Annotated in this window: 62 protein-coding genes (2 of these 62 running past the window's edge); 31 read left to right on the forward strand and 31 right to left on the reverse strand. The window is 58.6% G+C overall.

Features of this window, described 5'->3' with window-relative positions:
• Positions 1 to 16, forward strand: the end of a protein-coding gene (locus tag HUO12_RS06325; protein ID WP_176272781.1) for a hypothetical protein. Its footprint begins 479 nt before the window's first position; only the last 16 of its 495 coding nucleotides appear in the window; its start codon lies off the left edge, out of view; the stop codon is at positions 14 to 16.
• Complete coding sequence (locus HUO12_RS06330; RefSeq protein ID WP_176272782.1) at positions 13 to 711, forward strand: Crp/Fnr family transcriptional regulator; 699 nt, start codon at positions 13 to 15, stop codon at positions 709 to 711. The genes HUO12_RS06325 and HUO12_RS06330 overlap by 4 nt, the downstream gene beginning before the upstream one ends.
• A gap of 10 nt (positions 712 to 721) precedes the next feature.
• Here HUO12_RS06330 and HUO12_RS06335 read toward each other — a convergent pair whose 3' ends face one another.
• The 17 genes from HUO12_RS06335 to coxB form a co-directional block, all read right to left on the reverse strand.
• On the reverse strand, positions 722 to 1,144 hold the full coding sequence (locus tag HUO12_RS06335; RefSeq protein WP_176272783.1) for a hypothetical protein: 423 nt from the start codon (positions 1,142 to 1,144) through the stop codon (positions 722 to 724).
• 84 nt (positions 1,145 to 1,228) lie between these two features.
• On the reverse strand, positions 1,229 to 1,672 hold the full coding sequence (locus HUO12_RS06340; protein ID WP_176272784.1) for a molybdenum cofactor biosynthesis protein MoaE: 444 nt from the start codon (positions 1,670 to 1,672) through the stop codon (positions 1,229 to 1,231).
• A 3-nt stretch (positions 1,673 to 1,675) separates the two neighbouring features.
• A complete protein-coding gene (locus HUO12_RS06345; RefSeq protein WP_176272785.1) occupies positions 1,676 to 1,918 on the reverse strand; it encodes a MoaD/ThiS family protein in 243 nt (80 codons plus the stop codon).
• A 3-nt stretch (positions 1,919 to 1,921) separates the two neighbouring features.
• Positions 1,922 to 2,968 (reverse strand): GTP 3',8-cyclase MoaA, encoded by a 1,047-nt coding sequence (moaA, locus tag HUO12_RS06350; RefSeq protein ID WP_232367321.1) that lies wholly within the window; start codon positions 2,966 to 2,968, stop codon positions 1,922 to 1,924.
• The gene (locus HUO12_RS06355; RefSeq protein ID WP_176272786.1) at positions 2,961 to 3,299 is read right to left on the reverse strand and encodes a Rossmann fold domain-containing protein; all 339 of its coding nucleotides are present in this window, start codon (positions 3,297 to 3,299) and stop codon (positions 2,961 to 2,963) included. The genes moaA and HUO12_RS06355 overlap by 8 nt, the downstream gene beginning before the upstream one ends.
• Positions 3,296 to 3,667, reverse strand: coding sequence for a dihydroneopterin aldolase (locus tag HUO12_RS06360; protein ID WP_176272787.1), 372 nt, complete (start codon positions 3,665 to 3,667; stop codon positions 3,296 to 3,298). The genes HUO12_RS06355 and HUO12_RS06360 overlap by 4 nt, the downstream gene beginning before the upstream one ends.
• A gap of 9 nt (positions 3,668 to 3,676) precedes the next feature.
• Positions 3,677 to 4,567: a class I SAM-dependent methyltransferase gene (locus tag HUO12_RS06365; RefSeq protein ID WP_176272788.1), complete on the reverse strand. Its 891-nt coding sequence runs from the start codon at positions 4,565 to 4,567 to the stop codon at positions 3,677 to 3,679.
• The gene (thrC, locus tag HUO12_RS06370) at positions 4,567 to 5,967 is read right to left on the reverse strand and encodes a threonine synthase (protein WP_176272789.1); all 1,401 of its coding nucleotides are present in this window, start codon (positions 5,965 to 5,967) and stop codon (positions 4,567 to 4,569) included. Before thrC ends, HUO12_RS06365 begins: the two co-directional genes overlap by 1 nt.
• A gap of 59 nt (positions 5,968 to 6,026) precedes the next feature.
• The gene (locus HUO12_RS06375; protein ID WP_176272790.1) at positions 6,027 to 6,620 is read right to left on the reverse strand and encodes an SURF1 family cytochrome oxidase biogenesis protein; all 594 of its coding nucleotides are present in this window, start codon (positions 6,618 to 6,620) and stop codon (positions 6,027 to 6,029) included.
• Positions 6,617 to 7,039, reverse strand: a complete 423-nt coding sequence (locus tag HUO12_RS06380; RefSeq protein WP_232367322.1) for a DUF983 domain-containing protein — start codon at positions 7,037 to 7,039, stop codon at positions 6,617 to 6,619. The genes HUO12_RS06375 and HUO12_RS06380 overlap by 4 nt, the downstream gene beginning before the upstream one ends.
• Positions 7,039 to 7,914, reverse strand: coding sequence for a cytochrome c oxidase subunit 3 (locus tag HUO12_RS06385; RefSeq protein WP_176272791.1), 876 nt, complete (start codon positions 7,912 to 7,914; stop codon positions 7,039 to 7,041). The genes HUO12_RS06380 and HUO12_RS06385 overlap by 1 nt, the downstream gene beginning before the upstream one ends.
• A 76-nt stretch (positions 7,915 to 7,990) precedes the next feature.
• Positions 7,991 to 8,584: a cytochrome c oxidase assembly protein gene (locus tag HUO12_RS06390; RefSeq protein WP_176272792.1), complete on the reverse strand. Its 594-nt coding sequence runs from the start codon at positions 8,582 to 8,584 to the stop codon at positions 7,991 to 7,993.
• A gap of 3 nt (positions 8,585 to 8,587) precedes the next feature.
• Positions 8,588 to 8,728 carry a hypothetical protein gene (locus HUO12_RS06395; RefSeq protein WP_176271650.1) on the reverse strand — a complete coding sequence of 47 codons (141 nt, stop codon included), beginning with the start codon at positions 8,726 to 8,728 and terminating at the stop codon, positions 8,588 to 8,590.
• 4 nt (positions 8,729 to 8,732) lie between these two features.
• A complete protein-coding gene (locus tag HUO12_RS06400) occupies positions 8,733 to 9,647 on the reverse strand; it encodes a heme o synthase (RefSeq protein WP_176272793.1) in 915 nt (304 codons plus the stop codon).
• A 23-nt stretch (positions 9,648 to 9,670) separates the two neighbouring features.
• Entirely contained in the window at positions 9,671 to 10,642 is a 972-nt protein-coding gene (locus tag HUO12_RS06405; RefSeq protein ID WP_176272794.1) for an alpha/beta fold hydrolase, read from the reverse strand.
• A gap of 82 nt (positions 10,643 to 10,724) precedes the next feature.
• Complete coding sequence (gene ctaD, locus HUO12_RS06410) at positions 10,725 to 12,431, reverse strand: cytochrome c oxidase subunit I (RefSeq protein ID WP_176272795.1); 1,707 nt, start codon at positions 12,429 to 12,431, stop codon at positions 10,725 to 10,727.
• Between the two features lie 33 nt (positions 12,432 to 12,464).
• Positions 12,465 to 13,400, reverse strand: coding sequence for a cytochrome c oxidase subunit II (gene coxB / locus HUO12_RS06415; RefSeq protein ID WP_332310378.1), 936 nt, complete (start codon positions 13,398 to 13,400; stop codon positions 12,465 to 12,467).
• 285 nt (positions 13,401 to 13,685) lie between these two features.
• Here coxB and pyrE point away from each other — a divergent pair, with 285 nt between their 5' ends.
• From pyrE to ruvX, 8 genes are read left to right on the forward strand one after another with little or no spacing between them, the layout of a single operon-like run.
• The gene (gene pyrE / locus HUO12_RS06420; protein WP_176272796.1) at positions 13,686 to 14,267 is read left to right on the forward strand and encodes an orotate phosphoribosyltransferase; all 582 of its coding nucleotides are present in this window, start codon (positions 13,686 to 13,688) and stop codon (positions 14,265 to 14,267) included.
• Positions 14,264 to 15,007 (forward strand): pyridoxine 5'-phosphate synthase, encoded by a 744-nt coding sequence (locus HUO12_RS06425; protein WP_176272797.1) that lies wholly within the window; start codon positions 14,264 to 14,266, stop codon positions 15,005 to 15,007. Before pyrE ends, HUO12_RS06425 begins: the two co-directional genes overlap by 4 nt.
• A gap of 50 nt (positions 15,008 to 15,057) precedes the next feature.
• Positions 15,058 to 15,333, forward strand: coding sequence for a pyridoxal phosphate biosynthetic protein (locus tag HUO12_RS06430; protein WP_176272798.1), 276 nt, complete (start codon positions 15,058 to 15,060; stop codon positions 15,331 to 15,333).
• 31 nt (positions 15,334 to 15,364) lie between these two features.
• A complete protein-coding gene (locus tag HUO12_RS06435; RefSeq protein WP_176272799.1) occupies positions 15,365 to 15,898 on the forward strand; it encodes an NADAR family protein in 534 nt (177 codons plus the stop codon).
• Positions 15,895 to 16,296 carry a holo-ACP synthase gene (gene acpS / locus HUO12_RS06440; RefSeq protein ID WP_176272800.1) on the forward strand — a complete coding sequence of 134 codons (402 nt, stop codon included), beginning with the start codon at positions 15,895 to 15,897 and terminating at the stop codon, positions 16,294 to 16,296. Before HUO12_RS06435 ends, acpS begins: the two co-directional genes overlap by 4 nt.
• A 35-nt stretch (positions 16,297 to 16,331) precedes the next feature.
• Complete coding sequence (lepB, locus tag HUO12_RS06445) at positions 16,332 to 17,201, forward strand: signal peptidase I (RefSeq protein ID WP_332310379.1); 870 nt, start codon at positions 16,332 to 16,334, stop codon at positions 17,199 to 17,201.
• Positions 17,202 to 17,204: 3 nt separating this feature from the next.
• Positions 17,205 to 18,344, forward strand: a complete 1,140-nt coding sequence (locus HUO12_RS06450) for a DUF3089 domain-containing protein (RefSeq protein WP_176272802.1) — start codon at positions 17,205 to 17,207, stop codon at positions 18,342 to 18,344.
• Positions 18,326 to 18,811, forward strand: a complete 486-nt coding sequence (ruvX, locus tag HUO12_RS06455; RefSeq protein WP_176272803.1) for a Holliday junction resolvase RuvX — start codon at positions 18,326 to 18,328, stop codon at positions 18,809 to 18,811. Before HUO12_RS06450 ends, ruvX begins: the two co-directional genes overlap by 19 nt.
• Here ruvX and HUO12_RS06460 read toward each other — a convergent pair.
• The 3 genes from HUO12_RS06460 to HUO12_RS06470 are packed head-to-tail and all read right to left on the reverse strand — an operon-like array spanning position 18,808 to position 20,845.
• On the reverse strand, positions 18,808 to 19,710 hold the full coding sequence (locus tag HUO12_RS06460; RefSeq protein WP_176272804.1) for a transposase: 903 nt from the start codon (positions 19,708 to 19,710) through the stop codon (positions 18,808 to 18,810). The two genes, ruvX and HUO12_RS06460, sit on opposite strands and share 4 nt — an antisense overlap.
• Positions 19,710 to 20,660, reverse strand: a complete 951-nt coding sequence (locus HUO12_RS06465; RefSeq protein ID WP_176272805.1) for a hypothetical protein — start codon at positions 20,658 to 20,660, stop codon at positions 19,710 to 19,712. Before HUO12_RS06465 ends, HUO12_RS06460 begins: the two co-directional genes overlap by 1 nt.
• A gap of 26 nt (positions 20,661 to 20,686) precedes the next feature.
• Positions 20,687 to 20,845, reverse strand: coding sequence for a hypothetical protein (locus HUO12_RS06470; RefSeq protein WP_176272806.1), 159 nt, complete (start codon positions 20,843 to 20,845; stop codon positions 20,687 to 20,689).
• A gap of 127 nt (positions 20,846 to 20,972) precedes the next feature.
• Here HUO12_RS06470 and HUO12_RS06475 point away from each other — a divergent pair, with 127 nt between their 5' ends.
• Positions 20,973 to 21,422: a PaaI family thioesterase gene (locus HUO12_RS06475; protein ID WP_176272807.1), complete on the forward strand. Its 450-nt coding sequence runs from the start codon at positions 20,973 to 20,975 to the stop codon at positions 21,420 to 21,422.
• Complete coding sequence (locus HUO12_RS06480) at positions 21,415 to 21,828, forward strand: PaaI family thioesterase (RefSeq protein WP_408609447.1); 414 nt, start codon at positions 21,415 to 21,417, stop codon at positions 21,826 to 21,828. The genes HUO12_RS06475 and HUO12_RS06480 overlap by 8 nt, the downstream gene beginning before the upstream one ends.
• On the opposite strand, the gene HUO12_RS06485 is transcribed toward HUO12_RS06480, so the two are convergent.
• The 3 genes from HUO12_RS06485 to HUO12_RS06495 form a co-directional block, all read right to left on the reverse strand.
• Positions 21,829 to 23,994 carry a transglycosylase domain-containing protein gene (locus HUO12_RS06485; protein ID WP_176272808.1) on the reverse strand — a complete coding sequence of 722 codons (2,166 nt, stop codon included), beginning with the start codon at positions 23,992 to 23,994 and terminating at the stop codon, positions 21,829 to 21,831.
• Between the two features lie 36 nt (positions 23,995 to 24,030).
• Positions 24,031 to 25,023, reverse strand: coding sequence for a cobaltochelatase subunit CobS (cobS, locus tag HUO12_RS06490; protein WP_176272809.1), 993 nt, complete (start codon positions 25,021 to 25,023; stop codon positions 24,031 to 24,033).
• Between the two features lie 69 nt (positions 25,024 to 25,092).
• The gene (locus tag HUO12_RS06495) at positions 25,093 to 25,788 is read right to left on the reverse strand and encodes a cupin domain-containing protein (protein ID WP_176272810.1); all 696 of its coding nucleotides are present in this window, start codon (positions 25,786 to 25,788) and stop codon (positions 25,093 to 25,095) included.
• Between the two features lie 116 nt (positions 25,789 to 25,904).
• Between HUO12_RS06495 and HUO12_RS06500 the strand changes: the two genes are divergently transcribed.
• The 4 genes from HUO12_RS06500 to HUO12_RS06515 all read left to right on the forward strand — a co-directional run bounded on the left by HUO12_RS06500 (position 25,905) and on the right by HUO12_RS06515 (position 28,435).
• Complete coding sequence (locus HUO12_RS06500) at positions 25,905 to 26,468, forward strand: TetR/AcrR family transcriptional regulator (RefSeq protein WP_176272811.1); 564 nt, start codon at positions 25,905 to 25,907, stop codon at positions 26,466 to 26,468.
• 59 nt (positions 26,469 to 26,527) lie between these two features.
• Complete coding sequence (locus HUO12_RS06505) at positions 26,528 to 27,367, forward strand: oxygenase MpaB family protein (protein WP_176272812.1); 840 nt, start codon at positions 26,528 to 26,530, stop codon at positions 27,365 to 27,367.
• Between the two features lie 64 nt (positions 27,368 to 27,431).
• Positions 27,432 to 27,791, forward strand: a complete 360-nt coding sequence (locus HUO12_RS06510; RefSeq protein ID WP_176272813.1) for a DUF1428 domain-containing protein — start codon at positions 27,432 to 27,434, stop codon at positions 27,789 to 27,791.
• Positions 27,792 to 27,802: 11 nt separating this feature from the next.
• Positions 27,803 to 28,435, forward strand: a complete 633-nt coding sequence (locus HUO12_RS06515) for a glutathione S-transferase family protein (protein ID WP_176272814.1) — start codon at positions 27,803 to 27,805, stop codon at positions 28,433 to 28,435.
• Here the strand turns inward: HUO12_RS06515 and HUO12_RS06520 are convergent.
• Positions 28,432 to 29,025, reverse strand: a complete 594-nt coding sequence (locus tag HUO12_RS06520; protein WP_176272815.1) for a DnaJ domain-containing protein — start codon at positions 29,023 to 29,025, stop codon at positions 28,432 to 28,434. The two genes, HUO12_RS06515 and HUO12_RS06520, sit on opposite strands and share 4 nt — an antisense overlap.
• A 52-nt stretch (positions 29,026 to 29,077) precedes the next feature.
• Between HUO12_RS06520 and HUO12_RS06525 the strand changes: the two genes are divergently transcribed.
• The 3 genes from HUO12_RS06525 to HUO12_RS06535 are packed head-to-tail and all read left to right on the forward strand — an operon-like array spanning position 29,078 to position 31,072.
• The gene (locus tag HUO12_RS06525) at positions 29,078 to 29,350 is read left to right on the forward strand and encodes a BolA family protein (RefSeq protein ID WP_176272816.1); all 273 of its coding nucleotides are present in this window, start codon (positions 29,078 to 29,080) and stop codon (positions 29,348 to 29,350) included.
• Position 29,351: 1 nt separating this feature from the next.
• Complete coding sequence (locus HUO12_RS06530; protein ID WP_176272817.1) at positions 29,352 to 30,233, forward strand: pirin family protein; 882 nt, start codon at positions 29,352 to 29,354, stop codon at positions 30,231 to 30,233.
• A gap of 26 nt (positions 30,234 to 30,259) precedes the next feature.
• Positions 30,260 to 31,072: an SDR family NAD(P)-dependent oxidoreductase gene (locus tag HUO12_RS06535; RefSeq protein ID WP_176272818.1), complete on the forward strand. Its 813-nt coding sequence runs from the start codon at positions 30,260 to 30,262 to the stop codon at positions 31,070 to 31,072.
• On the opposite strand, the gene HUO12_RS06540 is transcribed toward HUO12_RS06535, so the two are convergent.
• Positions 31,042 to 31,506 carry a hypothetical protein gene (locus HUO12_RS06540; protein WP_176272819.1) on the reverse strand — a complete coding sequence of 155 codons (465 nt, stop codon included), beginning with the start codon at positions 31,504 to 31,506 and terminating at the stop codon, positions 31,042 to 31,044. The two genes, HUO12_RS06535 and HUO12_RS06540, sit on opposite strands and share 31 nt — an antisense overlap.
• On the reverse strand, positions 31,499 to 32,083 hold the full coding sequence (locus HUO12_RS06545; protein WP_176272820.1) for a TetR/AcrR family transcriptional regulator: 585 nt from the start codon (positions 32,081 to 32,083) through the stop codon (positions 31,499 to 31,501). Before HUO12_RS06545 ends, HUO12_RS06540 begins: the two co-directional genes overlap by 8 nt.
• A gap of 85 nt (positions 32,084 to 32,168) precedes the next feature.
• Between HUO12_RS06545 and HUO12_RS06550 the strand changes: the two genes are divergently transcribed.
• A complete protein-coding gene (locus HUO12_RS06550; protein ID WP_176272821.1) occupies positions 32,169 to 33,062 on the forward strand; it encodes an alpha/beta fold hydrolase in 894 nt (297 codons plus the stop codon).
• On the opposite strand, the gene HUO12_RS06555 is transcribed toward HUO12_RS06550, so the two are convergent.
• Entirely contained in the window at positions 33,059 to 34,135 is a 1,077-nt protein-coding gene (locus HUO12_RS06555) for a DUF2332 domain-containing protein (protein ID WP_232367323.1), read from the reverse strand. The two genes, HUO12_RS06550 and HUO12_RS06555, sit on opposite strands and share 4 nt — an antisense overlap.
• A gap of 78 nt (positions 34,136 to 34,213) precedes the next feature.
• On the opposite strand from HUO12_RS06555, the gene hisG reads away from it, so the two are divergent.
• From hisG to HUO12_RS06585, 6 genes are all read left to right on the forward strand, one after another.
• Complete coding sequence (hisG, locus tag HUO12_RS06560; protein WP_176272822.1) at positions 34,214 to 34,882, forward strand: ATP phosphoribosyltransferase; 669 nt, start codon at positions 34,214 to 34,216, stop codon at positions 34,880 to 34,882.
• On the forward strand, positions 34,879 to 36,171 hold the full coding sequence (gene hisD, locus HUO12_RS06565; RefSeq protein WP_176272823.1) for a histidinol dehydrogenase: 1,293 nt from the start codon (positions 34,879 to 34,881) through the stop codon (positions 36,169 to 36,171). The genes hisG and hisD overlap by 4 nt, the downstream gene beginning before the upstream one ends.
• Positions 36,168 to 36,623, forward strand: a complete 456-nt coding sequence (gene nusB / locus HUO12_RS06570) for a transcription antitermination factor NusB (protein WP_176272824.1) — start codon at positions 36,168 to 36,170, stop codon at positions 36,621 to 36,623. The genes hisD and nusB overlap by 4 nt, the downstream gene beginning before the upstream one ends.
• Before the next feature lie 92 nt (positions 36,624 to 36,715).
• Positions 36,716 to 37,570: a thiamine-phosphate kinase gene (thiL, locus tag HUO12_RS06575; RefSeq protein ID WP_176272825.1), complete on the forward strand. Its 855-nt coding sequence runs from the start codon at positions 36,716 to 36,718 to the stop codon at positions 37,568 to 37,570.
• A gap of 143 nt (positions 37,571 to 37,713) precedes the next feature.
• Positions 37,714 to 39,831, forward strand: coding sequence for a sodium-translocating pyrophosphatase (locus tag HUO12_RS06580; RefSeq protein ID WP_176272826.1), 2,118 nt, complete (start codon positions 37,714 to 37,716; stop codon positions 39,829 to 39,831).
• A 107-nt stretch (positions 39,832 to 39,938) separates the two neighbouring features.
• Positions 39,939 to 40,853, forward strand: coding sequence for an acyl-CoA thioesterase (locus tag HUO12_RS06585; protein WP_176272827.1), 915 nt, complete (start codon positions 39,939 to 39,941; stop codon positions 40,851 to 40,853).
• A gap of 229 nt (positions 40,854 to 41,082) precedes the next feature.
• On the opposite strand, the gene HUO12_RS06590 is transcribed toward HUO12_RS06585, so the two are convergent.
• On the reverse strand, positions 41,083 to 41,898 hold the full coding sequence (locus HUO12_RS06590) for a universal stress protein (RefSeq protein WP_176272828.1): 816 nt from the start codon (positions 41,896 to 41,898) through the stop codon (positions 41,083 to 41,085).
• Between the two features lie 115 nt (positions 41,899 to 42,013).
• On the opposite strand from HUO12_RS06590, the gene HUO12_RS06595 reads away from it, so the two are divergent.
• Complete coding sequence (locus tag HUO12_RS06595; protein WP_176272829.1) at positions 42,014 to 43,483, forward strand: carotenoid oxygenase family protein; 1,470 nt, start codon at positions 42,014 to 42,016, stop codon at positions 43,481 to 43,483.
• A 9-nt stretch (positions 43,484 to 43,492) separates the two neighbouring features.
• On the opposite strand, the gene HUO12_RS06600 is transcribed toward HUO12_RS06595, so the two are convergent.
• The 3 genes from HUO12_RS06600 to uvrC form a co-directional block, all read right to left on the reverse strand.
• Positions 43,493 to 45,091, reverse strand: a complete 1,599-nt coding sequence (locus HUO12_RS06600) for an AbgT family transporter (protein ID WP_176272830.1) — start codon at positions 45,089 to 45,091, stop codon at positions 43,493 to 43,495.
• A 101-nt stretch (positions 45,092 to 45,192) separates the two neighbouring features.
• Positions 45,193 to 46,011, reverse strand: a complete 819-nt coding sequence (locus HUO12_RS06605; protein WP_176272831.1) for a hypothetical protein — start codon at positions 46,009 to 46,011, stop codon at positions 45,193 to 45,195.
• A gap of 9 nt (positions 46,012 to 46,020) precedes the next feature.
• Entirely contained in the window at positions 46,021 to 47,973 is a 1,953-nt protein-coding gene (gene uvrC, locus HUO12_RS06610; protein WP_176272832.1) for an excinuclease ABC subunit UvrC, read from the reverse strand.
• A 364-nt stretch (positions 47,974 to 48,337) separates the two neighbouring features.
• Here uvrC and HUO12_RS06615 point away from each other — a divergent pair, with 364 nt between their 5' ends.
• The 4 genes from HUO12_RS06615 to HUO12_RS06630 all read left to right on the forward strand — a co-directional run.
• Positions 48,338 to 49,591 (forward strand): peroxidase family protein, encoded by a 1,254-nt coding sequence (locus HUO12_RS06615; protein WP_232367324.1) that lies wholly within the window; start codon positions 48,338 to 48,340, stop codon positions 49,589 to 49,591.
• 87 nt (positions 49,592 to 49,678) lie between these two features.
• A complete protein-coding gene (locus HUO12_RS06620; protein ID WP_176272833.1) occupies positions 49,679 to 50,944 on the forward strand; it encodes an APC family permease in 1,266 nt (421 codons plus the stop codon).
• 6 nt (positions 50,945 to 50,950) lie between these two features.
• Positions 50,951 to 52,141: a BaiN/RdsA family NAD(P)/FAD-dependent oxidoreductase gene (locus HUO12_RS06625; protein WP_176272834.1), complete on the forward strand. Its 1,191-nt coding sequence runs from the start codon at positions 50,951 to 50,953 to the stop codon at positions 52,139 to 52,141.
• A 186-nt stretch (positions 52,142 to 52,327) separates the two neighbouring features.
• Positions 52,328 to 53,913 carry the 5' portion of a wax ester/triacylglycerol synthase family O-acyltransferase gene (locus HUO12_RS06630; RefSeq protein ID WP_176272835.1) on the forward strand. It continues 220 nt past the right edge of the window, so 1,586 of the gene's 1,806 nt are visible here — the first part of the coding sequence; the start codon lies at positions 52,328 to 52,330; its stop codon lies beyond the right edge, outside the window.

The following is a 53,913-nucleotide window of genomic DNA, read 5'->3' on the forward strand; positions in this document are numbered from 1 at the left end:
GCTCGCCGACCGATGAACCTAGCTTGTGCTGAATGCCCGGTCCGCGAAAGCGCTGCATGCGCGGTCCTGACAGCTGAAGAGCGTGCTGCCTTGGCAGCAGCAGGGCGCACACGCGTGTTGAAGCGCGGCGAACTGCTGTTTGCAGCAGGCGATGAAGACACGGCCTGTGCCACTCTCGTCACAGGAGCGCTGAAGGTCGTTGCATACGACGTCGATGGTAACGAGCAGATCCTCGCTTTGGTGCATCCATCAGGCTTTATTGGCGAGATGTTCACGCCCTTTGCACAGCATGACGTGGTTGCACTGACGGAAAGCCAGCTTTGCACCTTTGCCAAGGTCGATATGGAGCGCGCTGTGCTCGACCACCCTGCCCTCGCGGTGGCACTATTCCGGCGGAGCCAGGAAGATCTGCATTCGGCGCGCAGCATGCTTGAATTGACCGCGCGCGCTAGCGCGGAGGCAAGGCTGGCCGCCCTGATTCATGACTTCGCTCAAGCGGCAAGCGATTCGCCATGCCACCTTGCCGCCAAGTTTGATCTACCGCTGACGCGCGGCGAAATGGCCAATATGCTCGGTCTGACTATCGAGACTGTCAGCCGCAAGCTGGGTGAGCTGGAAGACATGGGCGCGATATTGCGCAATGGAAAGCGCGGGATCGAACTGGTCGACCCCGCGCTCCTGCAGTCCCTCTCCGGGAAGGAATTGGGTTAGGCGGATCGGCCTAAACGGTTGCGGCTATCATCACCACCGCAAGCCCCCAAAGCACGATCAGGACTGGCAAGATTAGAACTTGGATGGCAGCATCGCGGGGAGCGAGGCGACCGGTGTTGGTCATGATGCCTTCGCTGGCGAAGCGGGATGCGCTTTTCGCAGCGCTTTTGTGGTCCGGCTTCAAACGGGTCCAGATCGTCGGGATGGCGAACCCAGCCACGATGAAGAAGGCGAAAATCGCCATCGGGATGATGAGGCCCGGCGTCGAGAATGCCGCGGCCATGATGCCAAGGAAACCGATATAGCAAGCGACTGTCGCGATGTAGAGACCGCGCGGCAGCTCGAATGTGCGATCGACCACGACCTGCTTGACCGGCGCTTCAACGATGCGGGCCTTTTGATCAATAAGCTCGGTAGAAATGAGTCTGGACATGATGATTGCTCCTTCGTTGGAGCCTTTGTGTCCGAACTGCGATTCGCGCGCTTTGATCTCAATCAAACGCGGCAGGAATTCATCTCATTTCCAGCGCTCGAGGTCCGCATAGTCCTCAGACCGGGGCTCGATCCACCGCCAGTGCCCGTCTTTTTTCTCGCGCTTCCAGAACCACGCGGCACTCTTCAGATGATCCATGCAGAAATCGACGGCGTTGATGGCATCGCGCCGGTGCTTCGCGGCCGCTGAAACACAGACGATTGGCTCGCCCGGATGCATCACGCCAATGCGATGGACCATGAGCAGACCCATCAGGTCAAAACGGGCGAAAGCCTTGTCCGCCAGTTCCTCCATGCTGGGCAGCGTGAGCGGTTCGTAATGCGATAGCTCAAGCGCTTCAATGCCCACTTCGCCGCGTACTTCACCTACGAAAGTGCAAACGCCACCCAGCCCCGGATTGGCATTGGTGAACGGCCCAATCAGGGTTCCGGGATTGAATGGTTCAGTCAGCAGGCGTATGTCGCGCATGGCTCAGCCTCCGGATACAGGCGGGAGCAGCGCGACTTCATCACCATCCTGCGCCGCCAGCGCGGTCTTGTCCGCCAGCACGCGCCCAGCGCAAGCCACATTGACACGCTCTTCCTGTAATTGCCCGGCGACTTGCGGACCGACGGCTGCGAGCAGTCCTTGCCAATCAAGCGGCGCTGCAACTTCGCGGCTTTCTTCGCCCGCAAGATCGCGCAAGGGGCCAAGAAAGACGATCGTCACTGCCATCACTCAGCCGCCCGTCATCGACATATGGCGCGGCAAGTGCGGTTCCTGCCCGCGCTCGGAAATCTCAAAGAAGTGCCGTTCCGGCTTGATACGCATCGCTTCATTGAGCGCTAATTCAAGCTCGCGCGCCGGATCCTCGGACCGCAAAGCCGCGCGCAGATCAACTCGCTCTCCGCCACCAAGGCACGGGTAGAGTTGCCCGGTCGCGGTCACCCGCAAGCGGTTGCAGCTCGCGCAGAAATTGCCTGTGAGCGGCGTGATAAAGCCGAGCCTCCCGCCAGTTTCGTCGATATCGACATAGCGCGCAGGCCCGCCCGTTGAGTGATCGATATCCTTGAGGTCCCAGCGTTCTTCCAGGCGTGCACGCACAGAAGTGAGCGGAAGATAATGATCGATCCTGTCGCCATCGACCTCACCCAAAGGCATGACTTCGATCAGCGTCACATCATGGCCTTGCCCATGCGCCCACGCGATCAGGTCCGCGATTTCGTCTTCATTGATGCCTTTCAGTGCGACAGTGTTGAGCTTGACCTTGAGCCCCGCATCCTTTGCAGCAGAAATCCCTTCCAGCACTTGCGGCAAACGGTCGCGACGCGTCAGCTCTGCAAAGCGCGCTCGGTCCATTGTGTCGAGCGAGATATTCACCCGGCGCACGCCGGCCTTCGCCAATGCGTCCGCATGCTGGGCGAGCTGGGTTCCATTGGTCGTCAGCGTGAGCTCATTCAGGCCAGCTCCCAAATGCCGACCCAGAGCCGGAAACAGATCGCCGATATCGCGCCGCACCAAGGGCTCACCGCCCGTAATGCGTATCTTGTCCACACCGCGCGCGATGAAGCCAAGCGAGAGTTGATAGAGCTCTTCCAGGCTCAGCACATCTTTGCGCGGCAAGAAGGTCATCGCCTCGGGCATGCAATAGGTGCAGCGTAGATCGCATCGGTCGGTCACAGAAAGCCGCAGGTATGAGATTCGCCGCTGGAACCCGTCCACTAACGGACGCACTGGCGCTTCAGCCAGCAGCATATCAGGTTTGCGGGTGGAAATCTCAGTCATTGAAGGGGCAATACTGCCCTGTGACACCCGGGGCGCGCAACAGATAATCGAGCAATTCTGCTCCGCTCTCTTCGCTTGCGCCGATCACATTGACGCGAAGCGGCGCGTATTGACGCGCGAGATCACGGGCGAGCGTCCGCCGCCAGTCATCATGGTCCTTGCCAGCAGGTGGCAAATGCACCGTGAGAACCTGCGTCTTCCCGTCTTCCAGGATCTTGCAGGCATCGGCCATATGGTCCGCATAGAATGCGCGCGATGCATCCAGCGGTGTTATCGGCAGTTCAGCGACTTCCAGCACCGCTGAGCCGTGCTCGGGCGGCGCAGCGCTCATTTGCGCTCCCGGTGAAGCGTGATCCCGATCTTTTCGCCCGCTTCGGCAATCGCGAGCTTCACGATCTTCACAGTGATCGCTTCAATCCGACTGTCCTGCACGAACAGCGTTTCGCAAATGTGGTCCGCGACCGCTTCGATCAGCTTGAAATGCACGCCTTCAGGCAGCGCGTCAGACGCTGCGAATTTCAAATCCATATAGTTCTTGCTCGCTTCAAGCGGAGTGTCTGGCTCGTACCGGTCCTCGACCTTCAGCTTGACCTGAATGGTAATGCGCAGCGGCTGTGGCTTACCGGTCTCTTCGGAATAGATCCCGGTCAGGACATCATGTTCGAAGTCTGCGACTTCAAGAATTAGCGAATCACTCATGCGGGACCCTTAACTGTTATTCGACCAACGCGCGAAGATGGCTGTAGGAAGCGCTCGCGCGCCTTCCCCAGCTTCCTGAACCGCCAAGTCGCCATGCTCGATTGTACCGGGAAGATCAGCGAAATGCTCCGCCAGCAAGCCGCCTAGCGACAGGCTGCTCATGCGGACTGCATACACCGTAAGGAACAGGAAACGGCTCTCCGCATCGAGCAGCTTGCGGCAGTCCGCGATGAGGCTGGGAAGCCCCTCTTCCAGTCGCCATGTCTCGTTCTTGGGTCCCCGTCCAAATTTAGGTGGGTCAAGGATGATTCCGGCATAGCGGTTTCCGCGTCGCACTTCGCGTGCCGTGAACTTCGCAGCGTCATCGACGAGCCAGCGTATGGGCCGGTCCTCCATCTCGGAAAGCGCTGCGTTTTCGCGCGCCTGCGCAACAGACTTCTTTGACGCATCGACATGCGTAACGCGGCCATATTGGCTCAGCGCAAGCGAACCCACCCCGGTGTAACCGAACAGGTTGAGCGTTTCCGCGTCCTCACGACCTTCCAACCTTTCTCCCATCCAGTCCCATACCGGCGCCATATCCGGAAAGAACTGCAGATGCCGGAAAGGCGTGGGCTGCACGGCAAACCGCACATCATGCCACATCGCCTGCCACCCGCTTTCAGGAACTTCCGGCGTAAGCTGCCAGCGACCGCCACCATCTTCGTCGGAGCCGGGAATAAACTCGCCATCCGCTTGCCATTCCGCGAGCCGAGGGCTCCACATCGCCTGAGGTTCAGGCCTGATGAAGCGAAAGCCGCCGAAGCACTCCAGCTTTCGGCCATGGCCGCTATCAAGCAGGTGGTAGTCTTCCCAGCCCTCGCCCGCCATGAGCACAGATTGAGCTTGTAGATCAGCCATCAGGCAGCAGGGGCGGCGTGCTCCGCCACAAAACTGCGAACCGCGTCATATTCACCCGGCAGGCTGGTAAAGGCCTCTTCCCGCGAAAACAGATCACCGACACGCTGCGGCAAGCCTGGCCGCGAGCCTGTTGCACGCTCCACCGCATCGCGAAACTTGCCCGGATGGGCCGTCGCCAGCGTGACGATTGGCACAGACGTATCCAGCGCGCTTTCGCGCGCTGCGTGGAGACCCACGGCTGTATGCGGGTCAAGGAGCTCGCCGCACATCTCATAGGCCCAACGCAGGGCTCGGGCGGTGTCGTCCTGATCAGCACGTCCGCTGGTGAACTTGGCCGCTGCGCCTTCGCGCTGCGCATTCGTCAGCTGCATCGCGCGGTTCTTCTCAAAGTCGGCCATTTGCTTTGCCATGGCCCCGCCATCGCGCCCGCCGACATCGAACAACAGCCGCTCGAAATTGGAGCTGACCTGAATATCCATGCTCGGCGTGACGGTCGGCGTTACAGTTCCTGTCGAGTAATCGCCACTCGTGAGAGCGCGGTGGAGGATGTCGTTGACGTTGGTCGCAACGATCAGCTGCTCTATCGGCAGGCCCATACGCGCGGCCACATGGCCTGCAAACACGTCACCAAAATTGCCGGTGGGTACACTGTAAGCGGCGGCACGATGCGGCGCGCCGAGCTGAAGTCCGGCGGCAAAGTAATAGACCACCTGCGCCATCAACCGCGCCCAGTTGATCGAGTTCACCGCACCGATATTGTAACGCGAATTCATGTACGGATCGTTGAACATGCGCTTCACCATCGCCTGCGCATCGTCGAAACTGCCATCAATCGCGATGTTGAAGACATTGGGCGCGCGCACCGTCGTCATCTGGCGGCGTTGAACGTCGCTGACCCGGCCCTCCGGGTGAAGCATGAAGATGTTCACGCCTTCGCGCCCCGCAACGGCATTGATCGCCGCGCTGCCTGTGTCACCACTCGTCGCGCCGACAATGGTGAGGTTGCTGCCGCGCCGAGCCAGGAAAGTCTCGAAAAGCAGTCCGAGCAATTGCAGCGCGACATCCTTGAACGCCAGCGTCGGCCCGTGGAACAGCTCTAGCAGCCACTGACGCTCATCGAGCTGGACGAGCGGTGTCACGGCCTGATGCGCGAAACTCGCATAGGCTTTTTCGCACAGATCATGCAGTTCGGCCTCGGTAAGACTACCCGCCACAAATGGCGACATGACCCGGGTGGCAAGCTCGGCATAAGGAAGGCCGACCATCGCTGCGATATCGTCCGCTGTAAACTGGGGCCATTCGCTCGGCACATAGAGCCCGCCATCGCGGGCAAGTCCTGCGAGCGTCACGCCTTCAAAGTCGAGCGTCGGAGCGCTGCCTCGGGTCGAGATATATTCCATCGTGGCTGGCGGTTAGCGGGGTGAGAGGATCAGGGCAAGAAAGGAGCGCTACTGCCGCATCAACCTTCTTCTTCCTGGCGTGCCTTCAAACGGCTCTGAATCGCGAACCAGTAGATGACCAGCGCCGTCAGCGCGAAGAAGAACCACTGCCCTGCATAGGCCAAGTGGTTGTTGGGAAGATCACCGGGATCTGGCTTCGCTAGGGGCTGGAGGCCGGCGAGCGACGGATCGGCGACGATCCGGCCATTCTGATCGACCACGCCGGTGATCTCGCCGCCAATCCATTCAGGCGGATTAGGGTCTCGCGCCCAGCCTAGCTTAACTTCGACGGGATCGAGATTGCTAAGTGTGCATTTAGCGATAATCGCCCAACCCTTTGCGCCGCGGTCGCTCGTCCCAGCAGCGCTGCGGATGCCGTCAATGCGGCTGCAATCAAGCGACACCTGCTGAAAGCGCAGATCAATCTGCCACGTCGAAGTGCTGCTTGCGGAAATGCGGGTAGCCGGCTGCTCCGCATCAATCGCGGAATATTCCGCAATCAGCGCTGCTTTCTCATCAGCACGGCCCAATTGCCATACGCCTAGTGCGACCATGATCGCGGCGGCGGCCACAACAACAATTGTCGGGATGACGGGAAGCTGGCGCAGGTTCATGATTCTTTGTCGTCTATCGCTTCGCTATTTGAGGCGAAGTCCTCAGAAGCACCATTGCGCCGCTCATAGCACGCGTAGAGAAATACGATTTTGAACAGCCGCAAGCTGCCGATCACTACCGCCACCGTCACCGGCAGCCACACGATCATCTGCAGAACCAGAGACGGTCGAAACGCACTGTCGATCCACCATGCGATGCCGATCAATCCCAGCGCGATGATCATTGTGAGCAGGCCGACAAAGCGCCCGCCCCCTTCAAGCTCGCTGAAATCGAGCCCGCAGCTTGTGCACTTGTCAGCGACCTGCGCGGGTGCATCGAAAACAGTGCGCACGCCGCAGCGCGGGCACATACCGAAAAGGGCTGCCTGAGTTACCCCCGGCAGCCCCTTCTTTGTCTCAGAGCTTGCGCCCTCAGCCATTAATGTACCGGTGCGCCCCAGCCGCCCCAGATGTAGACGGCGATAAATAGGAACAACCACACTACGTCAACGAAGTGCCAGTACCATGCAGCCGCTTCGAAACCGAAGTGCTGGCGCGGTGTGAAGTGGCCCTTGTAAGCGCGGAACAGGCAAACGATCAGGAATATCGTGCCGACCAGAACGTGGAAGCCGTGGAAGCCGGTCGCCATATAGAATGCGGAGCTGTAGGTGTTCTGACCGAACACGAACGGCGCGATGGAGTACTCGTAAGCCTGGATCGCTGTGAACAGCGCGCCAAGAGCAATCGTCGCCCACAGCCCCTGCTTCAGACCTTCGCGGTCACCATGGATCAGCGCGTGGTGCGCCCATGTAACAGTCGTGCCGGAGCAAAGCAGGATAAGTGTGTTAAGTAGCGGCAGCGAAAACGCATCGAGCACTTCCATGCCTTCTGGAACCAAGGTTCCGCCTTCTGTAACGCCCTCAGAGATGAACAGGTTTGTCGTTGCTTGCTCCGCCGTGCCCGCGGCGGCAACCACGAGCGGTTCAGGGAACAAGGCGAAGTCGAAAAACGCCCAGAACCAGCCGACAAAGAACATCACTTCAGAAGCAATGAACAGGATCATCCCATAGCGCATGTGCAGCTGCACAACCGGCGTGTGATCGCCGCCTTCCGCTTCGCGAACGATATTCGCAAACCAGCTGAAGAAAGTCGCGATCAGGCCAGCAATGCCGAGACCCAGAACAACCGCCCACCCGCTCATTTCGTGCATGTAGAAAACCATGCCGGTGGTGAAAGTCAGTGCCGACAGCGAGCCAATCAGCGGCCAGATATCGGGCTCTAGAATGTGATAATCGTGGTTCTTTGTACCAGCCATCGGTTTTTCCCGTTCAAGTCTTCAGGCAGCCTTTAATGTCCCACGCCGCCTCGGTCCAGAGAGTAATCCCCCGCGTTTACGAGCCAGCCTCTGTCTCGACATCGCGTGCGCGGTGGAAAGTATAACTAAGTGTGATCTGTTCAACGCCATCCATCGCTTCATCTTCAAGCGCTGCCGGGTCGATGAAGTAGAGCACCGGCATGTGCACTTCCTCGCCCGGCTGCAGCGTTTGCTGCGTGAAGCAAAAGCACTGGATCTTGTTGAAATGAATGCCAGCCTGCTCAGGCTCGACATTGAATGTCGCAGTGCCTGTAATCGGCACGGACGAATTGTTCTTCGCAACATAGGTCGTCATGTCGCGCACGCCAATCTGGATTGTATCGGTCGGCTGCGACGGGCGAAATTCCCACGGCACACCGCGCGCTAGCGAGGCATCGAAGCGGATCGACATTGTCCGGCCTGCAGCACTCGCGCTTGCGAGCTGTTCAGCGGCGTTTGCCTCTGCTTCGGTTGCCTGCTGCGTCGTCCCGCCAAAACCTGTCACGCGGCAGAACAGATCGTAAAGCGGCACAGCGGCATAACCCATGCCCAGCATCGCGAGCGCGCCCGCAAAAGCGATCAAGCCGACTTTCTTGTTCTGGTTTTCCAGCTGCGGAGTTGCAGTTGCCATTGCCTACTCCCCCATCCGCACGATGGTGATCATATAAAACAATACGACAAAGAACAGCAGCACGCCGCCGAGCACAAGATTTCGGCTCTTCTGGCGGCGACGGATTTCGTTTTCTTCTTCAGGCGTCATGACGTCAAACTTCAATCGATCAAATCAAGCCGTAACTGGCGGCGTAGCGATCCACGACCAAGGCTGCAAACAGCGCGAACAGGTAGAGAATCGAGAAACCGAACAAGCGCTTTTCCGGCTTCATTGTATCTTGCGCTACTGATTGCCGGAAGGCGACAGGAAACGAAAGCGCAAGGAAAGCAAAGGACAGCGCAAGGCTTGCAACACCGTAAATCGCGCCCGTCCCGCCGATTAGCCACGGCGCAACCGCGACCGGGATTAGAAGGATCGTGTAGGCCAGGATCTGGCGGCGAGTCGCTCGCTCGCCTGCGACAACGGGCAGCATCGGAATACCGACCTTCGCATAGTCAGTCTTCACGAACAGAGCGAGCGCCCAGAAATGCGGCGGCGTCCACATGAAGATGATTGCGAACAGCAGCACCGGCATCGCGGTAACTTCGCCCGTAACGGCAATCCAGCCAATCATAGGCGGGAAGGCCCCTGCCCCGCCGCCGATCACGATGTTTTGCGGCGTGCGCGGCTTGAGCCAGATCGTGTAGATCACAGCGTAATAGACGATCGCCACGGCAAGGATTGCAGCGGCCAGCCAGCCCACTGCAACGCCCATGACGACGACGGAAGCGGCGCTCAGCAGGATGCCAAAGTCGCGCGCGTCAGTCTTTTGCATACGCTGCGAAGGAAGCGGACGTTTGGACGTGCGCTTCATCCCGGCATCAATATCTGCTTCCCACCACTGGTTGAGAGCCGCCGAGCCACCTGCACCAAGCGCAATACAAAGGATCGCGGTAAAGCCGATCACGGGGTGAATCGTGCCAGGCGCAGCCAGCAGCCCGCAAATGCCGGTGAAGATCACCAGCGTCATCACGCGCGGCTTCGTCAGCGCGAAGAAATCGCGCCAATCGGCGGGCATGGCTATGGTTGCAGGCTGAGTCATGGGGTTGGTCATAGCATAGTTCTCTAAAGGCGCTTTAGCCAGTCAATCAGTATGGCATTCACCTGTTCCGGCTTTTCTTGCTGCGTCCAATGGCCGCAACCATCGAGGATGTGACCTTCAACCTTCGGCGCGAACGCTTTGGTGAGGCCGACAGGGTCAGTGGTCGCACCGAAAAGGAAGGTCGCCGGATCGCGCATTCCGCCGATAAACAGCGCAGGTTGCTCGATTTGGCGGTTCTTGAACTGCTGCAGCCATTCGAAATCGCGCACATGATTGCGATAGCGATTGAGCGGACCGCGAAAGCCCGACTGCTTGAACTCAGCCTCGTAAAAGTCGAGGTCTTCAGACGTCAACCAAGGCGTTTCGACCGGCTCGGGCAATCCTTCGAGGAAAGTCGCGCCCAAAGGCTTTTCCCAATAGTCACCGGGCGGGACATCGCCGCTGATCGAATACATCATTCGCGCGACCCAGTTACGGGGATCGGCCTCGGCTTCTGCTTCCGCGACGCCCGGCTCCTGAAAATAGTGCTGGTAGAAATAGCGCCCTTGCGAGGTAAAGACTTCTTCATAGACCTCGGTGAAGGGCCGCGCAGGAACGCCCGCAAAGGGCACAGACATCGCCGCGACCGCGCTGAAATGCTCTGGATTGGTGAGCGCCGAATTCCAGACGATTGGCGCACCCCAGTCATGCCCGATCAGCACAGCCGGTTGATCCGGTGCAAGTGCTTGGCGCAGCCCGACAAGGTCGCCAACCAGTCGCTCCATGGCGTAGGCTTCGATTGGCTCCGGCTTGTCGGAGCCGCCATAGCCGCGCACATCGATCGCGCAGGCCGTGTAGCCGGCCTCTGCCATTGGCCCCAGCTGATTGCGCCAGCTATACCAACTCTCCGGAAAGCCGTGCACCATGATCGCAAGCGGCGCGGTGCCTGCCTCTGCACCTTCCATTGCGCAGCGAAGGGTCACTTCCCCGCAATCAACTTGGCGCATAGTAGGCATGATCGGTTGGTCTATCTCTCTTATGCGAACGGCCGATCCTCTGAAGGGACCGGCCGCACACATTCAGCAAATGAGCTGCTGATCAGGCCTTGGCAGGCGTATGATCGTGATAATCGTGATGATCCTCGATCACGGGCAGCGTTTCGAACTGGTGGAATGGCGGCGGGCTGGACAATGTCCATTCCAGCGTCGTCGCACCTTCACCCCAATAGTTGCCGGCTGCTTTCTTGCCAGCGGTGAACGCGTAGACAAGGTTTGCGAAGAAAAGCAGCATCGACAAGGCCATGATGTAGTAGCCGAAAGAGCTGACTTCGTTCCAGAAGCTATAGGCTTCTGTGAAGTCTGGATAGCGACGCGCCATACCCTGCATGCCCAGGAAGTGCTGCGGGAAGAAGATCACGTTCACGCCGATGAAGAAGCCCCAGAAGTGCAGGTGCGAGAGAAGCTCGGAGTGCATCCGGCCGCTCATCTTCGGGAACCAGTAATAGAAGCCGGCAAACAGCGAGAACACAGCGCCCATCGACAGCACGTAGTGGAAGTGTGCTACCACATAGTATGTGTCGTGGAGGTTATCATCGATACCGCCATTCGCGAGGACCACGCCGGTTACACCGCCAACGGTGAACAGGAAGATGAAGCCCATCGCCCAAACCATCGGTGACTTGAATTCAAGGCTGCCGCCCCACATCGTGGCGATCCAGCTGAAGATCTTCACGCCGGTTGGAACCGCGATGACCATGGTCGCAGCGGTGAAATACATTTTCGTGTTAACGTCGAGGCCGACCGTATACATGTGGTGCGCCCACACGATGAAGCCGACAACGCCGATTGCGACCATTGCGTAAGCCATGCCGAGATAGCCGAACACCGGCTTACGGCTGAAGGTTGCAACGATCTGAGAGATCATGCCGAAGCCCGGCAGAATCATGATGTAGACTTCCGGGTGACCAAAGAACCAGAACAGGTGCTGGTAGAGGACAGGGTCCCCGCCGCCTGCTGGATCGAAGAAGGTTGTCCCGAAGTTACGATCTGTCAGCAGCATCGTGATCGCAGCTGCCAGAACAGGCAGAGCGAGCAGCAGCAGGAAGGCTGTTACAAGCACTGACCATACGAACAGCGGCATTTTATGGAGGGTCATGCCCGGCGCACGCATGTTGAAGATGGTCGTGATGAAGTTGGTCGCACCAAGGATCGAGCCTGCGCCCGCCAAGTGGAGCGAGAAGATCGCGAAGTCGACCGCTGGACCTTGCGAGCCGGTCGTCGAAAGCGGTGCGTACACCGTCCAACCAACACCCGCCCCGAGGCCTGTGCCACCCGGCACAAACATAGAGAACAGCAGGCTCAGGAAGCCAGCAACGGTCAGCCAGAACGAGATGTTGTTCATCCGCGGGAACGCCATGTCCGGCGCGCCAATCATCAGCGGGACAAACCAGTTACCAAAACCGCCGATCATCGCAGGCATGACCATGAAGAAGACCATGATCAGACCGTGCGCTGTGATAAACACATTCCACATGTGGTAGTTCTGATCCATCGACGTGCTGTCACCGCCCATCAGATCGACCCAGAACTGAAGATACTGAATGCCAGGCTCAGCCAGCTCCAGACGCATGATGCCGGAAATCGCACCGCCGATGATCCCCGCACAGATCGCGAAGATCAGATACAGCGTACCGATATCCTTGTGGTTGGTTGACATGAACCAGCGGGCGAAGAAGCCCGGCTTGTGGTCCGCATGCGTGTCATGGCTCTCGTGGTGAGCGTCAAAGCCTTCTGCGGTGGTTGCCATCGTATCGTTCTCTCTGGTCTAATTCTTTATCAGTTACGCAGCCGGAGCAGCTTCGGCTTCGCCGTCAGCGCTCGCTTCTTCAGCAGGAGCAGCTTCTGCCACCGTTTCACTTCCAACGGTGCCGCCCTGCTCAAGCACCCACGCTTCCCATTCATCGCGAGGAAGCGCTTCTACGACGACCGGCATAAAGCCGTGACGCGCGCCGCAAAGCTCGTAGCACTGGCCATAATATACGCCCGGCTCTTCGATCGTCAGCATACGCTCGTTCAAGCGACCCGGCACTGCGTCCATCTTGAACCACAGCGATGCCACACCGAATGAGTGGATCACATCCGCCGCAGTTGTCTGAAGACGGATTGGCGTGTTTGCCGGTACAACCATGCGGTTGTCGACAGCGAGCTGATTTGGCTCACCGTTTGCAAGCGCCTCTTCCGGCGTCAGCATGTTCGAGATGATCTCGAAATCGCCATTGTCGGGATATGAATAGCCCCAGTACCACTGATAACCGGTCGCTTTGACGGTAATCGCTTCGGCTGGCGGCGTCTCATACTGGCTACGCAGCAGCGTGATTGACGGAACAGCGATAACCACAAGGATCAGGGCTGGAATTACCGTCCATACAACTTCGACGAGCGTGTTGTGGGTCGTCTTCGAAGGCGTAGGGTTGGCTGCGCGGCGATAGCGAACAACCACCCAAAGCAGCAGACCAAGGACGAAAAGGCTGATCACAGTGATGATCGGAAGCAATACCGCGTCATGCATCCACAGGGCGTATTCACCGTCAGCTGTATACTGATCCTGGAAGGTCAGGCTCTTCCACGGATCGGTTTCGTATGCCGTTGGCATGCCTTTACCTGCCTCTGGCTCCATCGGCACGTAGCCAGCGGTCGGCTCAGCTTCGACAGCAACTTCCTCTGCTGCGTCCTGAGCCAATGCCATTTGCGGCGTCAACGCCAGCACAGCAGCCATTACCAATCCTGCGATGAGGAAATATGCGCGATTAAGGGTGTGACCCAATACCATCGAATAAACGCTTTCCGCTTGCGTGGCCGAAACCACTGTCTTTCTCAACAAGCCGCGAGACATCGTTCAACGCTTGAAAACCCGACCACGACCATTCACTTGGCATCTCTGCCAAGAATTGCACGCCCCTATAGGCCCGCTTGCCGCATGCCTCAAGCGCTTCTAGGGAGAAAATTATGCACCGTTCGGTGAGAGCAATGCAATCCGGCGCAATTGAAAGAGAGTTCACGAATGACTGAAGAAGAAGTGCTGTCCGAGTTCCGCAGCTGTGGAGCCTTGCTCGAAGGGCATTTCAAGCTCTCATCAGGGCGGCACAGCGCGCAATATCTGCAATGCGCACGGGTGCTGATGAATGGCGAGCGGGCAGGCAATCTAGCCCGGGCGATCGCGCAGAAGATCCCGCGCGAGATTCGCTCCGAAGTGGATGTGGTTGTTTCCCCAGCAATGGGCGGGCTTATCATCGGCCATGAAATGGGCCGCGCGCTGGGCAAGGACGCGATCTTCCTCGAGCGACCTGACGGTGTGTTCCACTTGCGACGCGGATTCGCGCTTAAGCCGGGGGCAAAGGTGCTGATGGTTGAAGACGTTGTAACCACAGGCCTTTCCAGCCGCGAAGCCATCGAAGCTGTTGCGCGCGAAGGCGGTGAAGTCATCGCAGAATGCGCATTGGTGGATCGCTCCGCAGGCGAAGTGGACCTGGGCGTGCCGTTCTTCCCGCTCATGGCTCTAAGCGTGCCAAGCTACGCGGAAGACGAGCTTCCGCCAGAGCTTGCAGCAATCCCCGTGACCAAGCCGGGAAGCCGCGCCGCATGAGCACGCACAAGCTTCGTCTCGGGGTCAACATCGATCACGTTGCGACCATCCGCAATGCGCGCGGCGGCGATCACCCCGACCCTGTGCGCGCGGCTGAAATCGTCGCTAGCGTCGGGGGCGACGGCATTACTGCGCACCTTCGCGAAGACCGCAGGCACATTCGCGACGATGATTTGAAGCGCATTCAGGAAGCAACTGACTTGCCGCTCAATCTCGAGATGGCAGCAACAGAGGAGATGCTGGAAATCGCCTTGCGGCACAGGCCGCATGCCGCCTGCATAGTCCCGGAAAAACGCGAGGAGCGCACCACGGAAGGCGGACTTGATGCGGCCGGATTGCATAACCAGCTCGCACCGATCGTAACCCAGCTTGCCGATGTTGGCATTCGCGTCTCGCTTTTCATCGAAGCGAACGAACGTCAGCTCGACGCAGCGCTGCGTTTGGGCGCGCAAGTGGTTGAATTTCATACCGGAGAATACGCGCACGCTTTTCTCGACGGTGACAGCGAGAAAGTCGCGAGCGAATTGAAGCGCATTTCCGACATGGCTGCGCTCGCAGTCAAAAACGGGATCGAGCCGCATGCCGGCCACGGCCTGACCTACGAAAACGTCCAGCCGATTGCCGCGATCCCGCAGCTGGCTGAACTCAATATCGGGCACTATCTCGTTGGTGAAGCAGTGTTTGTAGGGCTGGAGAACGCGGTTCGCCGGATGCGCGATTTGATGGATGAAGCGCGCTGAAAACGGCCATCAGAGACACCCCCTAGATAGATCGAGATAACCCCGAGACCGTGACAGATCACCCGCAACTCACCCCGCAACAGCGCAGATGGGCCTTAGCTGCGGCAATACCGTTTTTGCTGAGCCTCGCGCTGCTGGGATATGCTATTGCGAAACAGACGCTGCTCGCCTTTGCGATTGGCTGGCCGATCCTACAAGTGTTCGGCTACGCGATGACGTTGCGAATCGCGAAGGGTGACTTCAGTCATGTCCTGGTCAAAGGTCAGGTCATGCTGCACGTGATGGCGCTGGGTTTGTTGGTGGCGGTTTTGGCGAGGGCGTCTTGAAGCTGATCTTAAGCGCGTCAGAGACAAGACCATGACTTCGGAAAAGTTCACGTTTTTTTGGAATGGTCCGTTCTCACAGTGGTACAAGTCACCCTTCACGATCGATGGGCAGTATTACAACACAGCTGAGCAATACATGATGGCGGAGAAGGCTCGGCTATTCGGTGACGATGAAGCTTTGGGCAAAATTCTCGAAGCAACAGACCCTGCCGTGCAGAAAGCATGGGGTCGGAAAGTCAAAGGCTTTGATCAGGAAAAGTGGGAGAAAGCGCGCTCGGAGATCGTTTATCGCGGAAGCCGAGCCAAGTTCACCACACACAGGGACTTGTTACAAATGCTGCTCGACACGGAAGGAACATCGCTCGCTGAAGCCAGTCCTGTCGACACCATCTGGGGGATTGGCTTAGCGGCAGATGCCAAGGACGCTTCGGATCGCTCCAAATGGTTGGGCCAGAATTTGCTTGGCGAAATCCTCCAAAATCTTAGAGACGAGTTGCTTGAAGAACAGCGCGGTGAAGGGATCCCCGAGCTGGTGGAACGAGCAAGACGGAAGGCGAAGAAATGATCATCGGGCTTGGTTCGGACCTGTGCAATATCGAGCGCATCCAAAACTCGATCGATCGTTTCGGCGAGCGGTTTGAAAACCGCGTCTTCACAGAGATCGAGCGTGCCAAGGCGCGGCGGCGTCCCTACACCATCGCCGGAACCTATGCGAAGCGCTTCGCTGCCAAAGAGGCCTTCAGCAAAGCCGTGGGCACGGGTTTTCGCCGCGGGGTGTTTATGCGAGATATCGGCGTGATAAACGCGCCTTCTGGTGCGCCAACGCTCGCTTTGGCCGGTGGTGCTGCAATCCGGCTTGCAGAATTGACGCCGGACGGCCATGAGGCGCTCATTCATCTCACTCTCACCGATGATCATCCATGGGCGCAGGCCTATGTGATTATCGAGGCGCGTCCGCTTTAGTTCATCCCCCCTCACCGAAAAACGAAATCCTCGCTGTGTCCAAAGACAAATCCAAAGCTTCTGAAAAGGTTGACTGGTTCGCGGAGCTGCGCGGCCTTGGCCTGATGCTGCTCGCCGTGCTCGCGTTCCACTCGCTTGTGGCAAAACCGTTCTACATCCCGTCAACATCCATGATGCCGAGCCTGTTCGTGGGCGACCGGCTGATCGTCAGCAAGTACCCCTATGGCTGGAGCTGGGCTTCGGTGAGCTTCCATGTGATGCCGCGATCCGACTGGCGCGTCTGGGCGGATACACCTGAATATGGCGATGTCGTGATCCCCGTGCATCCCGAGCGCGACGAGGATTACATCAAGCGCGTGGTCGCGCGTCCGGGTGATACAATAGCCGTCGAGAACGGCCGGATTATCCTCAACGGACAGATGGTTCCGCGCGAACAGGTTGCTGACCTGCGGATACCTTTTGAACCAGAGCTCACGTGCCTGGACGGCGGCCAATGCCTGGATGATTTCCAGCGCTTCCTCCAGCGCGAAGCGGACGGCAAGGAGTATTTCGAGATCCCGGCCTATCGCGAGACGCTGCCCAATGGCGCGAGCTATCTGATCATCGATTATTACGAACAGGATCTCGACAATTTTGCCGAAATCACTGTGCCTGAAGGCCATGTCTTCGTGATGGGCGATAATCGCGATCATTCCGCTGACAGCCGCGCAACGCTTGAACGCCAAGGGCTTGATGGCGCTGTTCCGCTGGAGAATATTGGCGGCCGCGCGGAATTCATCACATTCTCGCTCGATGGCTCGACCGGCTGGAACCCCGCCACATGGTTTTCCAGCCTGCGCCCCGAGCGCGCATGGACGAGCCTTCGTCCGACCATCATTCCTCAAGGCGAAAGCGAAGCAGACTAAGCCATGGCAAAGAAATTTCTTGGCTGCGTCGCGATCCTGATCGTCCTGTTCATTGGCGGCGCGATCTTGCTGACCGCTTTCTCTCGCGAAGCCACTGAGTTCGTCTTCGTGCCAAGCGCAGAGTTTGAAGAACAAGCCGCGCTTGAGACCAGCGCCTATGCCGATCTGGACCTTTGGTATTCGCACCCTGACAAGACGGGCGAGGATCCTGCGCGCTATCAGCCGCCTGCCGCAGACGAAGGGCGCACACTGCCCTCCCCTGCTGATCCGGCGCCGGGTGATTTCGCAGTCTTCTTCGTGCACCCGACCAGCTATCTCGACAAATCGAACTGGAACGCGCCGCTTGGTGACAAACAGGCAGAAGATGTCGCGCGGACTTACCTGCGCGGCATGGCGAGCCCGTTCAATCAAGCGAGCGCCATCTGGGCGCCGCGTTACCGCCAGGCAACTCTCGGTGCGTTCCTGACCGACAAGCCTGAAGGCCAACAAGCGATCGATGCGGCCTATGCCGATGTCGCGCTCGCCTACGATCAGTTCATCGCCCAAGTCTCGCCGGACACGCCGATTGTGCTGGCAGGTCATAGCCAGGGCGCGTTGCATCTGAAGCGGCTGCTTCAAGAGAAGGTCGCTGGTTCCCCAGCAGAAGAGCGGCTGGTTGCCGCATATGCGATTGGCTGGCCGATCTCGCTTACCCGTGATCTGCCGCTGCTTGGTTTTCCTGTGTGCACAGAGCCCGATTCCACCGGCTGCATCTTGAGCTGGTCAAGCTATGCTGAACCTGCTGATCCGTCTGACGTGATGGAGACTTATTCCGCGTCAATCGGCCTTGATGGCCAGCCTCGCGGAGACAGTACCATCCTTTGCACCAACCCGCTCACTGGCCGCGCAGGCGGTGAGGCGGACGCTTCGCTCAACCTCGGCACTCTTGTCCCGGAAGACAGCCTCGACAATGGCGAGCTGGTTGCGCGCGCCGTTCCTGCACGATGCGACGAGCGCGGACTGCTTCTGATTGGCGATCCGCCCCAAATGGGCAGCTTCGTCCTGCCGGGCAACAATTACCACGTTTACGATATTCCGCTGTTCTGGGCGAACACCAAGCAGGACGTGGCAATGCGAGTGGACGCATGGTTGCAAAGCCGCTGATCACGGACAGCGCGGCTGCGTTTGGCGAGGCTCTGCCGGATGGCGGCGCGCTGATCGCGCTTGATCTCGGCACGAAAACAATTGGCATTGCGACTTGTGATGCGGGCTGGCGATTTGCCACTCCGGGCAAGACGCTGGCGCGCGGCAAATGGGGCCGCGACCGTGATGAACTGGCCAAGCAAATCGCGGACCGCTCGATCAAAGGCGTCGTGATCGGCTTGCCGCGCAATATGGATGGCAGCGAAGGTCCGCGCGCGCAATCTGCCCGCGCCTATGCCCGTAATTGCTCGGAAGCCTTCGCTTTGCCGGTGCTGCTATGGGACGAGCGCTGGTCCACGCAAAGCGCGGAGCGCGACCTGATCGGGCAGGACACCAGCCGCCGCAAGCGCGCCGAAGTCATCGACAGCCATGCCTCCGCAGTGATTCTGCAAGGCGCGATTGACGCTTTGGCGGGGTCAGCTTTCTAGGCCTGTTCAAGTTCAGCGCGGCGCGTCTTCGCGATAGCTTCCAGCATACGGCTTCCTGACAGCTCCGCCTCGCGCCACAAGCCATCGCGCGCCGCATCATCCTGAGACAGCAGAGAACGCGCTTCGAAACTCGCCAGTTTCAGCCGGTCGCTGGGGTGGTGGCGACCGAATTGTTCAGCGAGGTCGAGCGCGTCCTCATGCCCGGTGGCAACCGCCACACGAAGGAACACTTCGGTCGCATTCGGGCTGAGCACTTTTTCCACCCGCCCGCTATCGAGATCAAAGCCATATTGGTCATACCAGCTTTGCGCGGTGTCGACTTTCATCACGTTGATGGAAACCGACAGGCTTTCAGGCGGGATCTGCGAATGAATATCCTTATGCGCGCGGTACAGCATAAGCTTGCCTTCATTAAGCGCGCTGCGTTCGATGAAGGTCAGCTCGCATTGCTCGCCTGCATATCCTGCGACATCCTCATAGGCATATTCGAAATAGTCGCTTTGATAGCCGGGCCCAAGATAACCCACTGTCAGAAATGAGAAATTGTGATCGTGCGGCACGCCATAGACAAAGGTCTTCGCGCCGCTTGCCTGATAGCAATGGTCTGTCGCGCTCGGCCAGATATTGGCGCGCAGGAAGGTGCCATTGTTGAGCGGGCTCAAGAGGATCGCTTGCGGGCCATAGCCGCTTTCGATCACATCTTCGCGATATTGGCTTTCGAGCTGGCGGAGCAACAGATCGCTGAGAAATTCCCGATTGTTGCCAAGCTTGCGGAGCCAATGCGCGGCTTCTTGCGTGCTTGAAGCATCGCCGGGATCAAAGCCGGAGGCCGCAATGCCTTCCACGCAATCGCCGAGCGCGCAGCTGGCGCTGTCTTTGATTTCGAGGACCTGAGGCATTACGCCGCCTCTCCTTTTCTGAGGGTCGGATATTGCGCGCGCAATTGCTGAGCCAGTTGGGCTGCCGGCGCCGCCAGTTCATCGCTTTCATCAGCCGCAATGCGGTCCAGCGCCGCTATCCCGCTAAAGGCGTCGAGCGCGATCATCTGGCGCACCGCTTCCCAACGCAGATGGGCAGGACCTGAGGCTGCAAGCCGCTGCATCGCAGGAACAGCATCGCTGCGGCCCAACGCGCCGAGCACGGCGAGCGCCATGCTCGACTGGCTCACACGCTTGTCACCGTCCGATTGCATGAGCAGCGCGCCATCGCTCAGGCGGAGCTCGCGCGTCGGATTTGCTTGTTCAGGCGTACGGCTCAGCTGGAGCAGGACGAGCCTGCCTTCCACGCTGATCCATTGCCGCATTTCACGGTTGCAATCGAAATGGAAGCTCGCGCCTTCGCTGACTGTGCTGCGATCACTTCTAAGCGCACCAGTGGCGGGATCTAACCGGCTGAACAGCCCCTCGCCTTGCCCCGCGACAACAATCTCATGCTGTTCGCGGTCGCTGAAGATCGCGCTGGTCGGCTCGGCCGGCTCTGCCAATTGCTCATACATCGCAATCGACAGCGTCGCGCCATGCTCTGCCAGCAATTGCATAGACCCATAGCCTGCGCTGTAGGAATAGCGGTACGGGATCTGCGCAAGCGGCTCGTCGCGCAAACCCGCCACATGCCTGCACGACCAAGTGTCGATGAAGCTGCGCGCTGCACCTGCGCTGCTGACCAAAGCCCTGAGATCGCTCAAGGCCTCCAGCGCATCACCTGCGGCATAACGCGCGAACTGTTGCAGGATTGGCGTAAGCTCGGGCAAGCTTTTCCAATCCTGCACAGTATGATCCATGGCGTTCTGAGCACGGCGCTGCGCCGCCGGGTCAGCCCGCAGTGCTGCAATCTCAGGGTCTATCCGCATGAATCAGTTAGTCCTTCCGGCGTGGATCAAGTCGCAGCCGCTGGGACCTGCTCGTCATAGACGAACACCATGATCGCAATGATCGCATCGGAATAGCTCGTCGTGGCTTTGGCAGCGCTGCCGAAAAGGCCGGTTGCTGTGTCCAGACCGGGAAGGCTTTCAAGCGCAATTTTGGGTGTTTTCATCATCTGCTCCTTTGCCACTGCGCGAACCCATTGCTCGCTCATGTGGTGAGCCGAAATCTGCGGAAAACTCACCGTGTTAAGAAATTAAAATATTGAAAACAAATAACTTTTGTAATAAGCGCACTTAATGACTGAAACTCCTCCAGTTTTTGATCCGGGCGAAGCATCCAAGCTTTTTTCCCAAGCTGGCCATTCCGGCTGGTTGGGCCTGCAATACCGCGCGCATGGCGAAAACTGGGTTGAGCTGGAGCTTCCCTGGCGCGACGATTTGCTCGCAGACGAGCAGCGCGAAGTGCTCGCTTCCGGCCCGATCATCAGCCTGATGGATATGACCAGCGGAATGAGCATCTGGACCGCTGCAAAATCCTTCAAACCCATCGCGACACTTGACCTGAGGGTCGATTATCAGCGCCCTGCCAAGCCGCGCAGCTCCGTCATCGGGCGCGTCGAATGCTACAAGATGACGCGCTCTGCCGCCTTTGTGCGCGGGATCGCGCATGACGGCGATGATGCTGACCCCGTCGCGCATGTCGCAGGCGTTTTCATGACCATCGCAAGGGATCCGCGCCGTGCCTGAGCCCAAGCCATTTTCTGACCCGATCACGCCTTACGCACGGTCCATGGGCATTGAAGTCGAAGGCGAGCTCGATGGAGCGCCGCTGCTCGCGATGGATTTCGAGCGGCTAGTGGAAGGCCGTCCTGGCCATTTGCACGGCGGCGCGACCAGCGGCTTGCTGGAGACAGCGGGCTATGCAGCGCTCGGCGCGCGCTTAAATGAGGACGATCGCTATCCGCGCCTCAAACCGATCAACATCACTGTGCAGTTCCTAAGCGCTGGCAAGCCCAAGCGGACCTATGCGCTGGGACGGATCACGCGGCTGGGTCGGCGCAACGCCAATCTCACTGTGGAAGCGTGGCAGGACGACCGCTCTCGCCCCATCGCAAGCGCGGTTATGAACATCCTTATGGTTGATCCGGACTGATTATCGATCTGGCTGGCGCTCTCGCCGTTCGACTTCGGCTCCAAGCCTTTCAAGCGCTTCTTCCAAGCGTCTTTCATCAAGGCTGATCCCGTCTTCGCTAAGGATGATTTCAAGCGGAATGCCTTCCGCTTCGCCGGAGATCACAACCGCGCCTTCGCGCAAGTTTACTTCCAGATCGCTGCCATCGATCGGGATCGTGACATTGTCTGGCACATCGAGTGGTTGGATAGGTCCTGAAGGGTCCGGAGCATCAACCGCAGGTGCAGCTTCGGCTGAGATCGCGCCGGTCATGAAGTCGCGCCAGATCCGCGCAGGCAGGCCTCCGCCTGTCACACGCTCGAGCGGCGAGTTGTCATCATTCCCGACCCACACGCCAACCACCAGACCGCCCGCATACCCAACGAACAAAGCGTCGCGATAATTCTGCGTCGTGCCGGTCTTGCCATAATTCGGAATCGTCAGAGCTGCCGCACGGCCTGTGCCTTTGTTGACGGAAGCGCGCAGCAAGCGCTCGATCGCGTCATGCTCATTGCCCGAAAGGCTATCTTCATCGCTGAAGAACCATTCTGTCCAACCTTTCTCCTCCGGCGTGAAAGCAACAGGCGCGATGGGGAAACGGTTTGCGGCAATCCCCGCATAGGCGGAAGTCAGCTCCAGCAAGCTCATGCTGGTTGTGCCGAGCGCAAGGCTGGGATCACCCACCGGCATGTCAGCAGTTACGCCGAGCTCGCGAGCTGTATCGATCACACGCTCGCTGCCAATCTGATTGAACAGCCGAACCGTCGCAACATTGCTCGATTGCGCGAACGCTTCTTCCAGCGAGATTGTGTCCGAGTATTTGTCGCCAGCATTTTTCGGCCGGTAACTACCTGTTTCAATGGGTGTATTTTCGATCCTGTCGCCAGGATCCATGCCCGCTTCGATAGCGGCAAGATACGTGAATAGCTTGAAGGTCGAACCGGGCTGACGTTTCGCTTGCGTCGCGCGATTGAACGGAGATGTCGCATAATCCTTACCGCCAATCATCGCGACGACTTCACCGTTGGGACGCATGGCCACAAGCGCGACTTGCGCATTACCGAGAGCGGCTTTGGACACAACTTGCGATGCGAGCCTTTGCAAGCCTGCATCTAGCGTCGTCGTCAGCGTCTGCTTGGCATAGCTGCGCTCTGCCGTTTTACGCACACTCGGCAGAACCCAGTCCGCAAAATATGTACCGGTCGGCAGCGTGTTGCGAGTGCGGATGTCGAGCTCGGGCGATGGCAGCGCGACTGCCCGCTCTGGCGTGAGATACCCTTCTTCCGCCATCGCATTGATGACGAGCCGCATGCGCGCTTCAGCCCCTTCATAATTGCGATTAGGCGCGAGACGTGAAGGCGCTTTCAACAAGCCGGCGAGCATCGCGGCTTGTTCTGGCTTCAAGTTTTCAGGCTGACGATAGAAGTAATGCAGGCTGGCTGCGCGCAGACCGTACTGGTTATCGCCAAAATAGGCGTTGGAGAGATAGCGTTCGAGGATCTCATCCTTGGTCAGCCACCCCTCTAACCAGAACGCGATCAGCATCTCTCGCGCTTTGCGGGTCAGGCTTCGCTCGGGCGTGAGGAAAGTGAACTTCGCAAGCTGCTGTGTGATGGTGCTGCCGCCTTGGGTCGGCCCGCCTGTAGCGTTCGAGATCGCTGCGCGCGCAAGGCCACGCGGATCAACGCCCCAATGCGAATAAAACCGGCGGTCTTCAATCGAAAGAAACGCGCCGACGACATGTTCGGGCAGGTCTTCGACTTCCACCGGCGCTTCGACATTTGCACCGCTGCGCGCAATCGGTGTGCCATCGCTTGCCAGCAAAGTGATTTGCGGCGGCGCAATCGGCTCAAGCGATTTGGACAAAGGCGCTGTGAAAGCGAGCCACCCAACCGCGATAATGAAGAGGAACAATAATGCCGCGACAATCCGCACAAACCAGCGGCGCTTACGCCCTTTGGGCTTGGATGGCGGCGCATCGAAACCGCCATCGCTCGCATCATCATAATCGAGATCAAAGTCGCGGTCGAACTGATCGAGCTGGCTGCCCCAGGGGTCTTGCGTCGCATAATAGCCAGGCGCAGCGCCGCCGGTTGCGGACAGACGCACTCGATTTACCCCGCGCGATTTTCTCAGCCATGCGAACATGCTGACTGTATTATCCTAACAATACAGCAAAGGCAATCAGGCTGTTTTCGCAGCGCCGCTTGGCAAGTCTTCGCCAAAGACACGCTGGTAATATTCGCTCACGAGCATGCGTTCTGCCTCATCGCATTTGTTGAGGAAGCTGAGGCGGAAAGCAAACCCGACCGAGTTGAAGATTTCAGCGTTCTGCGCCCAGGTCATAACGGTACGCGGGCTCATCACAGTCGAGATATCGCCATTCATGAAGCCCTGGCGGGTGAGGTCTGCGACCTTGATCATATCCGCGATGACCTTGTCATCGGTCTCAGGGCTCTTCGATTTAACGATCTTCTGCTCGACCTCAGCTTCGAGATAGTTGAGCGCAACGACGATGTTCCAACGGTCCATCTGTGCCTGGTTGATCGCTTGCGTGCCGTGATAGAGCCCGCTGGTATCGCCGAGGCCGACCGTGTTGGTCGTCGCGAACAGGCGGAAGTGCGGATCCGGGACGATAACCTTGTTCTGGTCGAGCAACGTCAGCGCGCCTTGCGCTTCGAGAACGCGCTGGATCACGAACATGACGTCCGGACGGCCGGCATCATATTCGTCGAAGGTCAGCGCAACGGGGTGTTGCAGCGCCCAAGGCAGGATGCCTTCCTTGAACTCCGTGACCTGAAGCCCGTCTTTCAACACGATAGCGTCTCGGCCAACCAGGTCGATACGGCTGATATGCGCATCGAGGTTCACGCGCACCGACGGCCATTTAAGCCGCGCGGCGACTTGTTCGATATGCGTCGACTTACCGGTACCGTGATAGCCCTGGACCATCACGCGGCGGTTGTGCGCAAAACCCGCAAGGATCGCGAGCGTCGTATCTGGATCGAACACATAGTTCTCGTCCAGATCCGGCACGCGGTCGTCCTTCAGGCTGAAGGCAGGCACTTGCCAGTCGACATCGATTCCGAACGTGTCGCGCACGTCGATGTCTGTGTCGGGTGCAGGAAAGAGCGTTTTGTCCGCTCCGTCGATTCCAGTTTCAAATACGCTATTCATTTCGCGAAAACGGTTAGCCGCGTCTTTGCAAGGCTGCAAGCGATGAGGCCGCGATTGTGCCGTGCTGCGTCAATCCACATGTGGAGATTGCCAGCCATGCTGCGCAATTTCAGCCAGGTGGCCGGTCTTGATCCAGACTCGTGCGCCGCCCGTTTCGGCTCTGAATGTTTCTGACGCACCCGGCGGCAATCTGATCCAGTCGTGCTTTGCGAAGCTGTCGGCGTTCCATTCGATCGCGCCTTCAAGGACCAACAATTCTGCACCTGCGCCCGCATCGAGAATTTTGGACGCCCCTGGTTCCCAATGCTCGATCATCACGGTTTCGCCTGGTACTTGATGGATTGTGGCCTGGTTGATGCCAGGCTGCCCTTCAAGTGCGGCCAGCTCGACATCGTTGAGGTCAATCGCGACCTGCGCATCGTCATCATGCGCGAATTGCCAGAGCTTTACAAAGATCGTGCAACCGTCATCTGCGCGCGGAATGTGACGCGTGCCGATCGGATTGCGGACATATGTGCCTGCGGGATAGTCGCCGTGCTCATCCTGAAAGGTGCCTTCGAGCACGATGAATTCCTCGCCGCCTGAATGCGTGTGGGCGGAAAAATGGCTACCCGGCGCATAACGCACGATGCTCGTTGCGCGCGCGACCTCCCCACCAATGCGGTCGAGCATGGGGCGTTCGACCCCCGCTATGGGCGATGGAGTCCACGCTAGCAGGCTTGAGTGGACGCCGACTGCCTCACTGAACTCCGCATTGATTTTCATAGCATTTTCCACTTATCCACATGCCAGCCTACCTAGTAGTAGGCAGAGTTTTCACTTGCCTTGAAACAGTCAACCTACTAGTAGGCAGGCGCAATTTCCAGTGGAGAATCCTCGCTTTGAGCACGCAGGAGCAGCTTGTTGATATCGGCGAAACGCTGATGCGCGAGCGAGGCTATGGCGGCTTCAGCTTTGCGGACCTTGCGCGCGAAACCGGCATCAGAAAGGCCAGTGTCCACCACCATTTTGCGACCAAAGCCGATTTCGGCATCGCTGTCCTGATCCGCTATGCTGAGCGAATGCGCGCACTTCTTGAGATGTTCGCGAACAGCCGCTCTGGCGGCCAAGCGCTATACAAGCTGATCAACCTCTATCGCGAAATGCTGAGCGACAGCGAGCATCTGTGCCTGTGCGTCGCTTTGGCAGGCGACCGCACAATTTTGAGCGAGCGCATGCACGCCGTCCTCGCGCAGACCAATGCGGCGACCGCCAGCTGGATCGAAAGCGTGCTACTGACTGGGCGCAAGGACCGTTCGATTTCGGTCGGCGGAGACCCCGCTGAAGAAGCGTGGGCGATCCTCGCCCATTTGCAAGGGGCGCAGTTGCTCGCTCGTGCGGCAGGAGAAGTTGAGCAATTCGATAAGGCGCTTGTCACACTGATGACGCGGATCAATCGATATTGAGAGCGGCCCATAACGCGTGTGGACTGGAAACCCGTCCCGCCCTCGCTTAGATTACCTTAATGGCTGATCCCGTTGAATCTCTGCGCTTAAAGCTCGTCGAGCAAGTGCGCGGCGTTTTCAACGACACCGCTTCAGGCCAAGAGCCGGTTCCGCCATCCGACGACGCGCTGTTCGAGAAGGACACGCCCATCCGCATGGTCCATGCAGATCTCGTCGGCATGATGGTCGGCGGCATTCGCGGACTTCTGCTGCAAATGCTTCACCCGCACGCGCTGCAAGGCGTGCTCGACCATTCCAACTTTCGCGAGGATATGCATGGGCGACTCAGACGTACCGCGCGCTTTATTGCTGTAACGACATTCGGTCACCGTGACGATGCTAGAGCCGCGATCGAGCGCGTTAATCGCATCCATGCGAAGGTCACAGGCACGTTACCGGACGGGAATACCTACGAAGCGACCAATCCGCGCACGCTCGCCTGGGTTCATGTGACCGAAGCGACGAGCTTCCTTGCCGGATATAAACGCCATGTCCGTCCGGACATGCCCAACCACGAGCAGGACGAGTATTTTCGCCAGTTCGCCATTATCGCGCGAGCACTCGGGGCCGATCCAGTCCCTGAAACACGCAGTGAAGCCGAGGCGTTGTTCCGCGAACTCCGTGTTGATCTGCGCACATCAGCGGAAGCACGCGAAGTCGCTCAACTGGTGCTGAACCAGAAACCGCCGGGAACGCCGCCCGGCCTGCAAGCGATGCTCGGCGCCGAGGCGGTTGCGATGCTGCCAAGCTTTGCGCGCTCCATGCTCGGTCTGACGCGCCCCGGGCTTGCGACCATCCCTGCACGCGCGGCCACATGGGGCATGGGCAAGACGCTGCGCTGGGCGTTCAAACAGAACTGATCGAGCAGAATTTATACGTTGGAAGCGCGCTTCGTGATATAAGCGCCGCAGAAGGAGAGGGCTTATGTACATTCAAGGTTTTGTCATCGCAGTGCCCGAAGGCAAGAAGGAAGCGTATCGCGAGCTGGCGGAAAAATCCGCCGGAAAATTTGCGGAATATGGCGTCTCGGAAATCGTTGAAGCATGGGAAGACAATGTGACGGATGGAAAGGTCACCGACTTCCGCATGGCCGTTAAAGCCGAGCCGGGCGAAAAGATTGTTTTCTCGTGGATGATCTGGCCGGACAAAGAAACGTGCGAAGCTGCTCATGCGAAAATGGAGAATGACGACTTCTGGACCACAGAAATGGGTGAAATGCCGTTTGACGGTATGCGCATGATCTGGGGCGGGTTTTCACCGCTATTGGTTCAAGGCCGCGACTAAAGAGCTGATTGATGGCAGAATTTACATTCTACACTGTCGCGATGAGCCGTGGACAGATTGCGCGCTGGGCGCTGCACGAGGCGGGCGCGGATTACGAACACGTTATGATGGAGTGGGCGACAAGGCCTGAAAGCTTCAAGGGTCTCAATCCGATGAACAAGGTCCCGTGCCTGGTCCATCATCACAGCGATCATGACCATGTCGTGACGGAAACCGCGGCGATTTGCCACTATCTCGCTGAGACCAACCCGGATGCGGGTTTGCTGCCTGATGCACATGAGCGTGCTGCCTATTTCCGCTGGCTGTTCTTCGCGGCAGGGCCGTTGGAACAAGCGGTCTTGTCGAGGGCAATGGGTTGGGACGTGCCACAGGAAAGGGAGGCAACCGCAGGCTTCGGATCGATGGAACGTACACTTGATGCAGTCGATAGCTGGCTTTCCGCGAACGACTATGCAGCTGGCAACCGCTTCACGATGGCCGATGTTTACTTTGGCAGCCAGATCGACTGGGGTCTGATGTTCGGCTCGATCCCGACCCGGCCTTCTTTTGAGGCTTACGCGGAGCGTATTCGCGCTCGACCCAAATATTCAGAAGCCAAAGCCATCGACGCAAAGATTATCGCGGAGGCAGCCGAAGACAGCTAAGCGATAGCCGCGCTTTTGCGCAAAAGCTGATAGGCTTCAACCACTTGGTTCAGCCGCTTCTCATGCCGCCGGTCCCCGCCATTGCGATCGGGATGATACCTTCGGACCAGCTCTGAATAGCGCCGTCGCAAGCGCCTGCGGTCCGTCTCAAGACCCAGTCCCATCGTGTCGAGCGCGCGAGCCTCGTCGGGACTAAACCGCCCGTCCATTGCCATCTTCGCCTCGCGCTCGGCGCGGGACTTGATCCCGTTCACCCGAGCGCCAATCGCATCCAGCGGATCGGCAAAATCGGCCCAACGCGGCATGCCGTCCACTCCGGCAGTCGGCCGGAATGAGGGACTTTCCGTTTGCCAGCCTGATGCTGGCGATTGCGCGGAAAGGATCTCCTCTGCGCTCATCCCTTCAAACCAATCATAGCCTGCGTTGAACTCACGCACATGTTCGAGGCAGAACCAGCGCCACTCACCTGGCCCGTCAAACCCATTGGGACGATAGCCTGGCGCACGGAACTCGCCAGGTTCTTCGCAAGCGGGATGCTCGCAAAGCCGTTCGCTGTCTTCAAAACGTCCATGGAATCGCGTCTGTCTCACTCTGTAAGGATGGGCATGGACAAGCCATAAGAAAACCCCCTAGGCACTTCGCATGACCGGACCCATGGCACAGGAAATCGAATCCCGGCTGCGCGAGGCCTTTACGCCGACCCAGCTCGACATCATCAATGACAGCGCGAAACATCGTGGCCATTCAGGCGATGACGGCAGCGGAGAATCGCACTTTACAATTGTGATTGAAGCGGAGGCGTTTGCAGCCATGAACCGGCTCGGCCGGCAGCGCGCGGTGATCGAAGCGCTCGGCGATATCGTCGGCGAACGGGTCCATGCGGTGGCGATCAAAGCGAAAGCGCCGGGGGAGTAACATGATCCTTCAGACCATCACTCCAACGACACATGATCTCGGCCAGTTCGAGGTTCGGCGCGCTCTGCCCAAGAAAGAGCGCACCATGGTCGGGCCGTTCATCTTCGTCGATCAGTTCGGCCCTGCACAGCTCGATATTGGCGCCGCGATGGATGTGCGCCCTCACCCGCATATCAACCTGGCAACAGTTACTTGGCTATTTGAAGGCGCGATTGATCATCGCGACAGTCTGGGCACGTTCTCGACGATCCGTCCGGGCCAAGTGAACCTGATGACAGCCGGGCGCGGCATCGTACATTCCGAACGCTCGCCCGACGAAGAACGCGCCACCGGACCACGCATGTACGGGATGCAGACCTGGCTTGCGCTGCCCGATGGCCGCGAAGAGATCGACCCAGCTTTCGAAGCGGTGAGCGACTTGCCGGTCATCGAAGACAGCTGCGCGAAGGCCATTGTCATCATGGGCGAGCTGTGGGGGAAGCGCGCCGCGACAACGACCTATGCCGATACGATTTATGCTGAGATACTTCTCGCGCCGACAGGTTCGATGCCCATCGAAGCCGAAGCAGACGAACGCGCAGTCATGCTGGTTGGCGGTGAAGCGAGCCTGGATGGCAAGCCGCTCGGCCTTTACGAACTCACCGTGCTCGCGCCGGGCCACGCGATGACGCTCACGAGCGAGCGCGGCGGGCGCATCATGCTGCTCGGCGGTGAAGCTTTTGCGACCAAACGCCATGCCTGGTGGAACTTTGTCAGCAGTAACAAGGACCGCATCCGGCAAGCGAGCGAAGACTGGAAAGCTGGCCGTTTTCCCAAGGTACCGGGTGACGAAGAAGAGTTCATACCGTTGCCTGAAGGCAGACCGAAAACTGTCACTGATTAGAGCGGGCTCAAGGGGATAGGAAAGTCATGGATTTCAAAGACAAGGTAATCTGGATCACCGGGGCGTCCTCCGGCATCGGCGCAGCTTTGGCTCGCGAATGGGCGGGTCGCGGCGCGCATTTAGTGCTTTCCGGGCGCGACGAAGCGCGGCTTGGAGAGGTTGCAGCTGGCTGCGGCGAGACACTGATACTGCCTTTTGACGTGCGCGATGATGCGGCTCTTGCCGATGCGACTGCCAAGGCGATTGGCTGGAAAGAAGGCGTTGACTTCGCGGTGGCCAATGCGGGCGTTTCGCAACGCAGCCGGGCGCTCAAGACTGAGATGCAAGTGTATCGCGACATAATCGATATCGACCTGACCGCACAGATCGCATTTTCGCAGAGCCTGATCGGTCATATGGCCGAGCGAGGAAGCGGTGGCCTTGCTTTCATATCCTCTATTGCGGGCAAAGTCGGCGTTCCGATGCGCACGGCCTATTGCGCGGCGAAATTCGGCCTCGCAGGTTACGCCGATGCCCTACGCGGCGAGCTCAGCCAGAATGGCGTTGGCGTCCATGTGATCTATCCCGGCTCCATCGCAACCGATGTCAGCCGCAACGCTCTCACTGGCTCTGGCGAGAAACGCGGGCGCAGCGACAAAGTCATCGATGAAGGCATCAAGCCCGACAAGGCTGCCAAGACCATGGTTGACGCTATCGCAGCAGGGACGCGCGAAATCATCGTCGCTGAAGGCATGGAAGAGGGCATGGGCGAAATGCGCCGCACGCCTGATGCGCTATTCGATCAGGTCGCGGCCATGGTCGCGAGCGGCTACATGGAGCGGATGGAAGCGGACGGATGATAGCGCCTGATTGACCACGCAACGATCCAGCAGGCGATCAATTGCTCCACCCAGGCCAGCGGCAACGCCGCCAGCACCATCGAAAAAGGTGCCAGACCCATGTTCGCCACTCCTATCCAAAGCAGCCCGAATACGGTGAGCGTAAAGGCAAGAGATGCAGCGATCAGCTGTCTCAAGCTCTGGCCAAATCGCTCCAACCATAGCCAATAAAAGCCAATCGCCGCCAAAATGAGAACGAGGTCCCAGACACCCCAGATCGCGAAGATCTGGTGATTCATCGCACCGATCTGCGGTTGATCTGGGAAATGTGATCGTAGAAGCGGTCGCACCACAAGAAAGTATCGTGCCACCTCTGATACATTGATCCAGATGAAATTAAGCCAAAACGCTGTAGCAAGCGCCTTTGACGGCAGCGGTTTGGCATTCTCAGGCATCTTCGGTTTCCTTGCTGATCAGAGACATAATGGTCGCTGCCCGCTTGCGAAGTTCGTCCGCTGAAGATGTAATCCGCGACATCGCCCAGAGACCTTGCGCTGAAAGAACAAGGAATTCTGACAATTGCTGCCTTCGCTCCTCTGTCATCGAAGACGGAAGAGCACTGGCAAAAGCAAGCTCGAGCCGGTGGTTGTGGTCCTTCACCAAGGCCGCAATTTCCGGATCATTCGGTGCGATCTCAGTCATTGCATTTCCGACAAGGCACCCAGGGCCCGGCAGCCCCATTCTCTCCGCAAGCACGATCTGGAGCTCGAAATATTCCGCAATCGCATTCAAGCCCTGCTCTGTGGCGCCGAATGGCTTAAGCGCCGGCGCGACAACACGATCGTGATACAGGCCGAAACAACGAGCATAGAACCTGTGCTTGCTTTCAAAATCGCGATAGATTGTTTGCCGCGTTGATCCAGTGGCCTCGACAAGTTGCGACATCGATGTGGCCTCGTAGCCGCTCTTCCAGAATAGCCTCATCCCCTTTTCGAGCACGTGATCGGGTGAATTGATGCGCGGCCTTGCCATATTTCGGAGCGTATCAGAACGTTCGTTCTGATACAAGCTTCGTCTGAGGCTGGCGAAGCCAAGAGAAACAATGCACAAGCAACGCATGGAAATGAAACGCGTTAAACTCAGCTATGGGATCGAGCTCGACGTGGTCGATATCGGCCCGCGCGATGCGCCTGCCCTCATCTTTCTCCATGGCTTTCCGGAGAACCATCGCAGCTGGCGTCATCAGATCGCGCATTTCTCGGATCGCTATCGCTGCATCGCGCCGGACATGCGCGGCTATCGCGGATCGTCCAAGCCGGAAGGCGTGGAGAATTACTCACCCGACAAGCTGATCGGCGATGTTTTCGCGCTCGCGTCAGCGCTTGAGATCGAGAACTTCACCATCGTCGGTCACGATTGGGGCGGCGCAATCAGCTGGGGTGTCGCACTTGGCGGGCAGACTGGCCCGGTCACCCGTGCGATTGTCGCCAACGGCCCGCATCCCGCGACTTTTCAGAAGCTGCTCTACACCAACCGTATCCAGCGCGAAGCGAGCCAGTATATGCGCGGCTTCAAGGACACCGCGAATGATGTGCTGGTGCGAGAAAAAGGCCTGCTTGGCCTCCTCGAGCAGGAAATCAATTGGGACGCGCATTACGAGATGGAGCCGGAAGAGCGCGCGATATTGCTGGAAGACTGGCAGAACCGCGACGCCGCTTTAGCGATGCTGAATTACTACCGCGCGACGCCTACATTTGTGCCGCCGATGGACGCCCCATTTGAGCTTCCCGCAGATTTCTCCGTGCCGCCGCTACCTAAGCTTGAGATTCCTACGCTGGTGATTTGGGGCGAGGACGACACCGCCCTTCCGGCGGAAAACCTCGAAGGCATGGAAGACCTCGTCAGCGACTTGTCGATAGTGACTGTGCCTGAATGCGGCCACTTTGTGCAGTGGCAAAGACCCGATGCGGTTATCGTTGCGATGGAGCGCTTTCTCGCACGAACCGCTTAGTCGGCGCCAATCCACTCGACCCAGGCGCCGTGCGGATGGGCATGGCTGAGCAAATGGGTTTCGCCATCCTGCGAGGAGCCGTTCCAGTAGCGTACTTTCAGCTCATGCCGGAAAGTCGCGGGATCAGTCTCAAGCGCGATCCAGGCAAAAGGACGCTCAGGCGACGCGTTCGCGGCTGCCTCCTCGAATACACGCGAGATCGCATCCTGCGTTTCTGCAGGCATATATTGCCACATGATTGAATGGAACATCGTACGGGTGACGCCTTGCAGATGGTCAAGCGCGAGAAAGCTCTCGACAAAGTCGCTTGCATCTTGCTGCACAAGCTTGGGCGGCTGCTCGTTCGCAAGCGCAATCGCCGCATCAATCCGCGACATACGCACCGTCGCGTCAGGCCAGACATAGGCTTTCAGCTTAAGCGCCGCTGCGGGATCTGACAGGTCGATAGTCGCTTGATCACAGCCTTTGATCGAAACGATCTCGACTGGATTGGCTGGCGGCGCATCCCCGCGCCATTCCGGTGCGATCTGCATGGGTGAAGTCTTAGACCCCACCCGCGTCCCGCCCAGATCATAATGATAGCGCTCCATCATCGTATTGACGCCCGCGCTTGCGCCGAGCTCGTTCAGCTCGAACTTCGACCCCACCCTGCCGGACAACCACAACAGCCCTGCCATTATGCTGGCAGATCGCCCGGCTTCATTGGTTTGCGGCGGACCGTCGAGCCACGGCAGCAATTGCGTATCAAAAGTTTCGACCAGTTCGCACACCATGCGGGTGATAGTGTCCTGATCGGTGATTTGCCCGGAATAGACCCGCTCCAGTCTTGTGTCCTCTCCTGTCAGCACAAGGTGATGCAGTCCGCCAGTAAATCGCAGCGGCATGGCATCTTTCAAAGTGATGCCTTCCCAATTGGCGATGCGGCGACCGTTCGCAGTTTCGCTTTGAGCAACTTTCGGGATCGCCCGGATCAGGCGCGCTGTGCACGGCGCTCCGTTTTCTTCCGCGTGCTGAGCCTGCCAGTTGATCGCTTCGGCCAGCTCTCTAGTGAACATCACTCCGTCATTGCTCATCGCTCCCCCCGATCTCGATACGCTGAGCCTGCCTTAATGATTGCCCTTTGTCTGTCCAATCCCTAAGTCGCACGCGCAATGACACAGACTGACGCCAATTTGCTGACTTTCGCGATTCCCAAAGGCCGCATTCTCGACGAAGCGCTGCCGGTGATGGCGCATGCTGGTGTCGTTCCTGAAGAAGCGTTTCACGACAAAAGCAATCGTGCGCTGAGTTTTGCCACGACACGCGGCGACATGCGGCTCATCCGCGTGCGCGCTTTCGATGTCGCGACTTTCGTCGCACATGGCGCAGCGCAAGTGGGCATCGTCGGCTCCGATGTGATCGAAGAATTTGATTATCCTGATCTTTATGCCCCGGTTGATCTCGACATCGGCCATTGCCGTCTGTCCGTTGCGACGGTGAAAGGCGATGCCGCGCCTTCCAAGCAGGCCAGCCATTTGCGGATTGCGACGAAATATCCAAACCTCACGCGTCGTCACTTTGAGCGGCAGGGCATTCAGGCTGAGTGCGTTAAGCTCAATGGCGCGATGGAGCTTGCGCCGTCTCTGGGTCTGTCTCGCCAGATTGTAGACTTGGTCTCAACGGGGCGGACCCTCAAGGAAAACGGCTTGGAAGAGAGCGAGCGCATTCTCGATATCTCCGCGCGCCTGATCGTGAACCGTGCGGCGCTCAAGACCGATAGCCGCGTCGCGGAACTGGTCGATGCATTCCGGGCGATTGCTGAAGAGCGAGCCGCGGCGTGACGCATCAACTCAACAGCTCTGACGCGAATTTCGAACGCGATTTTCGCAGGCTGGTCAATGCGCGGCGCGAAAGCGAGAGCGACGTCGCAATCCAGGTCCGCGATATCTTGCGCGAAGTGAAAGCGCGCGGTGACGAAGCGATCATTGAATATTCGCAGCGCTTTGACGGGCATGCGCTTAGCGAAGATAGCGACTGGGTCATCACCGCCGAGCGCTGCCGCGAAGCCTATGACGCGCTTGAGCCTGATTTGCGCGAAGCGTTGGAGCTCGCGGCGAGCCGCATTCGCGCTTATCATGCAGCACAATTGCCGGAGAACCGTGACTACACTGACGATGCAGGCGTGCGTCAAGGCGCGACCTGGCGGGCGGTGGATGCAGCCGGCCTTTATGTGCCCGGCGGCCGCGCGGCCTATCCCTCTTCGCTGCTGATGAATGCGATCCCGGCGCGTGTAGCCGGGGTCGAACGGCTTGTCGTGGTCACGCCCACACCGAAAGGGCAGTCTAACCCCATCGTGCTCGCAGCAGCCCATATCGCAGGTGTTGACGAGATATGGCGAGTGGGCGGCGCTCAAGCCGTGGCCGCGCTCGCCTATGGCACAGACCGGATCAAGCCGGTCGATGTCATCACCGGCCCCGGCAATGCTTATGTCGCGGAGGCCAAGCGCCAGCTTTACGGCGTTGTCGGGATCGATATGGTGGCAGGGCCGAGCGAGATCCTCGTCATTGCGGACAAGGACAATGAGCCTGAGTGGATCGCGGCAGACTTGTTAAGCCAGGCGGAGCATGATCCAACCTCGCAGTCGATCCTCATAACCGATGATGCGCCCTTTGCCGCCCTGGTAAGCGACGCAATTGAATTGCAATTGGCAACGCTGGACACTCAGAAGACTGCCAAGGCGAGCTGGAAAGAGCATGGTGCGATCATCGTCGTTGGCAGCCTTAGCGAAGCGCCTGCACTCGCGAACAAGCTCGCAAGCGAGCATGTCGAACTGGCAGTTGCTGATCCTGAAGCGCTGATGGCAGACATCCGCCATGCGGGCAGTATTTTCCTGGGCCGAATGACGCCTGAAGCGATTGGCGACTATGTCGCAGGGCCTAATCATGTCCTTCCGACTGGTCGCCGCGCACGCTTTGCCAGCGGGCTGTCCGTGCTCGACTTCATGAAGCGTACAAGCTTTATCGAGCTCGGCGAGCAAGGCATGGCCGCTATCGGTCCTGCTGCAGCACGGCTTGCTCATGCTGAAGGCCTGCCTGCGCACGCCAAGTCCGTTGAGGTACGCTTGAAATGACCGCACCCCGCTCTCAAGCCCGTTCAGCGGCGCGCCTTGCTGCTGTTCAAGCGCTCTATCAGTGGCAAATGGAAGGCACTGCGCTGACGAAGCTGCTCGATGAGTTTCACCAGCATCGCTTGGGCCGCGAAATCGACGAGATGGACGAGCATTACGCTGAAGCTGAAGTCGATTTTTTCGATGATATCGTCACAGGCGTGACTGCGCGCGCTGACGAGATCGACGGCAAGCTCTTAGAAAAGCTCGCGGATGGCTGGACCCTTGCACGGCTCGACAAGACTATGCTGCAGGTCCTGCGCTGCGGAGCGTACGAGCTGATCGCCCGCGCTGACGTACCCACTGCTTCTGCGATTTCAGAATATGTTGATGTCGCCAAAGCCTTCTTTGATGACCGCGAAGCGAAGTTCGTAAACGGCATTCTCGATGCTATCGGCAAAGAGGTTCGAAGCTAAAGAATTCCGTTCATGCTGAGCCTGTCGAAGCATGTGTTTTCAATCGTGTCACGTCCTTCGACAAGCTCAGGACGAACGGTTACTAGGTAGCTATGAACGAAGCCGAATTCATCGCTGCCTTACGCAGATTGCCGCTGCATCCCGGAGCGCGGAACCTCGAAGATGACTGCGCGGTGCTTGAACTGGGAAGTGAAACACTCGTCCTGACCCATGATGTGATGGCCGAAGGCACGCATTTCCGCGAAGATGCGGACATGGCGGATGTCGCTTGGAAGCTGGTCGCGGTGAATCTGTCGGACTTGGCCGCAAAGGGATCGGAGCCGATCGGTGTGCTGTTGGGGCACAGCCTTAGCGTTGGCGATGAGCGGTTCCTGGTGGGGCTGAGGGAAGCTCTTGAAACCTTCGCAGTACCGCTACTCGGCGGCGATACAGTCAACGCGGAAGGCTCGCGGAGCTTCGGCCTCACTGCAATCGGCCGCGCGACGCATACTCCTGTACCCTCCAGATCCGGCGCGCAGATAGGGGATGCTGTCTATGTGACAGGCAAGCTGGGCCGCGCCATGCTCGGCTTTGAAGGTGATCTGCAGCACTTGGAGGCGTTCAACCGCCCTTGCCCACTGCTGGCCGAAGGCAAAGCGCTCGCGGGAAAGGTCACCGCCATGATGGACGTATCCGACGGTCTTCTGCTGGATGCCTTCCGCATGGCGCAAGCAAGCCAAGCAACCTTCGCGATCGACAGCATGGCGGTGCCGATAGCCGATCACAATCGCCGAGAGGACTGCCTGCGATGGGGTGACGATTACGAGCTGCTTTTCACGCTGCCAGATAGTGTGGATTCGCCAGTCGATTGCACTCGCATCGGAACGATCGAGCCGCAGGGTTTTGGCTCGCTTGTCCTCGACGGCGAGGCAATCGTGAATGGCGAAGGGCTCGGCTACCAGCACTGAGACCACCGAATTGCTGGTGAGAGAGCGCCCGGCAGAGCGATTCTCCCCTTGTCTCCTGCGCGCCAACCCTTATAGCCACGCCCACATGCCGCTCGAGGGGAGTTCGAGCGGGCATACTTCCACGCCATGAGAGGGGAATTTTCGTGGACCTTATCCTTATTTCAATCGGGCTGGGCCTGCTTGCCATTGTGTACGGCATCTTCACCAGCCGCCAGGTTCTTGGCGCAGACGCCGGGAATGAAAAGATGCAGGAAATTGCAGGCGCGATCCAGGAAGGCGCGCAGGCCTATCTCAACCGTCAATACACCACCATCGGCATCGTCGGTGTGGTTGTTGCGATCCTTGTCGGGTTGTTTCTCGGCCTGATACCGGCAGTCGGTTTTGTCATTGGCGCGGTGCTTTCAGGCGTTGCGGGCTATATCGGGATGAATATCTCGGTGCGTTCAAACGTGCGTACCGCGCAGGCAGCAAGCACAGGCTTGCAGCAGGGCCTTACCATCGCATTCCGCGCTGGTGCCATTACCGGTATGTTGGTGGCTGGTCTCGCGCTACTGGCAATCGCAGTGTTCTTCTATGTGCTGATCGGACCGATGGCTCTCGAAGAAAACAGCCGTGCGGTTATCGATGGCCTGGTTGGCCTTGCCTTCGGTGCATCGCTGATCTCGATCTTCGCACGTCTGGGCGGCGGTATCTTCACCAAGGCTGCAGACGTAGGTGCTGACCTCGTCGGCAAAGTCGAAGCAGGTATTCCGGAAGACGATCCGCGCAACCCGGCGACGATCGCTGATAATGTCGGCGATAATGTCGGCGACTGCGCCGGCATGGCCGCTGACCTTTTCGAGACCTATGTCGTCACCGTTGGCGCAACCATGGTTCTCATGGCGCTGCTGCTGACCGGCATTGGCGATCTGCTGCTGCCGCTGATGGCGCTTCCGCTGCTGATTGGCGGTGCGTGTATCGTGACCTCGATCATCGGTACTTACTTCGTCCGTCTCGGCAATGGCACCAATGTCATGGGCGCGATGTACAAGGGCTTCATCGTGACTGCCGTGCTGGCAATCCCGCTGATCTGGTTTGCCACAGCTCATGCTCTGGGTACCGTTGGCGTGGACATGAACACTGTGCTCAATCCAGGTCTCGGCATGGTCGAGTTTACTGGCCGTGACCTGTTCTATTGCTCGCTGATCGGCCTCGTTCTGACCGGAGTCATCATCTGGATCACAGAGTACTACACCGGTACGAACTTCCGTCCGGTCCGCTCGATCGCCAAGGCTTCGGAAACGGGCCATGGCACCAACGTGATCCAGGGTCTGGCTATCAGCCTCGAATCGACCGCTCTGCCAACCATCGTCATAATCGCGGCGATCATCGGTGCGTACCAGCTTGCTGGACTGCTCGGCCTCGCTTTCGGTGCAACCGCTATGCTGGCACTGGCCGGCATGGTTGTCGCGCTCGACGCTTATGGCCCGGTGACCGACAACGCAGGCGGCATCGCCGAGATGGCAGGTCTGGATGAAAGCGTTCGAGAAAAGACCGACCTGCTTGACGCAGTGGGCAACACGACCAAGGCTGTGACCAAGGGCTATGCCATCGGTTCAGCCGGTCTGGCAGCACTGGTGCTGTTCGCAGCTTACACCGCTGACCTGCGCGAGTATTTCCCGAATGCTGAAGTCAATTTCAGCCTCGAGAACCCGTATGTAATCGTCGGGTTGCTGCTCGGTGCATTGCTGCCGTACCTATTCGGTGCGATGGGCATGACCGCAGTCGGCCGCGCGGCCGGTGACGTCGTCGTCGACGTGCGTGACCAGTTTGCGAAAGATCCGGGCATCATGGCCGGCACCAGCCGTCCGAACTATGCTCGCACGGTTGACCTCGTGACCAAGGCCGCGATCAAGGAAATGATCGTGCCTAGCCTGCTTCCGGTGCTCGCACCGATCGCGACGTACTACGTGATCTATCTCCTCGCTGGTCAGAACGAGGCCTTCGCAGCCGTGGGCGCTTTGCTCCTCGGCGTGATTGTCGGCGGCCTGTTCGTCGCGCTCTCCATGACCGCCGGCGGCGGCGCATGGGACAATGCGAAGAAGTACATCGAAGACGGCAATCACGGCGGCAAGGGCTCTGAAGCTCACAAGGCTGCGGTGACCGGTGATACTGTCGGCGATCCTTACAAGGATACCGCAGGTCCGGCTGTGAACCCGATGATCAAGATCACCAACATTGTCGCGCTGCTTCTGCTCGCGGCTCTGGCTGGTGCTCACTAAACAACGAGTTCCCCCATGGGGACTGGAGACCCCGTCAGACGCAAGTCTGGCGGGGTTTTCATTTGGGTTCTTGACCCTGAGCCGCGCCATCCGCAAAGCCGGTTGCAATGACGAACCCAACACCCACTTCCGAGCAACTCGTCGCTGAGCTGATTGAGCTCCTGACTGTCGACCAAGCAGACGATCACGCGTTCAAGGGCAAGGCCAAGGACGGCGGCGTCGGTCGCATGTTTGGCGGACAAGTCATCGCGCAAGCTTTGCAGGCAGCGCAAGCGACCGTCACAGACGGCAAGCAGGCTCATTCGCTCCATGCCTATTTCTTGCGTGGTGGCGAAGAAGGCCCGGTCACCGACCTGGCAGTAGAAGCGGACTTTGACGGGCGCAGCTTTGCCAACCGCCGGGTCGTCGCAAGCCAGACCGGCAAAGATGGCCAGACCCGCCCCATCCTCAACTTGACCGCAAGCTTCCAGCGCCCTGAAGAAGGGATGAGCCACGAAGACACTGTGATGCCGCAAGTGACACCTCCCGAAGAGCTTCGCAGCGACATGGAAGTCCGCCGCGAATATGTCGATCAGGCTGGCATTAACGGCACCACACGCGAAATCATGCTGCGGCCACGCGCGATCGAGATGCGCACCAGTGACAAATTGCACTGGATGAATTCAGAGCCCAAGCCGCCCAAGGCGCATAGCTGGTTCAAGGCAGCAAGCGCTCTGCCCGATGACCCGGCCCTGCACCGTGCAGTGATCGCCTATGCGAGCGACTTCACTCTGCTCGGCACCTCCGCCCTGCCGCATGGCCTAAGCTGGATGCGCGGAGAGCTTGTCGGCGCGAGCCTGGACCATGCGATCTGGTTCCACCGCCCAGCCCGCGCGGACGAATGGCTACTCTATGCAACCGACAGCCCATGGAGCGGCAATGGCAGAGGCTTTAACCGGGGCCGCATCTTCAACCGCGAAGGCGAGCTGGTCGCCAGCGTCGCGCAGGAAGGCATGATCCGCAGGCGCAAATCGAAGAGCTGAAAATCGCCTTCCAACAAAATTGACAAAGTTGACACCTGTCAACTTCACTAAAGACACTTCAAACCCGCAGAATTCTGCCGTTTATGGCCATTCCAACAAAGTTGACACTTGTCCTACAAAAGACAAACTCCGCAATGGACGAAACAGCGGTCAACAATGCGAAAGAGCCGCCATCAGCGATAGCGGCTCCACACTTTGTAGGAAATCGCAGCGAGACACTCCAGCCCGGCTAGTGAGCAAGCAGGATCGGTATTGCTGGATCGGTAATCGCGCGGCGGGTAACGCCGCCCAGCAGCATCTCTGCAAGCCGTGAATGGCCAAAAGCCCCCATCACCATCATTCCGCAATGACGCGCTTTGGCGGCTGCAAACAGCGTGTCCGCGATACTGCCATCCGCTTTTGGTATCTCGACGAGCTCGCAATCAATCCCATGACGACTGAGATATTCGGCACCGCGCACAGGCGGCAGGTCAAAGCGTTCGCGGTCTTTCTCTTCGGAGATGCTGACGAGATAAACCGACTTTGCTTTCGCCAGCAGCGGGACTGCGGCGCGCAATGCCAAGGCGGCTTCGCTTGAGCCATTCCATGCAACCATCACAGGCGCTTCGACATCAATCGCGGTCTGCCCGTCCGGCACAACCAGAACTGGCGAGCGCGCCTTGACCAGCAACTCACCAAGCATGGTGGAGGCGCGTGTCTCGGATTCGCCGCCATCACGTGGGCCGACGACCAGCAGATCGCTCAAAGGTGAATAATCGAGCAGCGCATGTTCAGGCAGGCCGTGACGCAGCACCCATTCCCATGCGACATCTTCATTGGCGAGGTCTGCTTCCATCTTCGAGCGGAAGGCCTCCGCATTCTCTCGGATTTGCGGCAGAGCCACTGCCATCGTCGCACCGTAAATGTCCCCTGGCGCAAAAATCTCATAGCTGACCGCCTGAAGGCAGGTCACATGCGCATCGAAGGCGCGCGCCAAATCAAAACTGGCCTGCAGACGGCCTTCACAGCCCTCCGTGTCGTTCACATGCAGCAATATCGACTTCATATTGATTTCCTTCCCGTAATTCAAAAAGAGCAGACTTCGCGCGCCTATTCCTTGATCTCGATCAACTTGCGCTTGGCAAATGCTGCGCTAATCTTGATCTCTGAGAGGAACGCCGATGCCCATCACCAAAGAGCCACCAATCAAATACTCACTCGAGCCGTCGAACCATCCGTATTTATCCGGAGCATGGACGCCGGTTCACGAGGAAGTGACGGTTGACGAACTGGAAGTGATCGAAGGTGAAATCCCGGCTGACATTGACGGGATTTATCTTCGCAATACGGAAAATCCGGTGCATCAGCCGCTTGGCCGGCACCACCCGTTTGACGGCGATGCAATGATTCATCAGGTCGATATTCGCGGCGGCAAGGCAAGTTATCGCAACCGCTTTGTGCGCACGCATTGCTTTGAGGCTGAGCAGATCGCGGGCGGATCGCTGTGGGGCGGCTTGATGGACCCGCCGGGTACCTCGAAGCGCCCCGGTTTTGGCGCACATGGCGGGCTGAAAGACACAGGCAGCACGGACATCATCGTGCATGCGGGCGTCGCCTATGCGACCTTCTACCAATGCGGCGAAGCCTGGATGCTTGATCCGGTCACGTTGGAAAACCTGGGCAAAGCGCCATGGGGGCCGCTGGATGGCGTCTCAGCGCACCCGAAGGTCGATGAAGAGACCGGCGAGCTGATGTTCTTCAATTACGGCGTCCACGCGCCTTATATGCATTACGGCGTGGTCGACCGCGCTGGCAAGCTCGTCCATTATGTGCCCATCCCGCTGTCCGGTCCGCGCCTGCCGCATGACATGGCAATCACCAAGAACTGGTCGATCCTCAACGACATGCCACTTTACTGGGATGCCGAGCTGCTCGAGCGCGATATTCATGCTGCGCGGCTTCACGAAGGCGAGCCGACCCGCTTTGCCCTCATCCCTCGGCACGGTCAGCCAGAGGACATCCGCTGGTTCGAGGCCGCACCGACTTACGTCCTGCATTGGACCAATGCGTGGGAAACCAGGAATGGAAAGGGCGAGGACGAGGTTGTCCTGGAAGGCTATTTCCAGGACAGACCGATGCCCGAGCCGCTCGAGGAATTCGGCCGTTACGCACACATGATGGCTTATGTGGACGAGCACAGCTTCCAGCCGCGCCTGCATCGTTGGCGGTTCAATCTGGCGACGGGCGAGACCCGCGAGGAGCGCCTATCCGACAGCATTGTCGAATTCGGGATGATAAATCCGGAATATCTGATGAAGCCCAGCCGCTATGTCTGGTCCACTACGACCAAGCCGGGCTGGTTCCTGTTCAACGGCTATATCCGGCAGGACACGGAGACCGGCGAAGAGCACGTCTACGAACTGCCGGAAGGGGTCTATGCTAGCGAGAGTCCGATTGTTCCAAGGCAAGGCGGAACCTCAGAAGCTGATGCGTATTTGGTCACCTTCCTCATCGACGAAAACACCGGCTCGTCCGAGCTGGCTATCCTCGATGCGAGCGATGTCACCAAAGGCCCGATTTGCCGCGCTCGCCTGCCGCACAAGATCTCGAGCGGTGTGCATTCGACCTGGGTCGAACGCGCGCAGCTCTGACTGACCCTTTTAAGGCGTGTAGTAAGTCGGTGAGCCCGGCCCCACTGGTATCCCCAGCACGAAGGTCCAGAGGTAGAAAAACACCGACCAGAACGCGATGAAGAACATCGAATAAGGCAGCATCATCGCGATCAGGGTGCCAACGCCCAAATTCTTGTCGTAGCGCGTTGCCCAAGCAAGGATCAGCCCGAAATAGCTCATCATCGGCGTGATGATATTCGTCGTGCTGTCGCCGATCCGGTAAGCCGCCTGGATGGCTTCTGGCGAGTAACCGATCAGCATCAGCATTGGCACGAAGATCGGAGCCGTGACGGCCCATTGCGCGCTTGCTGAACCGAGCGACAGGTTGATAACCGCGCAGATCAGAATGAAAGCGAAGAAGATCACCGGACCGGTCATGCCCGTCTCCACAAGGAAATTCGCGCCGGTCACCGCTGTGATCGCGCCGAGATTAGTCCAGCCGAAGAACGCGACGAACTGCGCAGCGAAAAACACCAGCACGATATAGAGGCCAAGCGATGAGAGCGCCGCCGCCATCGCATCAATGATGTCGCGGTCGGTCTTCATCGTCCCCACCGCACGGCCATAGGCATAGCCCAATGCAACGAAGAAGATCAGAATCCACACCACAAATCCGTCGAAGAACGGGCTGTCGATCCGGTCGCCTGTTTCCGGATTGCGAAACACACCCCACTCCGGAACCAGCGTCAGCGCCATCAGCGCGAGCACGCCAAGCAGCGCATAGCCGGCCCAGCGCAGCCCTTTGCGCTCGTCTGCGGTCACTTGCTCCATCATCTTGTCGTCAAGGATCGTCGGGTCTGCGCCTGAGGGGTCATATTTCCCGAGTTTCGGCTCAACGATATAGATCGAAACCAGCGAGCCGATGATGGTGATGAGGAAAGTCGACGCAACCATGAAATACCAGTTTGCCGTCGCGACTACGGTGTATTCAGGCGCGATCAGCCTTGCGGCTTCCTGCGTAATCCCCGCGAGCAGCGGGTCAATCGTGCCGATCAAAAGGTTCGCGCTATAGCCGCCCGAAACGCCCGCAAAAGCTGCTGCCATGCCAGCCAGCGGATGCCGCCCCAACGCGTAGAATATCGCACCTGCGAGCGGGATCAGAACGACATAACCAACTTCCGATGCGGTGTTCGAAACGATCCCGGCAAAGACAATCGCGACTGTCACCAGCTTTGGCGGCGCGGATAGCACCATGCTGCGAACAGCAGCCGAGAGCAGGCCCGACTTCTCCGCTACGCCTACACCGAGCATCGCGACCAGCACGACGCCCAAAGGCGCAAAGCCTGTAAAATTGTCGACCAGATTGGTGAAGATGCGGCGGATCCCGTCGCCATCCATCAAGCTCACCGCGCGGATCATTCCGTCCTCAGCCACGCCGGGCGCGCCCGCTGGTCTAGGATCGACCACCGCGACACCCATCCAGCCGAGCAGGCCTGACAAGAGCACTATGCCAAAGGCAAGAATCGCAAACAAAGTGACCGGATGCGGCAGCAGATTCCCGAGCCATTCCACCCCATCAAGGAAGCGTGTGAAAGCGTTGCGCTTGCCTTCGTTATACTCTTCAGTCGTCGCGGGAAGTTCGCTCATGAATGGCTCCGGTCTGCTGGGAAGTCCCTCTCATACAAAGGGAAAGCTGAACGCGCGCAGATCGGCAAGAAAATCCTGTTGAAAGTGCGCAAAGGCTGATCTCAGGACGGAATGGCGCCGCCGATGTTGGAGTCCACTTCACCCTCTGGATGCGGCAGGCCGAGCATGCCGTTCAAGCCGCGACGCAGCGGATTGGTGCAATAGGATGGCCCGCTAAGATAATGGATATGACCTTCCAGGATTCCATTCTGGCCCTGGTTCATGATCGTTACCCGCCCCAGATTGCCAGTATCCTTCGGCAAAGCAATCGGATCGCAGCGGCGCAAATTGAGCGAACCTTGTGGCCCCGTCTCGCCATCAATCGCCGTACACACAAAAGGCGTGATGTAGCGGTAAGTCCGCGAAATCCAGTCCGGGATACGGCCTTGCTCGTCCCACACCCACTTTGCATCGCGCATGGCAGGGGATAGAGCGCCCTCTTCCACGGTAATCTGATCGCGCGGCAAATCGAAATAGCCGGACATTTGATCGACCAGCGAATCTTTCCATGGCTCCTGCTCGAACCAGCTGTTCAGTTTTTCCTGCGAGCTAAACCTGGCTTCGACGGACCAGTTCACTGCATTGGACCAGCAATTGCCGAGCTTGTTGAAGCGTTTATGCGCGACTTCTGCTTCAGGCGGCGTGCTCAGGCCCCCGCGAACCAGATGATTGCGATCATCGAAATAGTCGCCTTGCGCGTCGATCCACGTAATCGCGACCGGCACTCCGATTGCACTAAGGAAACCGAGCGTCGCGACCGTCTGCAATGGCCATGACTTCCAAGCCTTCTCAGGCATCAGGCGGTACGCCAGCACGAGCATGCCGACTATCGCAATCGGCACTCCGAACCAGGCTAGCATGGCGAATTGAAAGCCGGTCATATGCGCATACTACCCGCTCGCATGGTAGAAATCGTAAACCTTGCGCGCGACTGCATCGCTCACGCCGGGCGCACGTTGCAAGTCTTCAAGCGCCGCTGCACGGACTTTGCTCGCTGTCCCGAAATGCAAAAGCAGTGCGCGCTTCCTCGCAGGGCCAATGCCGGGAATTTCGTCAAGCGGTGAAGCACCGATCGCCTTGCTGCGCTTCGCTCGGTGCGCGCCGATGACATAGCGGTGCACCTCATCGCGCAGGTTCTGCAAGTGGAACAGCAGCGGCGAATTGGTCGGCAGTGTCTTCTCGCGCCCATCGGGAAAGTGGAACACTTCGCGCCCTTCGCGCCCATGATGCGGCCCCTTGGCAATCGCGATCAGCGGTACGTCTTCTATACCAAGCTCTTCCAGCGTTTCGCGAACCGAGGACATTTGTCCCTTGCCGCCGTCGATCAAGACGAGATCAGGCCACACGGCGTTATCGCCCGAACTTTCGCGGTCAGGGTCTTCCTTCATCGCCCGGCTGAAACGGCGATGCATGACTTCGCGCATCATGCCAAAATCGTCATTGGTCTGCGCGGACTTGATATTGAATTTGCGATACTGGTTCTTGATGAAGCCTTCTGGGCCCGCGACCACCATCGCGCCAACGGCCTTGGCGCCCTGGATATGCGAGTTGTCGTAGATCTCGATCCTCTGCGGCGGACCTTCCAGCTCGAGGAATTCCGCGAGTTCGCGATTGATCTTCGCTTTCGTGCCGCTTTCCGCCATGCGGCGTTCCAGCGCCTCGACAGCATTGCGGCTGGCTTGCTCCATTAAACGGCGGCGGTCGCCACGTTGAGGCACGGAAATGCTGACTTTTTTGCCTGCAAGCTCGGACAGAGCCGCTTCCATCAGCTCGCTTTCCGGCAAGTCCCGGTCAACCAAGACCGTGGGCGGCGGCGGGACTTCCTCGTAAAATTGCAGCAGAACGTTGGAGAGAACCTGCGCTTCTTCGACTTCCTTCGTGTGCGTCGGGAAGAACGCGCGGTGTCCCCAATTCTGCCCGCCGCGAATGAAGAAGGCCTGCACGCCCATCTGCCCGCCTTTGCTCGCGAGCGCGAAGACATCCGCGTCCCCTACCCCGCTGGCATTGATACCTTGCGAGCCCTGGATGAAGGTCGCTGCGCGGAGCCGATCGCGCAGGATCGCGGCCGTCTCGAAATCCAATTCTTCGGCGGCTTTCGCCATCTGCTTCTCAAGGTCCGCCTGCACAGCGGAGCTCTTGCCCGCGAGGAAATCCTTCGCCTGATCGACCAGCTCTTTGTAGCCCGCTTGATCGATCCGCCCGACGCACGGCGCGGAGCAGCGCTTGATTTGGTAGAGCAGGCATGGCCGGTCGCGATTGGCGAAAAAGCTGTCGGTGCAACTCCGCAGCAGAAACAGCTTTTGCAGCGCGTTGATTGTCGTGTTGACGCTGCCTGCACTTGCAAACGGCCCGTAATAATTGCCTTTCGCACGCCGCGCTCCGCGATGTTTCATGATGCGCGGAAAGTCGTGTTCGGAGCGTAAGAGGATAAAGGGAAAGCTCTTGTCATCGCGCAGCAACACATTGAACGGCGGACGATAACGCTTGATCAGCTGCGCTTCGAGCAGCAGCGCTTCCGCTTCGCTATTGGTTGTGACGATCTCCATGGCGCGGGTCTGGCTGACCATCCGCGTGAGGCGATTGGAGAGCTGCTTGATCTGCGTGTAATTGGGCACCCGCGCCTTCAGACTGCGCGCTTTACCGACATAAAGCACATCGCCGCGCGCATCGAGCATGCGATACACGCCCGGCACAGGCTTCAGCGTCGCGACTGTCTCGCGGATCGCCTTCACTCCCGTTTCCAGGTCAGGCTGAGCGCTCGCAACCGTATAGGCGGCGCGCTCTTCATTGAAGCGCTCCTTACCCCTCGGGTCGTGCGGCGATCCTGCTTTAGTCCCGGACATCGCGGCAAGAGATAGGAAGTCTTTCTGCGCGACGCAAAGAATCCCGTGAAGCGTTCTTCCTGTAAGACAAGATCAAGTAAACTAACGGACTAATGTCGCATTTCAGCAATGAAATAGCGATTTTATTACAAAGAATTCTGATCGATAAGAATCGGGTCATGTATTCAACCTCAACAATAAGGAATGAATAATGACAACAGAACATCATGGGATGAAGCCATTAGAGGGTATGTCAGCGTATTGTGTACGCGGACACTATGAGACAAAACAACGGGATGATCGCTTCGGTCGATTATTCAATCATCTTCCACCGGCCTACACACAGAGCCACATCCTTGAAGCTATCGGTGCCAAGAACGGTCCGATGGATGGCAAATCAAAGAATGACCGTACAGACACTGTCCCGGTCGGCATGGTGTTCTTCGGCCAATTTGTAGATCACGACATCACGCTGGACGCCTCCACTACCTTTGACAGCGTAGTCGACAATCCCGGCGAGATCGCGAATGTGCGTACCCCCACGCTGGATTTGGACTGCATCTATGGGCTTGGTCCGGAGGCCCAGCCATACTTGTTCAGTCAGGACGGCGCTTTTGCTGGCGCGAAGCTGCTGACCGGAGCAGACAATCCCGGGCAGAACGGCCTTCGCGAGCATGACCTTTTGCGCGCCCCGAACGATCGCGCGATCATCGGCGACCCGCGCAATGACGAGAATCGCGTTATCAGCCAGATCCAGCTCGCGATCATCCGCTTCCACAACCATGTGTGCGATACGCTTCACGCAGAGGACGGACTGGAAGGGCATGGCCTTTACGAGGAGGCCCGCCGCCAAACGACATGGCACTACCAGTGGGCAGTCGTGAACGACTTCCTGACGGATATGTGCGGACAACCCGTGGTCGAACAGATTCTCGGCTGCGGACGGCAGGTCTATTGCTCAAACGTGCCCTTCATCCCGGTCGAGTTTTCTGTTGCTGCCTATCGTTTCGGTCACTCGATGATCCCGATGAAAGTGCAAGTGCAGAAAGGCAAAGCCGCACTTGAACTGTTTGGCGCGATCCTGGGTAATGGTTTCGATGCACTGACAGATCCAAAAGGCGTGGTCGATTGGCACGAATTGCTGTTCACGCCCGAGAACCGACAGGTCGAGCGCGCGCAGAAGCTCGACCTCAAGCTGGCAGGTGACCTCTTGCAGCTTCCTTTCATCACCAGCGGCGAAGCTTCTCTGGCGACCCGGAACCTGCTGCGCGGTAACACCTTCTTACTGCCCGGCGGTGAGAAAGTCGCTGAAGCAATCGGCTGTGAACCGAAGCAGATCGAGAAGGTCCTCAAGCGGATTGCCAAGCTGACGAAGGATCTGGAACCGCCGCTGCCTGAACACGGGATTCCGTTGTGGCTTTACTTACTGGCCGAAGCGGAAGTGATCGGCAGGGCGGAGCCAGACGGCAGCACCAAGGAAGGCGAGGCTCTCGGTCCGGTTGGCGCGACCATTGTTGCAGAGACCATAATCGGATTGCTTGAGCTGGACGAGCACTCCTATCTTGGCGCCAACCGCAACTGGACCCCGCGCGCGGAGTGGAACACGCTGGGCAAGCTGGTGACTGTCGCCCAGCCATAGGATCGGCTTGCTCACAATGCCCCCGTAGCCCGCTTGCTCAAGCGCGATAATCCGTGCAGACAGCGAGCGGGCATTCAGGGACATTGCATGACACAACAGGCTGCACCGCCGCGCACTGTGGGCTTTTGGGGAAGCTCGCTGCTTCAGCTCAATGGGATGATTGGCTCGGGAATCTTTGCCCTCCCAGCGGTCCTTGTCGCAGCGGTCGGCAGCTTTGCGCCGATGATGATCGTCATGGGGTTCGTCCTCATCCTGCCGCTCGGCTTTGTATTTGCATGGCTTGCCACGCGCTTTGACGGAACCGGCGGCCCGGTGCTTTACGGACAAGCGGCCTTCGGTAATTTTGTCGGCTTCCAGGCTGGCTGGGGCCGATATGGATCGGGCTTGATCGCGCTTGCCGCAAACACTCACGTTATGGTGAGCTACTTCGCAGCGCTGTTTCCTGTGCTTGAAGAGCCGGTCTTCGGATCGAGCGCCGTGGTTGCAACCATCATCGTGATGACCATCATCAATCTTGTCGGCATGCGCAGCTCCGTGAACGCGCTTGGCGCACTTACAGTGCTCAAGCTTGCCCCTCTTGGTATTCTGGTGCTCGCAGCGGTTTACGGCGGCTACACGTCGCCCGACATCGTATTGCCTGAATTCAGCCAGGCAGAGACGGTTATCTTGCTGACATTCTATGCTTTTATCGGCTTTGAAGGCGTGACTGTTCCTGCCGGCGAAATGAAGGATCCCAAGCGTCAATTGCCACGTGTCATCATCTCGGTCTTGGCTGGGGTGACGCTGGTCTATGTGCTTATCATCTGGGCCTATATGGCCATCGCGACCGAGCCGACGGGAAATGAGAATGCGCTCGCTGGCGCAGCGGGTATCGCTCTAGGTCAGGCGGGTACGGTGATGATCGTGCTTGCCGCAGGCTTTTCCATCATGGCCAACAATTTCGGCAGCCTGATCATCGTGCCGCGCATGTCTTTTGGGATGGCAGAGCAAGGGATGCTGCCGCGCTGGTTTGCGAAAGTCAGCCCGCGCTTTCTCACACCGTCAAATGCAATCCTCTTTTACGGCATCGCCGCTGCGCTGTTCAGTTTGACAGGCGGCTTTGCGGCGCTTGCGGCGGCGAGCACGCTTACCCGATTGCTAACCTATGTCATTACCGCATGCTCTCTCCCCGTGCTGGAAAAGCGCGAAGGCGGGATCAATCCGTTGCATCTAATTGTCGCGACCCTCGCGCTGATCTCATCGCTATGGGTCTCAACCCATGCGAGCCAGCAATCGTGGATCACGTTCCTGGGCTTCGTCGTTGTCGGGACGGTCCTCTATTTTGTCGCACGACGAGAACCAGAAGACTCCTGACGAGACATGAGCAACAGCTTTGATGCCATTGTCTTGGGCGCAGGGGCCGCCGGCCTGATGTGCGCCGCGCGTGCGGGACAGCGCGGCAAGCGCGTGCTGGTGCTCGAAAAAGCGGAGAAACCCGGCAAGAAGATCCTGATCTCCGGCGGCGGGCGCTGCAATTTCACCAATATAGGTGCGGGCCCTGCGAATTACCTCTCCGCCAACCCGCATTTCGCCAAGTCGGCGCTCGCCCGATACACGGCGCGCGATTTCCTCGATCTGGTCGAGAATTATGACATCGCATGGCATGAGAAGACGCTGGGGCAGTTATTCTGCGATGGCTCGGCCAAGCAGATCGTCGCAATGCTGCTGGCGGAATGCGACAAGGCAAAAGCCGCTGGCGGCGAAGTCATCGTGCAATGCGATGCAGACGTGGAGTCGGTGAGCCTGGAGAACGAGGTTTTCACCGTTTCGACAACGGACCAGACCTATCGCTCGCTCGCATTCGTGATCGCCAGCGGAGGACCTTCCATTCCCAAAATGGGCGCAACGGGCTTTGCCTATGACCTGGCGCGCCAGTTTGGCTTGCAAGTGGTCGAGCCGCGCCCTGCCCTTGTTCCGCTCACACTGGGCGGCGAGGAAGTGTTGTTCCGCGAGATTTCGGGCGTCAGCGCACCAGTGGTCGCGACCGTCGGCAAGAAGAGCTTTCTCGAAGCCGCCCTGTTCACGCATAAAGGGCTTTCCGGCCCCGCGATCTTGCAAGCCTCTTCCTACTGGAAGCCGGGTGAGCCGATCCTCATCAACTTCACGCCTGACTTCCCCCGCGATTGGCTGCTCGAGCGAAAGCGCGAAACACCGCAAGCAAGCCTGCGCCAGATCCTGCGCGAATTCCTGTCGGACCGGTTGGCCGATATCCTTGCTGATAAGCTCGGCATTTCCAGCGAGCTCAACAATGCAAGCGACAAGGCCCTGCGCGCGGCGGAAGAACGGCTCGCGCGCTGGACTTTCATGCCCAATGGCACGGAAGGCTTCGCCAAGGCCGAAGTGACGGTCGGCGGCATTTCAACTTCGGAACTGTCCTCCAAGACGATGGAAGCAAAGAACATCCCCGGCCTCTACGCGATTGGCGAAGCCGTCGATGTGACCGGCTGGCTCGGCGGTTATAACTTCCAATGGGCCTGGGCGAGCGGAGTCGCGGCTGGCGACGCAATCTAGCGGATTGCGTAAAAGAATCGCGCCGACATCGTCCGGCAATCCGCCGAATCTCCCTCAATCCGTAGCGTCAGCCCCTACCGCTTGCGTGAAGTTGTGCATTGCAGCGCATCTCTGCTAGTGATTAACACTTGACCGGTAAAAAGCTGGCATCCGGAGCAGGAGGGCAAGTTGCAGCAATTGCAAGGAATGGATTCATCGTTTGTAGCGATGGAGTCACCGAACTCGCCGATGCACATCGGCAATCTCCTGATTTATAATCCTGAAACCGCGCCTGACGGATTTGTCCGCTTCAAGGACATTCTCAATTTCTTCGAAAGCCGGCTGCGCCTGTCCAAAACCATGCGCCAGCGCTTGGTGCGCGTGCCGCTCGATCTGGATTACCCCTATTGGGTCGAGGATCCGAATTTCGATCTGGAATACCATGTCCGCCACATCGCCCTGCCGAAACCGGGTGACTGGCGGCAGCTATGCATCCAGACCGCGCGCATCCATGCTCGCCCCATGGACCTGACCCGTCCGCCATGGGAATTCACCGTCATCGAAGGTCTTGAAAACGTTCGCGATTACCCGCCGGGCTGCTTCGCATTCGTCACAAAGGTCCATCATTCCGCGATTGACGGGATGAGCGGGATCGATCTGATGGAAGCCATCCATACGATGACGCCATCAACTGCGCCGCCCAATGTGCCGGACGAATGGGAGCCGGAGAAGATTCCTGGTCCTGCCGAGCTGCTCGGCAAGTCCTATGTCAACGCGCTGCTCAATCCATTGAAGCAAGTTCAGGTCGCAGCGCAGACGCTGCCGGGCGTCGCAAGCGCGATCAAAGGGTTGATCACCCGCGACTTCAAGCTCAGCACGGATCTGATCCCCCCGCGCACACGTTTCAACCGCTCGATTTCCGCGCATCGCGTCGTCGAAGGACGCACCTTCCCGCTGAAAGACATCAAAACCATTCGCGCCTTGCTGCCAGAGGCCAAGGTGAATGACGTGGCGATTTCCATCATTGGCGGGGCTTTGCACAAATACCTTACTGCCAAGGATGATCTGCCCAAGACAACCATGACCGCGATGGCGCCCATTTCGGTTCGCTCTGAAGAAGAGAAAAGCGATATGGGCAATCAGGTTGCAGCCATGATTGCACCATTGGGCACACATCTGCCCGATCCGGCAGAACGGCTGGAATATGTCTACAAGCAGACCAGCAATTCCAAGGCGATGACCAACGCGCTGGGTGCGCGCCGGATGACCGAAGTGAGCAAGGTGAACCCCTTGCTTTACATGGCTCTGGGTTCGCAATTGTTCAGCCGCGTCAGCATAGCGCACCGTCTGGCCATGCCGTTCAATACCGTGGTCACCAATGTACCGGGGCCGCCTATCTCGATTTATACCGCCGGCGCGCGGATGGAGAGCATGGCGCTTTCGCTGATCTGTCTCACTGACGGTTTGGGCCTTGCCCATGTCGTGCAGAGCTATCGCGACGAGGCCTATATCAGCTTCACCGCATGTCGTGACATCATGCCGGATCCGGAGTTTTACTCCGAGTGTCTGCAGGAAAGCTTTGACGAGATGCTGGCGGCAGCAAAGGGCGCTGCAAACAAACCTGCTGCAAAGAAAGCAGCACCTGCCAAAACCGGCGCGACAGCGAAAAGCGCGAGCAAGCCTGCTGCGAAAAAGCCTGCGGCCAAGAAGCCCGCCGTAAGAGCCTTACGCTCTGCACCAGCGAAAGCCGGCGCGACCTCTAAGGCGGCGCATGCTCCGGTAGCAAAAACGAC

Source organism: Altererythrobacter lutimaris (assembly GCF_013371495.1).
In the GTDB taxonomy this organism is placed as follows: domain Bacteria; phylum Pseudomonadota; class Alphaproteobacteria; order Sphingomonadales; family Sphingomonadaceae; genus Erythrobacter; species Erythrobacter lutimaris_A.

What these genes read in the sequence shown, in the direction of transcription:
- HUO12_RS06330 (WP_176272782.1), top strand. Translation starts at nt 13, where the DNA reads ATGAACCTAGCTTGTGCTGAATGCCCGGTCCGCGAAAGCGCTGCATGC.
- HUO12_RS06335 (WP_176272783.1), bottom strand. Translation starts at nt 1,144, where the DNA reads ATGTCCAGACTCATTTCTACCGAGCTTATTGATCAAAAGGCCCGCATC.
- HUO12_RS06340 (WP_176272784.1), bottom strand. Translation starts at nt 1,672, where the DNA reads ATGCGCGACATACGCCTGCTGACTGAACCATTCAATCCCGGAACCCTG.
- HUO12_RS06345 (WP_176272785.1), bottom strand. Translation starts at nt 1,918, where the DNA reads ATGGCAGTGACGATCGTCTTTCTTGGCCCCTTGCGCGATCTTGCGGGC.
- moaA (WP_232367321.1), bottom strand. Translation starts at nt 2,968, where the DNA reads ATGACTGAGATTTCCACCCGCAAACCTGATATGCTGCTGGCTGAAGCG.
- HUO12_RS06355 (WP_176272786.1), bottom strand. Translation starts at nt 3,299, where the DNA reads ATGAGCGCTGCGCCGCCCGAGCACGGCTCAGCGGTGCTGGAAGTCGCT.
- HUO12_RS06360 (WP_176272787.1), bottom strand. Translation starts at nt 3,667, where the DNA reads ATGAGTGATTCGCTAATTCTTGAAGTCGCAGACTTCGAACATGATGTC.
- HUO12_RS06365 (WP_176272788.1), bottom strand. Translation starts at nt 4,567, where the DNA reads ATGGCTGATCTACAAGCTCAATCTGTGCTCATGGCGGGCGAGGGCTGG.
- thrC (WP_176272789.1), bottom strand. Translation starts at nt 5,967, where the DNA reads ATGGAATATATCTCGACCCGAGGCAGCGCTCCGACGCTCGACTTTGAA.
- HUO12_RS06375 (WP_176272790.1), bottom strand. Translation starts at nt 6,620, where the DNA reads ATGAACCTGCGCCAGCTTCCCGTCATCCCGACAATTGTTGTTGTGGCC.
- HUO12_RS06380 (WP_232367322.1), bottom strand. Translation starts at nt 7,039, where the DNA reads ATGGCTGAGGGCGCAAGCTCTGAGACAAAGAAGGGGCTGCCGGGGGTA.
- HUO12_RS06385 (WP_176272791.1), bottom strand. Translation starts at nt 7,914, where the DNA reads ATGGCTGGTACAAAGAACCACGATTATCACATTCTAGAGCCCGATATC.
- HUO12_RS06390 (WP_176272792.1), bottom strand. Translation starts at nt 8,584, where the DNA reads ATGGCAACTGCAACTCCGCAGCTGGAAAACCAGAACAAGAAAGTCGGC.
- HUO12_RS06400 (WP_176272793.1), bottom strand. Translation starts at nt 9,647, where the DNA reads ATGACTCAGCCTGCAACCATAGCCATGCCCGCCGATTGGCGCGATTTC.
- HUO12_RS06405 (WP_176272794.1), bottom strand. Translation starts at nt 10,642, where the DNA reads ATGCCTACTATGCGCCAAGTTGATTGCGGGGAAGTGACCCTTCGCTGC.
- ctaD (WP_176272795.1), bottom strand. Translation starts at nt 12,431, where the DNA reads ATGGCAACCACCGCAGAAGGCTTTGACGCTCACCACGAGAGCCATGAC.
- coxB (WP_332310378.1), bottom strand. Translation starts at nt 13,400, where the DNA reads ATGGCTGCTGTGCTGGCGTTGACGCCGCAAATGGCATTGGCTCAGGAC.
- pyrE (WP_176272796.1), top strand. Translation starts at nt 13,686, where the DNA reads ATGACTGAAGAAGAAGTGCTGTCCGAGTTCCGCAGCTGTGGAGCCTTG.
- HUO12_RS06425 (WP_176272797.1), top strand. Translation starts at nt 14,264, where the DNA reads ATGAGCACGCACAAGCTTCGTCTCGGGGTCAACATCGATCACGTTGCG.
- HUO12_RS06435 (WP_176272799.1), top strand. Translation starts at nt 15,365, where the DNA reads ATGACTTCGGAAAAGTTCACGTTTTTTTGGAATGGTCCGTTCTCACAG.
- acpS (WP_176272800.1), top strand. Translation starts at nt 15,895, where the DNA reads ATGATCATCGGGCTTGGTTCGGACCTGTGCAATATCGAGCGCATCCAA.
- HUO12_RS06450 (WP_176272802.1), top strand. Translation starts at nt 17,205, where the DNA reads ATGGCAAAGAAATTTCTTGGCTGCGTCGCGATCCTGATCGTCCTGTTC.
- ruvX (WP_176272803.1), top strand. Translation starts at nt 18,326, where the DNA reads ATGGTTGCAAAGCCGCTGATCACGGACAGCGCGGCTGCGTTTGGCGAG.
- HUO12_RS06460 (WP_176272804.1), bottom strand. Translation starts at nt 19,710, where the DNA reads ATGCCTCAGGTCCTCGAAATCAAAGACAGCGCCAGCTGCGCGCTCGGC.
- HUO12_RS06465 (WP_176272805.1), bottom strand. Translation starts at nt 20,660, where the DNA reads ATGCGGATAGACCCTGAGATTGCAGCACTGCGGGCTGACCCGGCGGCG.
- HUO12_RS06470 (WP_176272806.1), bottom strand. Translation starts at nt 20,845, where the DNA reads ATGAAAACACCCAAAATTGCGCTTGAAAGCCTTCCCGGTCTGGACACA.
- HUO12_RS06475 (WP_176272807.1), top strand. Translation starts at nt 20,973, where the DNA reads ATGACTGAAACTCCTCCAGTTTTTGATCCGGGCGAAGCATCCAAGCTT.
- HUO12_RS06485 (WP_176272808.1), bottom strand. Translation starts at nt 23,994, where the DNA reads ATGTTCGCATGGCTGAGAAAATCGCGCGGGGTAAATCGAGTGCGTCTG.
- cobS (WP_176272809.1), bottom strand. Translation starts at nt 25,023, where the DNA reads ATGAATAGCGTATTTGAAACTGGAATCGACGGAGCGGACAAAACGCTC.
- HUO12_RS06495 (WP_176272810.1), bottom strand. Translation starts at nt 25,788, where the DNA reads ATGAAAATCAATGCGGAGTTCAGTGAGGCAGTCGGCGTCCACTCAAGC.
- HUO12_RS06505 (WP_176272812.1), top strand. Translation starts at nt 26,528, where the DNA reads ATGGCTGATCCCGTTGAATCTCTGCGCTTAAAGCTCGTCGAGCAAGTG.
- HUO12_RS06510 (WP_176272813.1), top strand. Translation starts at nt 27,432, where the DNA reads ATGTACATTCAAGGTTTTGTCATCGCAGTGCCCGAAGGCAAGAAGGAA.
- HUO12_RS06515 (WP_176272814.1), top strand. Translation starts at nt 27,803, where the DNA reads ATGGCAGAATTTACATTCTACACTGTCGCGATGAGCCGTGGACAGATT.
- HUO12_RS06525 (WP_176272816.1), top strand. Translation starts at nt 29,078, where the DNA reads ATGACCGGACCCATGGCACAGGAAATCGAATCCCGGCTGCGCGAGGCC.
- HUO12_RS06530 (WP_176272817.1), top strand. Translation starts at nt 29,352, where the DNA reads ATGATCCTTCAGACCATCACTCCAACGACACATGATCTCGGCCAGTTC.
- HUO12_RS06535 (WP_176272818.1), top strand. Translation starts at nt 30,260, where the DNA reads ATGGATTTCAAAGACAAGGTAATCTGGATCACCGGGGCGTCCTCCGGC.
- HUO12_RS06540 (WP_176272819.1), bottom strand. Translation starts at nt 31,506, where the DNA reads ATGCCTGAGAATGCCAAACCGCTGCCGTCAAAGGCGCTTGCTACAGCG.
- HUO12_RS06545 (WP_176272820.1), bottom strand. Translation starts at nt 32,083, where the DNA reads ATGGCAAGGCCGCGCATCAATTCACCCGATCACGTGCTCGAAAAGGGG.
- HUO12_RS06550 (WP_176272821.1), top strand. Translation starts at nt 32,169, where the DNA reads ATGGAAATGAAACGCGTTAAACTCAGCTATGGGATCGAGCTCGACGTG.
- HUO12_RS06555 (WP_232367323.1), bottom strand. Translation starts at nt 34,135, where the DNA reads ATGAGCAATGACGGAGTGATGTTCACTAGAGAGCTGGCCGAAGCGATC.
- hisG (WP_176272822.1), top strand. Translation starts at nt 34,214, where the DNA reads ATGACACAGACTGACGCCAATTTGCTGACTTTCGCGATTCCCAAAGGC.
- nusB (WP_176272824.1), top strand. Translation starts at nt 36,168, where the DNA reads ATGACCGCACCCCGCTCTCAAGCCCGTTCAGCGGCGCGCCTTGCTGCT.
- thiL (WP_176272825.1), top strand. Translation starts at nt 36,716, where the DNA reads ATGAACGAAGCCGAATTCATCGCTGCCTTACGCAGATTGCCGCTGCAT.
- HUO12_RS06585 (WP_176272827.1), top strand. Translation starts at nt 39,939, where the DNA reads ATGACGAACCCAACACCCACTTCCGAGCAACTCGTCGCTGAGCTGATT.
- HUO12_RS06590 (WP_176272828.1), bottom strand. Translation starts at nt 41,898, where the DNA reads ATGAAGTCGATATTGCTGCATGTGAACGACACGGAGGGCTGTGAAGGC.
- HUO12_RS06595 (WP_176272829.1), top strand. Translation starts at nt 42,014, where the DNA reads ATGCCCATCACCAAAGAGCCACCAATCAAATACTCACTCGAGCCGTCG.
- HUO12_RS06600 (WP_176272830.1), bottom strand. Translation starts at nt 45,091, where the DNA reads ATGAGCGAACTTCCCGCGACGACTGAAGAGTATAACGAAGGCAAGCGC.
- HUO12_RS06605 (WP_176272831.1), bottom strand. Translation starts at nt 46,011, where the DNA reads ATGACCGGCTTTCAATTCGCCATGCTAGCCTGGTTCGGAGTGCCGATT.
- uvrC (WP_176272832.1), bottom strand. Translation starts at nt 47,973, where the DNA reads ATGTCCGGGACTAAAGCAGGATCGCCGCACGACCCGAGGGGTAAGGAG.
- HUO12_RS06615 (WP_232367324.1), top strand. Translation starts at nt 48,338, where the DNA reads ATGGATGGCAAATCAAAGAATGACCGTACAGACACTGTCCCGGTCGGC.
- HUO12_RS06620 (WP_176272833.1), top strand. Translation starts at nt 49,679, where the DNA reads ATGACACAACAGGCTGCACCGCCGCGCACTGTGGGCTTTTGGGGAAGC.
- HUO12_RS06625 (WP_176272834.1), top strand. Translation starts at nt 50,951, where the DNA reads ATGAGCAACAGCTTTGATGCCATTGTCTTGGGCGCAGGGGCCGCCGGC.